52 protein-coding genes and 1 riboswitch (2 of these 53 only partly in view) are annotated in these 56235 nt (G+C 73.3%); of the genes, 25 read left to right on the top strand and 27 right to left on the bottom strand.

The annotated features are described in order from the left end of the window. From ACWCYY_RS17820 to ACWCYY_RS17810, 3 genes are all read left to right on the top strand, one after another. Positions 1–355, top strand: partial view of a DEDDh family exonuclease gene (locus tag ACWCYY_RS17820; protein WP_345290756.1) — the 3' portion only. 635 nt of this gene lie to the left of the window's left edge; only the last 355 of its 990 coding nucleotides appear in the window; the start codon falls outside the window, past its left edge; it ends in the stop codon at positions 353–355. A 206-nt stretch (positions 356–561) separates the two neighbouring features. Then, positions 562–1374 carry an SURF1 family cytochrome oxidase biogenesis protein gene (locus ACWCYY_RS17815; RefSeq protein ID WP_449796545.1) on the top strand — a complete coding sequence of 271 codons (813 nt, stop codon included), beginning with the start codon at positions 562–564 and terminating at the stop codon, positions 1372–1374. Positions 1375–1401: 27 nt separating this feature from the next. Further along, positions 1402–2163, top strand: coding sequence for an SDR family oxidoreductase (locus ACWCYY_RS17810; protein ID WP_449796544.1), 762 nt, complete (start codon positions 1402–1404; stop codon positions 2161–2163). A 136-nt stretch (positions 2164–2299) separates the two neighbouring features. Here the strand turns inward: ACWCYY_RS17810 and ACWCYY_RS17805 are convergent, their stop codons facing one another. The 9 genes from ACWCYY_RS17805 to ACWCYY_RS17765 form a co-directional block, all read right to left on the bottom strand. Beyond that, complete coding sequence (locus ACWCYY_RS17805; protein WP_449796543.1) at positions 2300–2923, bottom strand: alkaline shock response membrane anchor protein AmaP; 624 nt, start codon at positions 2921–2923, stop codon at positions 2300–2302. Beyond that, on the bottom strand, positions 2920–3465 hold the full coding sequence (locus ACWCYY_RS17800) for a DUF6286 domain-containing protein (RefSeq protein WP_449796542.1): 546 nt from the start codon (positions 3463–3465) through the stop codon (positions 2920–2922). Before ACWCYY_RS17800 ends, ACWCYY_RS17805 begins: the two co-directional genes overlap by 4 nt. Continuing rightward, positions 3455–3772 carry a hypothetical protein gene (locus ACWCYY_RS17795; RefSeq protein WP_345290761.1) on the bottom strand — a complete coding sequence of 106 codons (318 nt, stop codon included), beginning with the start codon at positions 3770–3772 and terminating at the stop codon, positions 3455–3457. The genes ACWCYY_RS17800 and ACWCYY_RS17795 overlap by 11 nt, the downstream gene beginning before the upstream one ends. Further along, positions 3769–3960, bottom strand: coding sequence for a hypothetical protein (locus ACWCYY_RS17790; protein WP_345290762.1), 192 nt, complete (start codon positions 3958–3960; stop codon positions 3769–3771). The genes ACWCYY_RS17795 and ACWCYY_RS17790 overlap by 4 nt, the downstream gene beginning before the upstream one ends. Positions 3961–3983: 23 nt before the next feature. Further along, positions 3984–4460, bottom strand: coding sequence for an Asp23/Gls24 family envelope stress response protein (locus ACWCYY_RS17785; protein WP_345290763.1), 477 nt, complete (start codon positions 4458–4460; stop codon positions 3984–3986). Between the two features lie 309 nt (positions 4461–4769). Further along, the gene (locus ACWCYY_RS17780; RefSeq protein WP_345290764.1) at positions 4770–5576 is read right to left on the bottom strand and encodes an enoyl-CoA hydratase/isomerase family protein; all 807 of its coding nucleotides are present in this window, start codon (positions 5574–5576) and stop codon (positions 4770–4772) included. A 260-nt stretch (positions 5577–5836) separates the two neighbouring features. After that, entirely contained in the window at positions 5837–6070 is a 234-nt protein-coding gene (locus ACWCYY_RS17775) for a helix-turn-helix domain-containing protein (RefSeq protein ID WP_396298946.1), read from the bottom strand. A gap of 357 nt (positions 6071–6427) precedes the next feature. After that, positions 6428–8026, bottom strand: coding sequence for an ABC-F family ATP-binding cassette domain-containing protein (locus ACWCYY_RS17770; RefSeq protein WP_345290766.1), 1599 nt, complete (start codon positions 8024–8026; stop codon positions 6428–6430). Between the two features lie 312 nt (positions 8027–8338). After that, the gene (locus tag ACWCYY_RS17765; protein WP_345290767.1) at positions 8339–9247 is read right to left on the bottom strand and encodes a PQQ-binding-like beta-propeller repeat protein; all 909 of its coding nucleotides are present in this window, start codon (positions 9245–9247) and stop codon (positions 8339–8341) included. A 187-nt stretch (positions 9248–9434) separates the two neighbouring features. Between ACWCYY_RS17765 and ypfJ the strand changes: the two genes are divergently transcribed. After that, on the top strand, positions 9435–10322 hold the full coding sequence (gene ypfJ, locus ACWCYY_RS17760) for a KPN_02809 family neutral zinc metallopeptidase (RefSeq protein WP_345290768.1): 888 nt from the start codon (positions 9435–9437) through the stop codon (positions 10320–10322). Positions 10323–10452: 130 nt separating this feature from the next. Continuing rightward, positions 10453–11526: a glycoside hydrolase family 26 protein gene (locus tag ACWCYY_RS17755; protein WP_345290769.1), complete on the top strand. Its 1074-nt coding sequence runs from the start codon at positions 10453–10455 to the stop codon at positions 11524–11526. Here the strand turns inward: ACWCYY_RS17755 and ACWCYY_RS17750 are convergent. The 9 genes from ACWCYY_RS17750 to ACWCYY_RS17710 all read right to left on the bottom strand — a co-directional run bounded on the left by ACWCYY_RS17750 (position 11503) and on the right by ACWCYY_RS17710 (position 22263). Then, positions 11503–12666, bottom strand: a complete 1164-nt coding sequence (locus ACWCYY_RS17750) for a GNAT family N-acetyltransferase (protein WP_449796541.1) — start codon at positions 12664–12666, stop codon at positions 11503–11505. The two genes, ACWCYY_RS17755 and ACWCYY_RS17750, sit on opposite strands and share 24 nt — an antisense overlap. Next, the gene (locus ACWCYY_RS17745; protein WP_449796540.1) at positions 12663–13376 is read right to left on the bottom strand and encodes a lipopolysaccharide biosynthesis protein; all 714 of its coding nucleotides are present in this window, start codon (positions 13374–13376) and stop codon (positions 12663–12665) included. Before ACWCYY_RS17745 ends, ACWCYY_RS17750 begins: the two co-directional genes overlap by 4 nt. Positions 13377–13478: 102 nt before the next feature. Further along, positions 13479–14669, bottom strand: a complete 1191-nt coding sequence (locus ACWCYY_RS17740; RefSeq protein ID WP_345290772.1) for a glycosyltransferase — start codon at positions 14667–14669, stop codon at positions 13479–13481. After that, positions 14666–15481, bottom strand: coding sequence for a polysaccharide deacetylase family protein (locus ACWCYY_RS17735; RefSeq protein WP_345290773.1), 816 nt, complete (start codon positions 15479–15481; stop codon positions 14666–14668). The genes ACWCYY_RS17740 and ACWCYY_RS17735 overlap by 4 nt, the downstream gene beginning before the upstream one ends. Continuing rightward, a complete protein-coding gene (locus ACWCYY_RS17730; RefSeq protein ID WP_345290774.1) occupies positions 15471–17150 on the bottom strand; it encodes a lipid II flippase MurJ in 1680 nt (559 codons plus the stop codon). Before ACWCYY_RS17730 ends, ACWCYY_RS17735 begins: the two co-directional genes overlap by 11 nt. After that, positions 17147–18469 (bottom strand): O-antigen ligase family protein, encoded by a 1323-nt coding sequence (locus ACWCYY_RS17725; RefSeq protein ID WP_380149073.1) that lies wholly within the window; start codon positions 18467–18469, stop codon positions 17147–17149. Before ACWCYY_RS17725 ends, ACWCYY_RS17730 begins: the two co-directional genes overlap by 4 nt. Before the next feature lie 49 nt (positions 18470–18518). Then, positions 18519–20009: a sugar transferase gene (locus tag ACWCYY_RS17720; RefSeq protein WP_345290776.1), complete on the bottom strand. Its 1491-nt coding sequence runs from the start codon at positions 20007–20009 to the stop codon at positions 18519–18521. A gap of 333 nt (positions 20010–20342) precedes the next feature. Next, positions 20343–21521 carry a glycosyltransferase gene (locus ACWCYY_RS17715; protein WP_345290777.1) on the bottom strand — a complete coding sequence of 393 codons (1179 nt, stop codon included), beginning with the start codon at positions 21519–21521 and terminating at the stop codon, positions 20343–20345. A 301-nt stretch (positions 21522–21822) separates the two neighbouring features. Then, positions 21823–22263, bottom strand: a complete 441-nt coding sequence (locus ACWCYY_RS17710; protein WP_345290778.1) for an SRPBCC family protein — start codon at positions 22261–22263, stop codon at positions 21823–21825. A 92-nt stretch (positions 22264–22355) separates the two neighbouring features. Between ACWCYY_RS17710 and ACWCYY_RS17705 the strand changes: the two genes are divergently transcribed. The 3 genes from ACWCYY_RS17705 to ACWCYY_RS17695 all read left to right on the top strand — a co-directional run bounded on the left by ACWCYY_RS17705 (position 22356) and on the right by ACWCYY_RS17695 (position 25044). Further along, positions 22356–23225 (top strand): HipA family kinase, encoded by an 870-nt coding sequence (locus tag ACWCYY_RS17705; RefSeq protein WP_449796539.1) that lies wholly within the window; start codon positions 22356–22358, stop codon positions 23223–23225. Positions 23226–23332: 107 nt separating this feature from the next. Next, on the top strand, positions 23333–24076 hold the full coding sequence (locus tag ACWCYY_RS17700; protein WP_345290780.1) for a hypothetical protein: 744 nt from the start codon (positions 23333–23335) through the stop codon (positions 24074–24076). A gap of 11 nt (positions 24077–24087) precedes the next feature. Next, positions 24088–25044, top strand: coding sequence for a transporter substrate-binding domain-containing protein (locus tag ACWCYY_RS17695; protein WP_449796538.1), 957 nt, complete (start codon positions 24088–24090; stop codon positions 25042–25044). A gap of 66 nt (positions 25045–25110) precedes the next feature. Here ACWCYY_RS17695 and ACWCYY_RS17690 read toward each other — a convergent pair whose 3' ends face one another. From ACWCYY_RS17690 to ACWCYY_RS17680, 3 genes are all read right to left on the bottom strand, one after another. Continuing rightward, a complete protein-coding gene (locus ACWCYY_RS17690; RefSeq protein ID WP_449796537.1) occupies positions 25111–26628 on the bottom strand; it encodes a vanadium-dependent haloperoxidase in 1518 nt (505 codons plus the stop codon). Between the two features lie 79 nt (positions 26629–26707). Next, positions 26708–27346, bottom strand: a complete 639-nt coding sequence (locus tag ACWCYY_RS17685; protein ID WP_345290783.1) for an HD domain-containing protein — start codon at positions 27344–27346, stop codon at positions 26708–26710. 115 nt (positions 27347–27461) lie between these two features. Further along, the gene (locus ACWCYY_RS17680; RefSeq protein ID WP_449796536.1) at positions 27462–28010 is read right to left on the bottom strand and encodes an HPP family protein; all 549 of its coding nucleotides are present in this window, start codon (positions 28008–28010) and stop codon (positions 27462–27464) included. A 133-nt stretch (positions 28011–28143) separates the two neighbouring features. Here ACWCYY_RS17680 and ACWCYY_RS17675 point away from each other — a divergent pair, with 133 nt between their 5' ends. Next, the gene (locus tag ACWCYY_RS17675) at positions 28144–28794 is read left to right on the top strand and encodes a CGNR zinc finger domain-containing protein (protein ID WP_449796535.1); all 651 of its coding nucleotides are present in this window, start codon (positions 28144–28146) and stop codon (positions 28792–28794) included. 352 nt (positions 28795–29146) lie between these two features. Here ACWCYY_RS17675 and ACWCYY_RS17670 read toward each other — a convergent pair whose 3' ends face one another. Next, complete coding sequence (locus ACWCYY_RS17670; RefSeq protein ID WP_449796534.1) at positions 29147–30487, bottom strand: glutamine synthetase; 1341 nt, start codon at positions 30485–30487, stop codon at positions 29147–29149. Between the two features lie 411 nt (positions 30488–30898). On the opposite strand from ACWCYY_RS17670, the gene ACWCYY_RS17665 reads away from it, so the two are divergent. Continuing rightward, positions 30899–31546, top strand: a complete 648-nt coding sequence (locus tag ACWCYY_RS17665; protein ID WP_345290787.1) for a TetR/AcrR family transcriptional regulator — start codon at positions 30899–30901, stop codon at positions 31544–31546. Between the two features lie 101 nt (positions 31547–31647). Then, on the top strand, positions 31648–33150 hold the full coding sequence (locus ACWCYY_RS17660) for an MFS transporter (RefSeq protein ID WP_449796555.1): 1503 nt from the start codon (positions 31648–31650) through the stop codon (positions 33148–33150). A gap of 67 nt (positions 33151–33217) precedes the next feature. On the opposite strand, the gene ACWCYY_RS17655 is transcribed toward ACWCYY_RS17660, so the two are convergent. Then, positions 33218–33910: a maleylpyruvate isomerase family mycothiol-dependent enzyme gene (locus ACWCYY_RS17655; RefSeq protein WP_345290789.1), complete on the bottom strand. Its 693-nt coding sequence runs from the start codon at positions 33908–33910 to the stop codon at positions 33218–33220. Between the two features lie 440 nt (positions 33911–34350). On the opposite strand from ACWCYY_RS17655, the gene ACWCYY_RS17650 reads away from it, so the two are divergent. From ACWCYY_RS17650 to ACWCYY_RS17610, 9 genes are all read left to right on the top strand, one after another. Next, on the top strand, positions 34351–36126 hold the full coding sequence (locus tag ACWCYY_RS17650; protein ID WP_345290790.1) for a 3-hydroxyacyl-CoA dehydrogenase family protein: 1776 nt from the start codon (positions 34351–34353) through the stop codon (positions 36124–36126). A gap of 194 nt (positions 36127–36320) precedes the next feature. Beyond that, positions 36321–37232, top strand: coding sequence for a TetR family transcriptional regulator (locus ACWCYY_RS17645; RefSeq protein WP_345290791.1), 912 nt, complete (start codon positions 36321–36323; stop codon positions 37230–37232). A gap of 342 nt (positions 37233–37574) precedes the next feature. Beyond that, positions 37575–38912, top strand: coding sequence for a crotonyl-CoA carboxylase/reductase (gene ccrA, locus ACWCYY_RS17640; protein WP_345290792.1), 1338 nt, complete (start codon positions 37575–37577; stop codon positions 38910–38912). Next, positions 38912–40936, top strand: coding sequence for a protein meaA (locus ACWCYY_RS17635; RefSeq protein WP_345290793.1), 2025 nt, complete (start codon positions 38912–38914; stop codon positions 40934–40936). Before ccrA ends, ACWCYY_RS17635 begins: the two co-directional genes overlap by 1 nt. A gap of 23 nt (positions 40937–40959) precedes the next feature. Continuing rightward, on the top strand, positions 40960–41919 hold the full coding sequence (locus ACWCYY_RS17630; RefSeq protein ID WP_449796533.1) for an HpcH/HpaI aldolase/citrate lyase family protein: 960 nt from the start codon (positions 40960–40962) through the stop codon (positions 41917–41919). Positions 41920–41923: 4 nt separating this feature from the next. Then, positions 41924–42421, top strand: a complete 498-nt coding sequence (locus ACWCYY_RS17625; protein ID WP_345290795.1) for a MaoC family dehydratase — start codon at positions 41924–41926, stop codon at positions 42419–42421. A gap of 117 nt (positions 42422–42538) precedes the next feature. Continuing rightward, positions 42539–43741, top strand: coding sequence for an acyl-CoA dehydrogenase family protein (locus ACWCYY_RS17620; protein ID WP_345290796.1), 1203 nt, complete (start codon positions 42539–42541; stop codon positions 43739–43741). Between the two features lie 380 nt (positions 43742–44121). After that, the gene (locus ACWCYY_RS17615) at positions 44122–44811 is read left to right on the top strand and encodes a phosphatidylserine decarboxylase (protein ID WP_345290797.1); all 690 of its coding nucleotides are present in this window, start codon (positions 44122–44124) and stop codon (positions 44809–44811) included. Then, the gene (locus ACWCYY_RS17610; RefSeq protein ID WP_380149066.1) at positions 44798–45682 is read left to right on the top strand and encodes a CDP-alcohol phosphatidyltransferase family protein; all 885 of its coding nucleotides are present in this window, start codon (positions 44798–44800) and stop codon (positions 45680–45682) included. The genes ACWCYY_RS17615 and ACWCYY_RS17610 overlap by 14 nt, the downstream gene beginning before the upstream one ends. Positions 45683–45755: 73 nt before the next feature. Here the strand turns inward: ACWCYY_RS17610 and ACWCYY_RS17605 are convergent, their stop codons facing one another. The 4 genes from ACWCYY_RS17605 to ACWCYY_RS17590 all read right to left on the bottom strand — a co-directional run bounded on the left by ACWCYY_RS17605 (position 45756) and on the right by ACWCYY_RS17590 (position 50369). Beyond that, positions 45756–47084, bottom strand: a complete 1329-nt coding sequence (locus ACWCYY_RS17605) for a hypothetical protein (protein ID WP_345290798.1) — start codon at positions 47082–47084, stop codon at positions 45756–45758. Between the two features lie 554 nt (positions 47085–47638). Continuing rightward, entirely contained in the window at positions 47639–48757 is a 1119-nt protein-coding gene (locus tag ACWCYY_RS17600) for an alpha/beta hydrolase family protein (protein WP_449796532.1), read from the bottom strand. Between the two features lie 111 nt (positions 48758–48868). Next, positions 48869–49561: a helix-turn-helix domain-containing protein gene (locus ACWCYY_RS17595; RefSeq protein ID WP_345290800.1), complete on the bottom strand. Its 693-nt coding sequence runs from the start codon at positions 49559–49561 to the stop codon at positions 48869–48871. Between the two features lie 280 nt (positions 49562–49841). Beyond that, positions 49842–50369: a YidB family protein gene (locus ACWCYY_RS17590; protein WP_380149061.1), complete on the bottom strand. Its 528-nt coding sequence runs from the start codon at positions 50367–50369 to the stop codon at positions 49842–49844. Between the two features lie 33 nt (positions 50370–50402). After that, a riboswitch (cobalamin riboswitch) is annotated at positions 50403–50584 on the top strand. 69 nt (positions 50585–50653) lie between these two features. On the opposite strand from ACWCYY_RS17590, the gene ACWCYY_RS17585 reads away from it, so the two are divergent. The 5 genes in view from ACWCYY_RS17585 to ACWCYY_RS17565 are tightly spaced (at most 16 nt apart) and all read left to right on the top strand, a layout consistent with a single transcriptional unit that may run on beyond the window. After that, positions 50654–51610, top strand: a complete 957-nt coding sequence (locus ACWCYY_RS17585) for a cobalamin biosynthesis protein (RefSeq protein ID WP_449796531.1) — start codon at positions 50654–50656, stop codon at positions 51608–51610. Beyond that, on the top strand, positions 51607–53127 hold the full coding sequence (locus ACWCYY_RS17580) for a cobyric acid synthase (RefSeq protein WP_380149057.1): 1521 nt from the start codon (positions 51607–51609) through the stop codon (positions 53125–53127). The genes ACWCYY_RS17585 and ACWCYY_RS17580 overlap by 4 nt, the downstream gene beginning before the upstream one ends. Continuing rightward, complete coding sequence (locus tag ACWCYY_RS17575; RefSeq protein WP_449796530.1) at positions 53124–55154, top strand: putative cobaltochelatase; 2031 nt, start codon at positions 53124–53126, stop codon at positions 55152–55154. Before ACWCYY_RS17580 ends, ACWCYY_RS17575 begins: the two co-directional genes overlap by 4 nt. 4 nt (positions 55155–55158) lie before the next feature. Next, positions 55159–55755 carry a cob(I)yrinic acid a,c-diamide adenosyltransferase gene (gene cobO / locus ACWCYY_RS17570; protein ID WP_380149053.1) on the top strand — a complete coding sequence of 199 codons (597 nt, stop codon included), beginning with the start codon at positions 55159–55161 and terminating at the stop codon, positions 55753–55755. A 16-nt stretch (positions 55756–55771) separates the two neighbouring features. Then, on the top strand, positions 55772–56235 hold the beginning of the coding sequence (locus ACWCYY_RS17565) for a cobyrinate a,c-diamide synthase (RefSeq protein ID WP_449796529.1). The gene runs 904 nt beyond the window's last position; only the first 464 of its 1368 coding nucleotides appear in the window; the start codon lies at positions 55772–55774; its stop codon lies off the right edge, out of view.

The raw sequence follows: 56235 nt of genomic DNA, 5'->3' as shown, positions 1-56235 counted from the left end.
CGCCCCGGCCTCCGCCGGGCGCTCCTACGGCTCCTCCTACCGCCCCGGCCGCAAGCGCCCCGCCTGCCCCTACCCCAACCCGGGGCGCTGGGTCGACGGCCGCCCCCTGATGCAGGGCATGCGGGTCGCCATCACCGGAGACACCGCCACCGACCGCGAGCTGCTGGAGGACCGCGCCATCGAGGCCGGCCTCCACATCGCCTCCTCCGTCAGCCGGCTCACCAGCCTCCTGGTCACCAACGAGGCCGACAGCTGGAGCGGCAAGGCCCGCAAGGCCCGCGAGTACGGCACCCCGGTCATCGGCGAGGACGCCTTCCTCCACCTCCTCCGCGAGGTCGCTCCGCACGAGGCGTAGGACCGGGGCACGTGGTCGAGCGACCGGGGGCGCGAGGAACTGCGCGCAGGGGAACGGCAGCAACTGCAACTGGCTGACGTACCCCGACCTCACACTGGGCCGCCTTCCGGTTCGCGCAGTTCCTCGCGCCCCTGGGTCGCTGCCCTGCCGACCCACTTGCGGACCCCGGTGTGTGATCGCGGTGTGAGTGCGCGTAGTTTGCCGATGTGTACCGTTTTCTGCTGTCCCGGCGCTGGGCGCTCATCGCCCTCCTCGTGCTGCTGCTGATCCCGACCATGGTCCGGCTGGGCTTCTGGCAGTACCACCGCCACGAGGCCCGGGTCGCCCGGAACGAGCTGATCGCGCAGAGCCTGACCGCCCCCGCCGTCCCCTTCGACTCGTTGTCGCGCCCCGGTGCGGCCGTCCCGAAGGACCTCACCTGGCGGACCGTCAACGCCACCGGCCAGTACGACCCGGCGGCCGAGTTCGTGATCCGCAACCGCACGGAGCCCGGCGGCAGCAGCATCGGCTACTTCGTGATCACGCCCCTCCGGCTGGCCTACGGCGCCGGCACCGTCCTGGTCAACCGCGGCTGGGTGGACTCGGCCGGGGACGCCACCAGCTACCCCACAGTCCCGGCCCCGCCCGCCGGCCAGGTGAGCGTCACCGGCCGGCTGCGCGCCGACGAGTCCGCCGAGAGCAAGAGCCTCAAGGCCCGCGGCAAGCTGCCGGACCGTCAGTACCAGCTGATCAGCAGCACCGAGCAGGCCGAACGCCTGGGCACCCCCGTGCTCGGCGGCTTCGTCGAGCTCACCGCGTCCTCCCCCGCCCAGGGCGACTCACCGCTGCTGCTCGCCGAGCCCGACCACTCCTCGATCGGCCCGCACATGGCGTACGCCGTGCAGTGGTGGCTGTTCGCCGGCCTGCTGCCGGTCGGCCTGGTGGTGCTCGCCCGCCGCGAGGCCCGCGAGCGGGCGGCCACCGCCGCGAAGGCCGCCGGGACGGCGGACGTGAACGCACCGGAACCGGTCACTCCCTGACGCTCCGTTTGCGGCAGGATGTGCCCCATGGATCTCGGACTTCAGGACAAGGTGTACGTGGTCACCGGGGCGACCCGCGGCCTCGGCTTCGCGACGGCGCGCGAGCTGCTCGCCGACGGCGCCCAGGTGGTGATCAGCGGCCGCACCAAGGAGGCGGTGGAGACGGCGGCCAACGCCCTGGGCGCGCCGGGCCGGGTGCTCGGCGTGGCGGCCGACAACGCGGACCCCGGGGCGGCGGCCCAGCTGGTCCACGCGGCGGTCAACGAGTTCGGGCGGCTCGACGGCGTCCTGGTCAGCGTCGGCGGCCCCGCGGCCGGGACGGTGCTGGAGACCACCGAGGCGCAGTGGCAGTCGGCCTTCGAGTCCGTGGTGCTCGGCGCCCTGCGGATCGCCCGCACCGCCGCCGCCTCGCTCACCGAGGGCGGGGTGATCGCCTTCGTGCTCTCCACCTCGGTCCGTCAGCCGGTGCCCGGCCTCGGCATCTCCAACGGCCTGCGGCCGGGCCTCGCGATGGCGGCCAAGTCGCTGGCCGACGAGCTCGGCCCGCGCGGCATCCGCGTCCTGGGCCTGCTGCCCGGCCGGATCGCCACCGACCGCCTGCGCGAGCTGGACGCCCTGAGCGGCGACCCGGAGGCGGCCCGGGCCCGGGCCTCCGCCACCATCCCGCTCGGCCGCTACGGCACCCCGGAGGAGTTCGGCAAGGTCGCCGCCTTCGCGCTCTCCCCCGCCGCCTCGTACCTGACCGGCGTGATGATCCCCGTCGACGGCGGCGCCCTGCGCGCCCTCTGACCCCGCGACCGGCCGCTCCGCCGCAGGGGCAGCCGTCGTCCCGGGCCCTCTCCCGGGCCGTCTCCCACCCGCCGACGGGCAGGACGAGCCGCCTCGTCCCCCGTCGGCGTGCGGGCAGAGGGCCCCGTGCGGGTGCTCAGATCACCCGGGGTCTGGTCCCGGCCCGCCTGGGCGGGGCGGGCGGGCGGACCACCCGCAGCCGCAGCTCGGCCGGGAGGTCCCGGGCCAGCGTGGTGCGGGCGTGGGCGAGCGGTCCGTCGTGCAGGTGCTCCAGGGTCGCGGCCGGGTCGGCGTCCGGGGTGAGCCGGACGGCGGCGCACAGCCGCAGCCGCTTCGGGGTGCCGGTCAACCGGGCCCGTACCCGGGCGACTTCGGGCAGGGCGATGGTCTCGGTCTCCACCGCGTCGGCCAACGCCTTGGCCCGCAGCCGCAGGGTGAGCCCGGGGGCCGCGACGGGCAGGGTGACGGCCGTGGGGCCGCTGCGGCGGGCCTGGGCGAACAGCCACCACAGCCCGCCGGCCACCGCGAGCCCGAGCACCGCGAAGACCACCGGCCACCACCAGGCCTCACCGGACCACCTGGTCCGCGAGGCGTCGCTGAACACCGGCTGGTCCGGCGAGGTCAGCGGCCACCAGGACGGCGGGGTCCACCCGAGCCGCCCGTAGAGGTCCAGCCCGCCGGCCAGCACCAGCACGCCGCCCGCCAGCAGGGCCGCACCGGCCAGCAGCAGGACCGCGCGGTTGACCGTGGCCCGGCTCATCGGCTCCCCCGTCGGGTCCGTACGTCCAGCCGGTGCTCCCCGGCCAGCGGCACCTGGGCCAGCTCGGCCCGCAACTCCCGCTCCACGGCTGCCGGTTCGGCCGCGCCGTCGATCCGCACCACGGTCCGGCCGCGCCCGGTGCGGACCTTCACGGAGTCCACCCCGTCGATCCGCCGGGCCCACCGGGTGACCAGCGCGGAGACCCCGGCCCGGTCGATCACCGCGCCCGGCCGGGTCAGCGGCAGCCAGCGCCGCTGACCGGCCGTCAGCGCCAGCACCAGGCAGCCCAGCCCGAGCAGCACGGCGGCCCCCGCCGCGATCAGCACCACCGGGTCGTCCAGGTGACGCCGCGCCAGCTCGTCGGCGGTCTCCGAGCGCCACGGCCGCGCCGTGCGTCCGGCCCGCACCGCCGCCGCGTCGTACAGCAGCGCCCCGGCGACCACCAGCCCGGCGACCACCACCAGCCCGGCCCAGAAGGTCCGGTCCGAACGCAACCGCCGCGCCGCGGCCGGGGGCCGGTCCCCCGTCAGCTCACCGGCCACGCGGCACCAGCCGCTCCACCACGACCACCACCTCGCCGACGGTCCGCCCGGTCAGCTCCGACAGCCGCTCCTGCACGGCCGCCCGCACCCGCTCGGCCAGCGCCGCCAGATCGGCCGGGAAGGGCAGCTCCACCCCGACCGTCAGCCGCACCTCACCGTGCTGCTCCACCACCGAGGTACGCTGCACCGTGCCGTCGTCCTCGGCCAGCGCCTGACGCGCCGCCAGCGCGGCGAGCCGGGTGAACACCCGGTCGGCGATCCGCAGCTGGCCGCGCTGGGGCGCCGGCACCGGAACCGCGGTGGTCAACGACGCCGGTCCCGGCCGCGCAGCAGCTCGCTCAGGTCACCCAGTTCGAGGTCACCGTCGATCAGACGGCCGGCCACGAAGCCGACCGCACCGAGCGCGGCCACCAGCAGGAAGGCGGCGAACCCGCCGAAGTACCCGGCGAAGCCCAGGGCCATCCCCACCACCAGCCCGATCAGGCCGAGATTCACGCCGTTCCCCTTCGCTCTCCGGTCTACTGCACCCTGGCCCGACGGCCGCTCTCGGCCTCGGCCTGCTCCTGCTCGTCCTCGTCCGGCTCGTCGGGCAGGTGGACGTCGTTGACGGCGATGTTCACCTCGACCACCTCCAGGCCGGTCATCTTCTCCACCGCCGCGACGATGTTGGCCCGGACCTCGGCCGCCAGCTTGGGGATCACCACGCCGTACTCCACCACCAGGGCGATGTCGATCGCGGTCTGCTTCTCCCCCACCTCCGCCTTGATCCCCCGGCCCACGCTCGACTTCCCGCCGGGCACCCGGTCCCGCATCGCCCCGAAGGTCCGGGAAAACCCGGACCCCAGCGCATGGATCCCGGTCACCTCGCGGGCGGCCATGCCGGCGATCTTCTCGACCACGCCGACGGCCAGGGCGGTGCGGCCACGCTCCTCCGCCGCCGCGGGCTTCGCGGTGTCGTTCTTGGCCAGGGCGGCGGGCGTCGGGCTCTCGGGCATCAGTGGGCTCCTCGCGGTACGGGTCCAGCTATATCGCAAACCAGCCCAACTCTGACATTCCGCCACGGGTCGCGCCCGCTCTGAGGACCGTACGGCCCAGTGGTCCCCGCTCGCGCCCCGGTTGGCGCCCCTCAGGGGCGCGAGGAACTGCGCGAGTACGGAAGGCGGCTCAGCGCTTGATCGGGGCATGCGAGCCAGTTGCACGTACTGCCGTTCCCCCGCGCGCAGTTCCCCGCGCCCCCGAGGGCGTAACCACTACCGAAAAAGGGCCCGCCCCCGGGGTGGGAACGGGCCCTTCGTGAGGGGGCGTCAGTCGCCGAGGCCGGCGAGGTCGCGGAGGCGGCGGGCCTGGGCGGCGCGTTCGGCGGTGCGCTGCTCGTCGTAGGTGCGGGTGGCGGCGCCCTGGAGGAGGGCCTTGGTCTCGATGACGGCGCTGCGCGGGGCGGCGAGCAGCGCGGCCGCGAGGTCGCGCGCCGCGGCGTCGAGCTCGGCGGCGGGGACGGCGAGGTTGGCCAGCCCGGTGGCCACGGCCTCCTCCGCACCGACCTGCCGGCCGGTCGCGCAGATCTCCAGGGCCCGGGCGTAGCCGACGAGTTCGGTGAGCGGCTTGGTGCCGGCCAGGTCGGGGACCAGCCCGAGGGAGGTCTCCTTCATGCAGAACCGGACGTCGTCCGCGACCACCCGGATGTCGCAGCCGAGCGCCAGCTGGAAGCCGGCCCCGACCGCGTGGCCCTGGACGGCGGCGATCGAGATCAGGTCGGGGCGGCGCCACCAGGTGAAGGCGTCCTGGTAGGAGGCGATGGTCTCGTCGAGGTCCTTGTCGTCCGCGGCGGCGAGCTGGAGGAAGTTCCGCTCCCCTGGGATGCCCTCGGGAGTGAACATGGCCCGGTCGAGCCCGGCGGAGAAGGAGGGGCCCTCACCCCGCAGCAGCACCACCCGGACGGTGCCGGGCAGGCTGCGGCCGATGGCGGTGAGCGCACGCCACATGGCGGGCGACTGGGCGTTGCGGCGGTCCGGGCGGCAGAGCGTCACCACGGCGGTGTCGCCCTCGACTTCGAGCCGGATCCCGGCCTGCTCCAGGAGTTGCGGGTCGAGGTCGACGGCGGGGCTGGTCATGAGCGGTACCTCCGGCAGCGGGGTGACTGGCTACCGGAGAGTAACAAAAACCGGCACCGCCGGACAGTGCCCGTTCGGGGCCGCCCGCGGTGCCGGGAACGACGATCGGCGGTCCGGGATTCCGGCCGCCGATTCGTCTGGAGCTGGGAGCTGAGTGGTGATGCGTGCGCGTGTGCGGCGATCAGCCGCGTGGTCCTACGGACGTGCCGGCGCTCGGGTCAACTGGCGCTGCCTTGCCGGACCACTGGCCCGACGGTCCGTCAGGAACCGGAAGCAGCAGCGGTCTTGCCCTTGCCTCGGGTGGCACCGCCACGGCCCCGGAGATTGACCCCGGACTCGCTGAGCATGCGGTGCACGAAGCCGTAGGAACGGCCGGTGGATTCCGCGAGCGCGCGAATGCTCGCTCCGGAGTCGTACTGCTTCTTGAGATCGGCCGCGAGCTTCTCACGCGCGGCACCAGTCACCCGGCTGCCCTTTTTCAGAGTCTCGGCCACCCGTGCCTCCTCGTAACTGTGCTGCTCGGTCAGATTCCCATGATCACCCATAGCCAGGCTCCTGGCCACCCATTCGACAAGGTCGATACCGGGAAAGCGCAGTCTGCCGGTCGTGATCGCAGCGCACAAGGGCGCTCACCAAGAGTGCTCGCGCCCCCTCGGACGGCACACGAGGGGATGGGGTGAAGAGAGAAAGAGCTGATCAGCACGGGCGGGCGGGGGGATGAACACCGCCCGGACACGAGTGGAACTCCTCAAACGGAATCCGGGAGTCTCCCATTCCCGGATTCCGTCAGAGACCGGCTTTTCTACGTCGGATTAGTGAGGAGGCGTCTACTCGGCCCCTCACCCGGGCACTCAGGCCAGCGAGACCAGGTCCGCGTAGTCGGCGCTCCACAGGTCTTCGACGCCGTCCGGGAGCAGGATGATCCGCTCCGGCTGGAGCGCCTCGACCGCGCCCTCGTCGTGGGTCACCAGGACCACCGCACCGGTGAAGGTGCGCAGCGCGCCGAGGATCTCCTCGCGGCTGGCCGGGTCGAGGTTGTTGGTGGGCTCGTCGAGCAGCAGCACGTTGGCGGAGGAGACCACCAGGGAGGCCAGCGCCAGACGGGTCTTCTCGCCACCGGAGAGCACCCCGGCCGGCTTGTCGACGTCGTCGCCGGAGAACAGGAAGGAGCCGAGGATCTTCCGGATCTGCACCAGGTCGGTGTCGGGGGCGGAGGAGCGCATGTTCTCCAGCACGGTCCGCTCGGGGTCGAGGGTCTCGTGCTCCTGCGCGTAGTAGCCGATCTTCAGGCCGTGGCCCGGGATCACCTCGCCGGTGTCCGGCTGCTCGACGCCCGCGAGCATCCGCAGCAGGGTGGTCTTGCCCGCGCCGTTGAAGCCGAGGATGACCACGCGCGAGCCGCGGTCGATGGCCAGGCCGACGTCGGTGAAGATCTCCAGCGAACCGTAGGACTTGGAGAGGCCGCTGGCGGTCAGCGGGGTCTTGCCGCACGGGGCCGGGTCCGGGAAGCGCAGCTTGGCGACCTTGTCGGAGACCCGGGCCTGCTCCAGGCCGGAGAGCAGCTTCTCGGCGCGGCGGGCCATGTTCTGCGCGGCCACCGTCTTGGTCGCCTTGGCGCGCATCTTGTCGGCCTGGGCGTTGAGGGTGGCGGCCTTCTTCTCGGCGTTGGCCCGCTCGCGCTTGCGGCGCTTCTCGTCGTCCTCGCGCTGCTGCTGGTACTGCTTCCAGCCCATGTTGTAGATGTCGATGGCGGCGCGGTTGGCGTCCAGGTAGAAGACCTTGTTGACGACCGTCTCGACCAGGTCGACGTCGTGCGAGATGACGATGAAGCCGCCCTTGTAGGTCTTCAGGAAGTCGCGCAGCCAGACGATCGAGTCGGCGTCGAGGTGGTTGGTCGGCTCGTCGAGCAGCAGGATGTCGGAGTCCGAGAAGAGGATCCGGGCCAGCTCGACGCGGCGGCGCTGACCACCGGAGAGGGTGTGCAGCTCCTGGCCGAGGATGCGGTCCGGCAGGCCGAGCGCGGCGGCGATGGTGGCGGCCTCTGCCTCGGCGGCGTAGCCGCCCTTGGTGAGGAACTCGGTCTCCAGGCGGGCGTACTTCTTCATCGCGTTGTCGCGGGTGGCGCCCTTGCCGTTGGCCATCCGCTCCTCGTTCTCGCGCATCTTCTTGAGCACGGTGTCGAGGCCACGGGCGGAGAGGATGCGGTCGCGGGCGAGGACGTCCAGGTCACCGGTGCGCGGGTCCTGCGGCAGGTAGCCGACCTGGCCCGAGCTGGTCACGGTGCCGGCGGCGGGCAGACCCTCGCCGGCCAGGACCTTGGTGAGGGTGGTCTTGCCGGCGCCGTTGCGGCCGACCAGGCCGATCCGGTCGCCGGGGGCGATCCGGAAGGAGGCGGACTCGATGAGGACGCGGGCACCGGCACGCAGTTCGAGCGCGTTGGCAGCAATCATGGCTGTGGGTACTCCTGGGACTGGCGGGGGCAGCGGACGGCGGGCATCTGGCGGGCGCTGCGCGCGCTAATGCCGGGAGGGAACAGCCATGCGGGCCAGTCTACCGGCAGCCCGGAGGAACCCCGGAAGGATTAAACCTCCGGAGCCGAGGTGCAGCCGGCGTGAGTGGTTGCGCACCGCAGGGGCGCGGGGAACTGCGCGCGGGGGAACGGCAGGGCGTGCAACTGGCTCGCCTGCCCCGATCTGGCCCTGGTCCGCCTTCCGATTCGCGCAGTTCCTCGCGCCCCCATGGCCCCTTCGGGGCCACCGGGGTCAGCCGGTGGGGCAGCCCGGGCGGGGGTGGAGGGCGGCGAAGTCGGTGGTGCAGGCGGATTCGGGGGTGGTGAGGCGGGTGTCGTAGACGCGGGTGCCGAGGACCGGGCCGTCCTCCAGCGAGACGCGCTGCTCGTCCAGGCGGCGCAGCTGCACGTTGGGGCCGACGCCGAGCTGGAAGCCCCGGCCGTTGAGCTTGAAGCCGGTCACGCCGCCGGGCAGCTGGCCGCCCGCGCTGGTGCTGCCGGTGCAGGAGCGCGGTACCAGGACCGCGTAGTCGGTGTGCACGGCCCGCAGCGGGTCGTACGAACAGCCGGACAGCGGACGGGAGTTGAACCGCAGGTCGCCGTCACTGTCGCGGAAGCCCATGGTCAGTGCCGGCGTCACCACGGCGACCCAGCCGCCGTCCGGGTCGTTCACCGGCTGGAGCGCGGCGGCGGCGCGGCGGACGGCGGTGGCCAGCTTCTCGGCCTCGGTGCGGCTGCCGGTCTCCTTGAGGTCACTGCCGGCCAGCCACTCGTCCAGGCCGGGGACGGCCCGGTGCCAGCGGACCTCGTGGTCGCTGGGCCGGACGGAGGTGACCATGCCGTCGTCCCAGACCACCACGGCGTTCTCGCCGACCATCGACAGGTGCAGGGCGGTCGCGCCCTCGCGGCGGTAGGACCAGAGGTGCTCGGCGGTCAGCCGGTCGTAGGCCTCCAGGCCGGGACCGACCTTGAGCTCCAGGGCACCGGAGTCGCGGGGCTGGGCGCCCACGGGGCTGGCGTCCACGGCGCCCGGCTTGACCAGGACGTCGCCGAACGGGACGGGCTTGTTGGCGTGTGCCGCGGCGCCCGCGCCGAGCACCACGAGGACGGCGACGGCGGGCAGCACGGATCGTCGGACGGGGGCAGGCAGCTTCCAGGACACGGGCGGAGCGTACCCGGGCCGGGCCGGGTCCGTCAGCCAGGCTCGGCCGTCCACCCGGAAGACTGACGGGTTCTCCGAGGTCCGCCCGGCACCCTCCGGACCTGGGACTCTCGGCGGGCGGGCGCCCTCACCCGGGGCTAGGGTGCGACTGCGGTCACCCGACGGACTGTTACAGAGGTGGTACTCGATGCAGTTTGACGACCAGGCGGATCTGGACACCTCTCAGGTCCAGGACCGGCGCGGGATGTCGGGCGGCGGGAAGATCGCGGTGGGCGGCGGGGCGGTCGGCCTGATCGGGCTGGTGCTGGCCCTGCTGCTGGGGATCGATCCGGGCAGCGTCGGGCTCACCGACGGCTCGACGGGCACCTCCGGCGGGGCCACCACGGCCAGCCAGGTGGACGACACCTGCAAGACCGGCGCGGACGCCAACCGGCGGCAGGACTGCCGGATCGTCGCCGTGGTGAACAGCGTGCAGGACTTCTGGCGCCAGGAGTTCACCCGGCGGGCCGGGGCCTACTCCCCCGCCCAGACCGTGCTCTTCACCAACCAGGTGAACACCGCCTGCGGGGCGGCGAGCTCCGCGGTCGGCCCGTTCTACTGCCCGGGCGACCGCAAGGCCTACTTCGACCTCGGCTTCTTCAACGAGCTGAGCACGCGCTTCGGCGCCAAGGGCGGCCCGTTCGCCGAGGCCTACGTGGTGGCGCACGAGTACGGGCACCACATCCAGAACCTGACCGGGCAGATGAAGAAGGTCGGCAACGACCGGCAGGGCGCGGACAGCGGCTCGGTGAAGCTGGAGCTGCAGGCGGACTGCTACGCCGGAGTGTGGGCGTACAACGCGACCCGCACGCCGCTGGCCACCACCGGGCGCCCCCTGATCACCTCGCTCACCGAGGCCGACATCGCGGCCGGGCTGGACGCGGCGGCCGCCGTCGGGGACGACCGGATCCAGCAGCAGGCCCGCGGCCGGGTCAATCCGGAGACCTGGACCCACGGCTCCTCGGCCCAGCGCCAGCAGTGGTTCACCACCGGGTTCCGGACCGGGGACATGGCCAAGTGCAACACCTTCGGCTGATCCGTCCGGACGGACCGCCCGCGACCTACCACTATCGAGTGACATGAGGCTTTTCTGACGGTCTGTGGGATTACCGTCGTGCGTGCGGGCCTGCCCGGGCCCGTCGGCACGTCCCCCGAGGAGAAGACCCATGCGAATCGGCCGCCTCACGCTGGCCGCCGCCGCGCTGCTGCTGGTGACCACCGCGAGCGTCCCCGCCGGCACCCCGCTGAGCCAGACCGAGCGGCACGCGTGGCTCTCCTCGGACGCCATCGAGCCGCGCGGCGCGGCGCCCCGTCCGAACGTCCAGCGGGCCAGGCACGAGCCGCCGTTCGGCGCCTTCGTCGGCTCCTGGGACAACTACATCCCCAACATCGCCCGGATGGCCACCTGGCTCAAGGGCGCCAACATGCAGGTCGGCCACACCTACCTGGCCGGGAACGGCTGGAACGACGTCGAGGGCGAGACGGTGGTGCTCGGCCTCTGGTCGCAGTGGAAACTGGCCGACCCGCAGCGCAAGTTGGTGCTCGGCGTGCCGATGCTGGTGCCGAACGAGAACAACACCCCCGACCCCGAGGTGGCCCGGCTGCTGGCCCGGGCCAACAAGGGCGAGTTCGACCAGCACTTCCTCAAGCTGGCCCGCAAGCTGGTCGCGCTCGGCGGCCACGACACCGTCATCACCCTGGGCTGGGAGATGAACGGCATCACCTACACCAGCCGCTGCAAGCCCGACCCGACCGCCTGGAAGGCGTACTGGCGGCGGATCGTGACGGTGATGCGCTCGGTGCCGGGGCAGCACTTCCAGTTCGACTTCAACCCGACCCGGGGGCTGGACGCGATCCCCTGGACCAGGTGCTACCCCGGCGACGACGTGGTCGACATCATCGGCATGGACAGCTACGACCAGCCGGCCGGCGCCACCTTCGACGAGTACGTCTCCGAGCCCTACGGCCTGCAGGACCAGGTGGAGTTCGCCGCCAAGCGCGGCAAGCCGGTCTCGTACCCGGAGTGGGGGCTGTTCCGCAACGGCGACAACCCCGAGTTCGTCCGGCGGATGGTGGACTGGATCCGCACCCACGACACCGCCTACCAGACCGTCACCGACTACTGCCCGCACGGCTTCTGGCAGTGCGACCGGAACCCGCGCTCCAGCCGCGTCTACCGCGACCTGATGACCGGCTCCAAGGGCGCCACCGCCCCGTCAGCCGCGCATCCGGGCCAGTAGCGCCCGCTTCAGCCCCGGCATCCGGGTCCGCAGCTGGTGCACCAGCGCCAGCCGGACCCGGACCCGGACGGCCCGGGCCGCCGCCCAGGGCGCCAGCCTCCCCGGCCCCAGCACCAGCCGCTGGTTGGTGCGCTGGTCCGGGCGCCACCGCTGCTTGTACGGCTCCTGGCCGCGCAGCAGGCTGAGCACCGGGATGTCCGCCGCCCGCACCTCGTCCAGCGCGGCCCCGAACAGCAGCCCGGCGATGTCCACCCGCTCGCGCAGCACCGGGGTGGCCCCGTACATGTAGAGGCCGCCGAAGGACGGGCAGAGCAGCACCAGGTTGACCGCCACCAACTCCCCGTCCAGCACGAAGCGGTGGAGCGCGGCCCGGCCCGAGGCCACCAGCCCCCGGGTCGAGTCGGTGAGGTGGGCGGCGAAGCGCTCGGTGCGGTGCTCGGGGGTGATCCCGCGCTCCTGCCACTGCTCGAAGTGCAGCCGCAGCAGCTCCCGCACCACCTCCGGGACCTCCTCGGCGGCGGTGGTGAGCACCTGGACGCCGACCTCGGCGTTCTTGCGCAGCTTCACCCGGCTGCGCTGTGCGGTCTTGCCGGGGAGCCGCTTGAGCAGCTCGTCCATCGGCACCGCCGGCAGGTACTGGCAGAGCGAGTCCTCGAAGCGGTGCCCGCGGCCGCGCCAGTGCCGGTACACCTGCTGGACGGCGGCCTCCGGGTGCACCTCGCGCAGCTCCAGGGAGTGCCACGGGCGGTGCAGCGGGAGGGCGGCGGCCAGTTCGGCGGCGGCCCGGTCGGCGCAGGAGTCGTCCAGCAGGACGTCGGTGAAGTCCACCAGCCCCGCCCCGAGGTTGGTCAACCCCCCGAACGGGCCCCGGCGTTGCAGCGCCGCCGCCCCGACCAGCCGCTCGTCCCGGCGGACCAGGATCAGGACCAGGCCCCCCGGGGTGCCGTACTGGCGCCACCAGGAGGCCAGCCAGCAGGCGGCCTGGAACGGGGTCGCGGTGGCACAGCGGGCGGCCAACCCGTCCCACTCGTCGGCCAGTTGCTCGAGGGCGTCGTCCTCGCGGCGGATCTCGGCACTCCACCGGGGGGCGCCCGATCCGGTCTGGCTGGGGAGGCTGATGCCGGAGATCTCGGTGGTCATCGCCGGCTCCCCGCCTGCTGCGGCTCCTTGTCGGCGGCCTTCTTCTCGCCGTCCTCGGCCCGGCGCTTGGGCACGTCGAGGGAGAGGGCGACGGTGCGCTCGGAGTCCTCGGGGGTGACCGGTTCGGCCGGGGCCGGGGTCGGGGCCGGGGCCGGCTCCTCGGTGGCGGGGCGGGGGCGACGGGTCATCATCACCAGGGCGCCGAGCAGCAGGCCGCCGGCCGTGCCGACCGCGGTGTCCAGCGCGGCGGAGGGGGTGGCCGGGCGGTCCGGCTCGGCGGCGGTGGCCAGCGGCACCAGCCGGACGCCGGTCTCCTTGCTGCTGGTGTTGGCGAAGGCGATCAGCGACTTGGCGACCGCGTCGGCGGCCCGGGCGGCGTCGGCCGCGCGGCGGCCCGTGCCGGTGATCTCGATCACCGGGGCGTCGGGCGAGGTGGTGCCGCGGACCTGCTGCTCCAGCTCGGTGACGGAGCGGCCGGTCTCCGCGACCGCCCCCACCAGCACCTGCGGCTGGCCGGCCAGCCGGCCGTACGCCTGCGCGAAGTTGACGGCCGTGGCACTCTCCCCCGGCCCCTGCGGCACCACCACGACGTAGGAGTTGGCGGCGTAGCTCGGGTGCGAGACCACGGCGTAGCCGGCCCCCGCGACGGCGCCCAGCGGCACCGCGACGGCGATCGGCCACCAACGGCGGGCTCGGCTCAGAACGGACATGTGGTTACTCCTTCGAGGGTGGTCACCCCGGGGGCGCGAGGCTGTGACATGTGCGGCTCCGCCGCGTGGGCGCGCGGCGTCAGGGCAGCGCGTGCATCTGGCTCACCGAGCCCGGCTGAACGCTGGTCCGCCTTCCGAATCGCGCAGTTCCTCGCGCCCCTGGGCGCGCGTCACTTGGTCGTAGACCGTCCCCAGCCGCTCCGCGATCGAGGCGATGTCGTAGTGGCGGACCGCGTCCGGGATCGGGAGGGGGGCGCTGCGGCGGGACCAGAGCTCGCACAGGGCCGTGGTGTACGCGGCGGCGGTCTGCGGGAGGCGGGCCGCCTCGGGGGCGGCGGTCGGCGGGAGGTCGTCGAGGGCGGGGCAGGCGCTGTGGCGGACGGGGAGCCCGGCGGCCAGGCCCTCGAGGACGGTGAGGCCGAAGGTCTCCTCGGCCGAGGGGGCGGCCAACGCGTCGACGGTCGTGAGGAGTTCGGGCACGTCGCCGCGTTCGCCGGTGAGCACGATCCGGTGCCGGACGCCGAGATCGGCGGCCTGCCGCAGCAGGGCGTCCCGCTCGGGGCCGGCGCCGACCAGGAGCAGCCAGGGCTCCCGCAGCGCGGGGTACTCGGAGGCCAGCCGGGTGAGCTCGGCGAGCACGGTGACCAGCAGGTCGAACCGCTTGCCGGGCACCAGCCGCCCGACCGCGCCGATCACCCAGGCGGTCTGCGGCAGGCCGAGCTCGGCCCGGAGGTTCTGCCGCAGGGCGAGGCGGGAGGCGGTGGGCAGGGCGTAGCGGGCGGCGTCGATGCCGTTGGGCAGCAGCGCCACCCGGTGCTCGGGGACCCCCCAGTCGGCGAGGGTGGCGGCGACCTGCCGGGAGACCGCGACGGTGGTGGTGCCGAGCCGCTCGGCGGCCAGGTAGAGGGACTTGACGCCCCGGGTGACGGGGCGGCCCTCGATCACGGTGGCGTGCAGCGAGTGCTCGGTGGCCAGCACGGGGCGGACCCCGGCCAGCCGGGCGGCGAGGCGGCCGTAGAGCATGGCCCGGTACAGGTGGGTGTGCACCAGGTCGTACCGGCCGTGCCGGATCAGGCCGGTGAGGCGGGGCAGCACGCCGAGGTCGCGGTTGCCGCGCATCCGCAGGTCGTGCACGGTGACGCCGTCGGCGCGCAGGGCCTCGGCCACGCTGCCGGGGTTGGTCAGGGTGGCCACCTCGCACTCGTACCGCGGCGGGAGGTGGCGGACCATCAGTTCGAGCTGGCGCTCGGCCCCGCCGGAGGCCAGGCCGGTGATCACGTGCAGGACCCTCACCGGACCGACCTCCGGGGGCTGCGGCGCAGGCCGGTGACCACGTCGCGGAACCGGTGGCGGCCGCGCTTGGCCCGCAGCCGCCATGCGCCGTCCCGGTCGCCGACGTAGCTCCGGGGCAGGGCGAAGCGGCCGGTGAGCCCGCCGTGCGCGATGGCGCAGGCGTAGTCGTAGCCGGCGTCCCGGACCGCCAGGGTGGCCGCCAGGTCCACCGCGCCGTACGGGTAGCAGAAGCCGGTGACGGGGCCGCCGATCAGCTCCTCGACGGCCCGCCGGCTCTCCCTGGTCTGGACGGCCAGCGCCTCGGCGGAGAGGCCGGGCAGGGCGCGGTGGCCGAGGCCGTGGGAGCCGATCTCCCATCCGGCCCGGGCGAGATCGGTCACCTGGTCGACGGTGAGCAGCTGCTTGCGCGGGCCCTCGATGTCCCAGCCGTTCTCGGTGCCGAGCAGGTCGGGCACCACGTAGGCGGTGGCGGTGAAGCCGTACTGGTGCAGCACCGGGACGGCGTGCCGGGCGAAGTCGGCGTAGCCGTCGTCGAAGGTCAGGCCGACCAGCCGGTCGGCCCGGCCCGCCGCGCGGGCCCTGAGCAGTTCGCGGACGCTGACGCCGCGTCGGTTGGTGCGGTGCAGCCACTCCATCTGGGCGGCGAACCGGCTGGGGCTGACGGTGAGGAGGTACGGGTCCTCCTCCTCGTCGGCCACCGAGTGGTACATCAGGATCCACGGTGCGGTCCGGCCCAGGCCGGCCGGGGGTTTCGGCCTGCCGGAGCGGGCCTGCGCCGGCAGGCGCAGGTGCTGGGCTGAGTCAACGTCCATGGGGCTTCCCTTCTGCGGGCGAAGGTTGGAGGGCCTTGGTGGCGGCCAGGAGGGGGGCGCGCACCTCGGGGGCGCCGAGGGCGGCGGCGAGGGCGGCGAAGACGGTGAGGACGGTCAGACCGCCCAGCAGGGTGGCCAGCAGCGGGTCCCGGACCAGACCGTCGATCAGCCAGCCGAGGACGGCGGCGCCCAAGGCGGCCGCCAGCAACCGGGCCTGACCGCTGATCACCTTCGGCACCCGCAGCGCGATCCCGCGCAGCAGCAGACCGCGCATCAGCAGCGCCGCGGTGGTGGTGATCCCGGCCGCGTTCCCGGCCGCCAGGCCGAGGCCTCCGTACCGGGGGGTGGCGGCCAGGCCGACCGCCACCGTGACCACCAGGCCGAGCGCCATCGCACCGACCGGGTACCAGTCCAGCCGGGTGACCCGGAAGCTGGCCGGGTCCTCGTCGGCCCGGCGGACCACCGGGCGGACCGAGAAGTACGGACGGACCATCACCCCGATCAGGGCCTGGGCCGGCAGGCCGAAGCTGTAGACCCGGATCACCGCGGCGGTGGCGGCGGTGTCGTGGGCGGTGAAGGCTCCGCGCTCGAACAGCAGCGCCACCACCGACGGGGCGCAGGCCATCATGAACGCGGTGCCCATCAGGACCAGCGCCGTGGCCTGGCCGATGTCCTTCTCCACCCGGTCCCGGGCCGCCCCCAGGTCACCGGCGGCCAGCGCGCGGGCCACCACCGGGAAGGTCACGGTGCAGATCAGGATGGCCGCCGTCATGGCGAGTTGGGAGATCTTGGCGGCGTAGTTCAGGTGCGAGATGGTGCCCGGGGGCAGGCCCGAACCGAGGTGCCGCTCGATGAACACCTGGGACTGCCGGGTGAGGGTGAAGCCCGCCACCGGCAGCATCGCCAGCGGGATCAGCACCAGCCCGGCCGTCCCCCGGCGGGACTTGCGGCGCTTGGCCCCGCGGAGCTTCTTCAGGAACGGGCCGACCAGCACCGCCGCCATCAGCACGCTGCCGGTCGCCACGCCGATCGCGGCGGACTTGACGCCCCAGACTGTGTGGCCGGTGAGCAGGATGCCGAGGATGGCGAGGTTGTAGGCGACGTAGATGCCGGCCGGGGCGGTGAAGCTGTGGTGCGCCCGGAGGGCGGAGCCGAGGTAGCCGGCCACACCGAACGGGAGGATGGTCAGGGCGGTGATCCGGGTGCAGCTGACGGCGAGCGCCGGGTCGGCCAGGCCGGGGGCCAGGAAGCCGACCAGGTGCGGGGCGCCTACGGCGACGGCGGCCGAGAGGCTGCAGAGCGAGAGCAGCAGCCAGGGCAGCGTGGCGCGGACCAACTGGCGGACCGGGTCCGGGCCGTGGGGACGCTCCTCGCGCAGCACCAGGGCCAGGCTGAACGCCGGGACCATCAGGAAGGCCATCGCGTCCTCGATCAGCAGCGGCGCGGCGGTCTCGGGGACGGTCCAGGCGACCAGGAAGGCGTCGGTGCCCTGGTTGGCGCCGAAGTAGCGGGCCAGCAGGAGGTCGCGGAGCAGGCCGAAGGCGGAGCCGGCGGCGGTGAGCAGTGCGGTGACCCCGAAGGCCCGGGCGAGGAAGTCGCGGCGGGGCGGCGTGCTCTCCGTCCGCGGCGCGGGGACCTCGGCGACGGCCAGTTGCTGATCGGTGCTCACCGCTGCGCCGCCTCCCCGGGGAACGCCGCCCGGATCGCCAGGCCGAGGATCACCGAGGTCAGCACGGTGGTGGTTCCCCCGATGTCCGCGTACAGGAAGTCGACGACCACCCACGCCAGCAGTCCGAGCGCCGCCAGCCGCACGCCGCGGGGAACGGCCGACGCGGCGCCGCTCCCGCCGGAGGCGTCCGGGCCGGCGTTGCGGAGGCAGTTGAGGAGGAGGGTCAGGAAGAGGGCCAGGTAGGCGAGGGCGCCGATCAGGCCCTGTTCGCTGAGGACGAGGAAGTACATGTTGTGGGGGGAGAGGAGGGGCTCGCGGGTGAAGCCCATCTGGGAGTCGGCGGCGTCGCTGCCGGAGGAGAGGCGGATCGGGGCGTGGCTGTCGCGGAGTTGCTGGAAGGCCTTGGGGCCGGCTCCGGTGGTGGGGTGGTCCTGCCAGATGCGGACGGCGGTGCCCCAGAGGTCGTAGCGGTCGGTCACGGACTGGTCGGGGGCGGAGGAGACCGAGCCGATGCTGGTGAGCCGGTCGGTGACGCCCGCGCCACCGAGGCCGAGGCCGCCGATCGCGACGACGCCGAGCGCGAGGGCGATGACCGCGCCGCGCAGGGCGAGCCGGGCGTCGGCCCGCAGCAGCAGGACGGCGACGGCGACGGCGGTGGCGATCCAGCTGCCGCGGCTGAAGGAGACCGCGAGCGGGAAGAGCAGGAACGCGGCGGAGGCGTACAGCGAGAGCCGCAGGCCGCGCCGCCCGCCGGGCCCCCGCTCGCCGAGGGCGAGCGCGAGCGCGGCGATCAGGCCGAAGCTGACCACGGTCGACATCGCCATGACGTCGAGCGCACCGAAGGTGCCGATGGCCCGGATCGGCTGCCCGGTGTAGGAGGCGCCGGTGCCGGTGAGGAACTGCTTGGCGCCGACCACGCCCTGCACCAGGGCGGCCAGCACCAGGGAGCCGAGCACCAGTTGCTGGTCGGTCCGGTCCCGCAGGGAGCAGAGCACGGCGGCCGGCACCAGGACGAAGACCTGGACCAGGCGGACGAAGCCGGTGACGCTGGTGGAGGGGTCGATGGAGTGCACGGTGGCGACCCCGGCGGCCACTACCACCGCGCCGAAGAGCACGCAGACGGTGCGGTTCAGCGCCGGGAGCCGGCCCCGCAGGAGGGCGAGGCCGGTCACCGCGACCAGGGCCAGCGAGGCGAGGTCGGCGGCGGTGACGTGGACGGCGGCGGTGACGTCCTTCTCGCCGGTGGGCACGCAGACCAGCAGCACGGTGGCCGCGGCCAGCAGGCTGGGCCGCTGGAGCCGGTGGGTGCGGGCCGTCAACCGGGCGGGTAACACCCGGTGGTGAGGAAGGGTCAGGGCCACCTGGTCGTCAGCTCCCGTCCGGATGCAGCATGAGGGCGGCGGTACGGAAGAGCAGCTTGACGTCGAGCCAGAGGCTCCAGCTCTCGATGTACCGGTTGTCGAAGCGGGCCCGGTCCTCGATGGAGGTGTCGCCGCGCAGGCCGTTGACCTGGGCGAGGCCGGTGAGACCGACCGGGACGCGGTGGCGGTCGGCGTACTCGGGGTAGGCCTGGCCGAACCGCATGACGAAGTACGGGCGTTCGGGGCGCGGGCCGACCAGGCTCATGTCGCCGCGCAGCACGTTCCACAGCTGCGGCAGCTCGTCCAGCGAGCTCTTGCGCAGGAAGTGGCCGACCGGGCTCATCCGGTGGTCCTGGGAGATGTTCCAGTGGGTGGCCGACTCGTGCTCGTTGGCCGGGCGCAGGGTACGGAACTTGAGGACGGTGAAGACCCGGCCGTCCAGCCCGGTGCGCTGCTGGCGGAAGAGCACGCCGGGGCCGGTGTCCAGCCGGACGGCGAGGGCGACCGCGCCGAGCAGCGGGGAGACCAGCAGCAGGCCGAACCCGGCCGCGGCGACGTCGAGCATGCGCTTGGCGAGCCAGCCGGGGCGCTGCATGGCCGGGCGGCCGACCTGGAGGCAGGGGAAGCCCCAGAGGTGGTCCTGGTCCTTGCTGCGGACCGCGCCGTACTCCCGGAGGGAGGGCACCAGCCAGACCTCGCAGCCGAGTTGGGCGGCCTTGCGCAGGCTGGCGGCGGTCTCGGGGTCGTCGGTGGTGCTGTCGGTGGCGATCACGTGCCGGATGCGGTGACGGCGGATCACCCGGCCGATCTCCTCCCGGCTGCCGAGCACCGGCAGCTTGGCGTCCTCGGCCAGCAGCACCGGCTCGGAGTCCAGGAAGCCGAGCGGGCTGAGGCCGTAGGAGGGGTGCTCGGCGAGGGCGGCGGCGACCTTCTGGCCGTGCTGGCCGGCGCCGAGCACCAGGGTGGGGCTGGGCCGGCGGCGGCGGCCGCGGCGCAGCAGCCGGTAGACCAGGGCCCGGCCGGTGGCGGCGACGGGCAGGAAGACGGCCAGCAGGGCGAGCAGCCGCAGCGGGGAGGCGGGGCTGTCGGGCCAACCCTCCAGGCAGGCGGCCAGGGTGACGGCGAAGGCGGTGGCGACGGTGGCCCGGGCGGCGAGCGCGGGGAACTCGTCCAGCGCGGAGAGGGTGAGCCGGTTGCGGTAGAGGCCGCCGGCCAGGTTGAGCGCCAGCAGGAAGGGCAGCACGGCGGCGGCCGCGTGCAGCGGGTCGGTGAGGGCGATGGCGGCGGCCAGGGCCAGGCAGTCCACGGTGACCAGGGCGGCCGGGCGGACGATCCGGAACGGGGCCCGGCGGCGGTACCGCCGACTGATCGGCGGGGCGGGCCGGGAGGTGGCCGGTCGTCGTGGCGGTCGCCGCTCCAGGAGCTCGGTGGCGACCCGGCGGGAGGGGGGCGGCACCGGGCGGCCCGGCCGAGGCACACTCTCGTGGTCAATGGTCATCAGCGCACGAACTCCCCTGCTGTGTACCCGTCTTGACGGGACACCCGGACCCGAGTCGGACCGACGAGGTAATCCCGGCCGACGGATGCGGTCCAGGTAGCGCCTGCTGCCACGGGCGGCTATTCGGGTATTTCCGAGTACGGCGCTCAGAAATGACAGCGAAGCAGGCAAAATCAGACAATACCGAACGCTGGCTTGGTTCCAGGAAGCTGACTTGCCATTTCATTCCACCCGCCCATTAATAAGACTTTCGGATTTTGAATCCTCGGCCGCCTGGTCGAGATGCGAACACGGCAGCGCCCTCGCGGCGAGCATTCACGGTCTGAGAAACGATCAGAACCGCCCGGGGACACGGGTGTCGGACTCCTCGGCGAGCCTCGGCGCGGGGACCTCCTCCCGGAGGAGGGTTCGATAGAGGTCCCCCACCTGCCGGACGACCCCTCGGACATCGTGATGATCGGACATTCGTTCCCGGGCGATCAGACCGAGGCGTTCGCATTCGATCGGATCGCTCAGCGCACGCACGACCAGTCGGGCGAGCGCGGCCGGGTCCTCCGGCTCCACCAGCCCGTGCGCGAGGAGTTCCGGCGGCAGGCTCTCGCGGGCCCCGGGCACGTCCGTCAGCAGCACCGGGCGGGCGGTGGCCATCGCCTCCAGCGGGGCCAACGCCATCCCCTCCCAGCGCGAGGGCAGCACCACCAGATCGGCGGCGGCCAGCCAGGGCCGTGGGTCGGCGACGTCCCCGGCCAGCCGGACGGAGGAGGGCTCGGGCAGCTCGCGGACGGCTGCGGCCAGCGCGTTGGCCTCCGGGCCGCCACCGACCAGGGCCAGCCTGGCCTGCGGCAGCGCGGAGACGACGGCGGGCCAGGCGGCCAGCAGCACGTCCTGGCCCTTCTGGCGGCAGAGCCGCCCGACGCAGACCGCCAGCGGCGCGGCCGGGTCGAGGCCGAGCGACATCCGGGCGGCCCGGCGCGCGGCGGAGTCCGCGGGGGCGTGGTGGCGCAGGTCCACGCCGTTCGGCACCACCTGCCAACGGGCCGTCAGACCGGCGGCCTCGCCGTCGGCCCGCTCCTGCCCGCTGACGCAGAGCACCGCGTGCGACCACCGGCGGGCGGCCAGCCGCTCCCAGCGCAGGGTGGCCGCGGCCACCGCGCCCGTGACGGCGGCGAAGGACCAGGCATGCGGCTGGAAGACGGTGGGCACCGAGCCGCGCACCGCCAGCCGTCCGGCCAGACCGGCCTTGGAGCTGTGCAGGTGCAGCACGTCGGGGTTGGTGCCGCGGACGATCCGGCGCAGCCGCCAGGCCTCCCCCGCGGTGCCCGGCCCGGGCGAGCGCCCGGCCTCCCAGTCCAGCACCAGCGCCCCGGCGGCCGCCGCCTCGGCGGCCAGCCTGCCCTCGGGCGGGCAGGCCACCAACACCCGGCAGCCGGCCTCGCGTTGACCTCGGACCAGGTCGACCACGACGCGGGCTACGCCGCCGTCGACGGGCTGGGAGACGTGAAGGATAGTCATCGGCACGGCGGCGAGCCTAGGTTCGCCGCCGCACCGGTCCGGGGCACCATCACCCGTACCGGTGACAACGACCACCCGTACGGGGAACGGCGGGCCGCCGTCTGCGGGCGAAGGTGGTCACCCCGGGGCGCGGGCGTCAGTGGTCACCCTGGGGGCGCGGGGAACTGCTGATCGGCGGCTCCGCCGCGGGGCGCGCCGGGGAACGGCAGCACGGGCGACTGGCTGACGTGCCCCGACCTCGCCCCGGGCCGCCTTCCGGACTCGCGCAGTTCCTCGCGCCCCTGAGGTCGCTGCGCTGCCCTCAGGCGGTCTCGGTGGCGAGCTTGACGAGGATCTGGTCGTGGATCCGGTTGAGGCCCTTGGGTGCGAAGGTGCGCTCGAAGAAGCCGCCGATGCCGGTGGCGCCGGTCCAGGTGGCCCGGACGGTGACCTTGCTGCCGGTGCCCTCGGGGGCGACCGTCCAGGTGATCACCATCGAGGAGTTGGCGTCGGTCTCCACCAGGGTGCGCCCGCCCGGCTCGGTGACGGTGAACAGGCAGTCCCGGACGCGCTTCTCGGTGGCCTGGAGCTTCCAGTGCACCTGCGTCCCGGCCCCGCGCCCGCCCGCCCGCACCTCGTACTCGCTGTACTGCTCCGGCAGCAGCTTCGGCCGGATCACCGCGTAGTCGGCGAGCGCCTCGAACACCCGCTCCGGAGCCGCCCCGGGGAGGACCCGCTCGGTGGTGGCCTGCACCTGTCCCATCTCTGTACTCTCCTCTTCCGTTCCCTCGCACAGCAGCGGTACCGCCGCCGGCCCAAGCCAATCACAGCGGGCACCGGGTTAGGCTGGCCGGTGTGCTGACCGAGGTGACCGCTCTCCGCTACCTGGACCCGCTGCGCGCCGGGGGCTCCGTGCCCGGCATCGTCGAGACCGACGACCTGGGCACCTACGTGGTCAAGTTCGCGGGTGCGGCCCAGGGACACAAGGCACTGGTGGCCGAGGTGATCGTGGGTGAACTGGCCCGCCGACTCGGCCTGCGGGTGCCCGAACTGGTGCTGGTGGACTTCGACCCGGCCGTCGCCGCGCACGAGCCGGACCAGGAGATCCAGGACATCCTGCGGGCCAGCGCCGGGCGCAACCTCGGCATGGACTACCTGCCCGGCGCCCGGGACTTCACGGACGGCCTGCTGGAGGTCGACCCGGTGGAGGCGGGCCGGATCGTCTGGCTGGACGCGCTCACCGCCAACGTGGACCGCAGCTACCGCAACCCCAACCTGATGGTGTGGCACGGGAAGCTCTGGCTGATCGACAACGGCGCGGGCCTGGTCTTCCACCACCGCTGGTCCGGCGCGGCGGCCTCGCTGCTCAAGCGCTACGACCTCAGCGAGCACGCGCTCGGCCGGTACGCCCCGGACGTCAAGGCGGCCGACGCCGCGCTGGCCCCGCTGGTCACCCCGGAGCTGCTGCGCGAGGTGGTCGCCCTGGTGCCCGAGGAGTGGCTGGCGGACGAGCCGGGCTTCGACTCCACCGAGCTGCTGCGCGAGGCCTACGTCTCCCAACTGGCGGCCCGGGCCGCCGAGTCGGCGGCCTGGCTGCCGGAGGACTTCCCCACCCCCGAGCAACTGGCGCACACCGCCGCTTCCAGGGCCGCGGCCACCCGGGCGGGCCGCCCGGCCTGGCTGCAGGACGTCCCGGACCTGAGCGGCAAGCCGCAGACCCGCTGACGGATCGTCATACTCCTCAACACCCGTTCTGCGTAGGCTTTTTCAAACACTTCATCAATCCTCGAATACGTGTGCACACCGGCCGTGCCGCCGCCATACTCGTGGCCATGCCACCGACCTCGAACGGGGTTTCCGGGCCGGCCGCTCCCCCACCGCCGCCCGCCGGCCCCGCCTCCGGCGCACCCGCACCTCCCGCCACCCCCGCACGCCGGTCCAAGCTCCGCGAATCGGCCGGCGCCGTCCTCGCCGCACTCGTCCTCGCCAGCGCCGCCCTCGGCGTCTGGCGGGCCGTCGCGCTGGGTGCCGACGGCCTGGCCGCCGGCACCTTCATCCTGGCCGCCGCCACCCTGCTCTCCAGCAGCGTGATCGCCTTCAACCGCTGGACGCTGCGCCCCGGCTACGCGGTCGCCGCGCTGCTCATGGCCACCACCCTGACCGTCTCGATCGGGATCGCGGGGCAGCACTACTTCGCCAACCAACCGGTCGACGTGACCAGTCAGATCGACTGGCCGGCCGACCGGAACGAGCCCACCGTCACGGCCACCGCCCGGCTGGCCGTACCGAAGAACCTCAACAGCCTGGACATCAGCGTCGCACTGGTCGACCGGTATCCCGGACTCGGCGACTGCGGTGCCTCCACCTTCGACGTGCTGCGGCTCGGCGACGTGGTGCCGGCGAAGGACCGGAACAGACCCGGTGAACCCACCAAGGCGAGGAGCGGCGACACCGTCACCGTCCGGATCCCGCCCAAGGTGAAACAGGTGGACCTGCTCCTGACGGTGCATCCGGACCGCAACTGCGAGCTGACGGCGTACATCCAGCTGGCCAAGTTCCACAACTCCGGGAAGTGACGGCCGACTTGTTGCGGAGAATTCTGAGCACCGGAAACGGGCTGGTCCTGGTCCTGCTGCTCTGCGCCTGCGGGCCCGGGACGGGGCGGGTGGACCCCAGTCCCTCCCCCCCTGCATCGAACACGGCCTCGCCCAGCCCCAGCCGGTCGACGCCGACCCCCCAACTCATCGTCGGGTTCAAGAACAACCAGCCCAACCTGAGCCAGCTGCCGGCCGATGCGAGCGAGCCGGTGGGCTTCGAACCGTCCATGGCCAAGGCGGTGCTGAGCGACCTGCTGGGCCGCCAGGTGACGTTCTCCCCGATCAACGTGAACAGCTGGGAAGCCCAGTTGGACAAGGGGAAGATCCAGGTCGCCGTCTCGACGATCTCCTACACCCTGGAGCGGAACGCGACGCACATCTTCGCCGGCCCCTACCTGCAGACCAGCCTCGGGATCATGGTCGGCAAGGACAGCCCGCTGACCAGGGCGGACCTCGACGGACTGAAGAACCTGAACGTCTGCTACGTGGAGAAGACCACGGCCGCCGACGCGGTGAAGAAGCTCCTCGGCCCGGAGGGCCGGGGGGACAAGCCCTTCAACGCGATCCCCCGGCAGAACTCCGACGACTGCCTGACCGCCATCCGCGACCACTCGGACCAGGTCTTCCTGTCGGACGCGGTCATCCTCCTGGGCCGCAGCATCGCCACTCCGGGAAGGGACCTGTACCGGTACATCGACTACGACCCGGGGTCCTCGCCCCAGCTCTACGGCATCGCCCTGCGCCCCGAGGACAGCGCCCTGTGCCTGCAGATCGACCACGCACTCGACCAGTACCTGGGCGACGAGCGGTGGTTCCGCTCGTTCAGCACCTGGTTCGGGTCGGCCGCCGGCGACCGGGCACTGACCGAACACGCGTACAAGCCCAAGCAGACCATCACGGAGTGGTGCAGTCCGAAGAGCAGTCAGCAGCAGCGCCCCGGCAGCTGAGAGCGGCAGAACCCGGGGCCGCTCCGCCGTCGCGGTGCGGCCCCGGGTCACCGAGGCCCGGGTGCGTCAGCCTCCGTTGATGAACCGCTGGGCCTCGGACCAGACCGCACGGGCGACCTGGTGTCCTACTGCGGTGCCTGCCTCGTGGTCGAACTCCCAGTGCACGCCCGCGTAGAGGCGGGAGGTGCCCACCTCGGTGGCGGCGGCGCTGAGGGTCGGCCAGGACAGCCGCACGTCGGTGGCGGGGTGCCCCGGTTCGAACTTCGAGCTTCCGGCCTTGATCACCGCGGAGCCGCCGAAGCGGTCGCTCCCGGTGGCGAGCCTGAGCAGTTCGGCACCGGTGGCGGTGAAGCCGGTGTGCCCGGAGACGTAGGCCGCGAAGGCCGGGGTCGGCAGGTAGGGGCGCCACTGCGAGCCGTCGAAGGTCTGCGTGCCCTGGCCCGGGCCGCCCCAGCCGCGCACCTGCTGCCCGGACTTCTCGTACCGGATCAGGGTGATCGGGCGGGCGTAGTCGAAGGTCCGCTTGGAGTCCCAGATCACCACGCCGGCGTCCGCCTCGGCGAGGCCGAGCGCGAAGTGCGTCTTGACGTCCTCGTCCAGCGAGTGCCGGTCGCGGTGCGAGAGGTAGCGGGCCCAGTCGAGGGTGATGCCGCCCGAGGTCTCCGCCGGGAACATCCAGTACTCGGCGATGGCCTTCTGACGGTCGGTCAGGGCGGCGTTGCGCTCCAGCTGCTTCGCGACGGCCGCGTCCGACTCCGGGGTGCCGGGGGCGGGCGGCGGGGCGGGCAGGAAGGAGGCCGGGTCCTTCAGCACGAACGGCCGGACGTCCGGGAACTGCGGGGTGATGAACTGCTGGACGACGCCGTTCTGCACCAGCGGTGCCCAGCGCTCCGGGTGGACCAGGGCCGCCCGGTCGAAGTGGTTCTCGTCCTGCGGCGGGTTGGCCGGGACGTAGGTGCCGGGCGCGGCCGAGTACGGCGGGGTGCCGAGCTGGTTGGAGCCGTCGGCGTGCCGGTCGCGCAGCACCGCGCCGCAGGAGGCGCCGGCCACCGCGGCCGGGGTGCCGGCCCTGCGGGCCTCCTCCACGGTGGCGTCGGGCCGGGCGGCGGCCGGGTCGTACCCGAGCTCGCGCAGCTTCTTGTCGAAGGTGGCGCGCTGGGCGGGGAAGAGGTCGTTGAGCGCTTGGTGGGCCGCGTAGTTGACGGCGGCCCGCTCGTTGGCGGAGGTCCGCTGCCACCAGGGGCGGCGCAGCCGGTCGCCCAGCTGGGTGGCCCGGGCGCGGCCGTCGTAGGCGGCCCAGGCGTCGAAGACGCAGGCGTTCAGGACGCCCATGGCCCGGGGGCCGACGGGGGGCGGGGTGTTCTTGCCGGAGGTCGCGGTGGCGGTCCTCAGGGCGTCGAGCAGTTGGGTGTTCCACTGGAGGACGGCGTTGTCCCCCGGCCGGGGGGCGGCCAGGTCGCTCCTGGCCTCCGCGGGGGCCCCGGTCACCACGGTGAGGAGGGCCGCGCCGAGCGCTGCCGCCGTCACCACGGCCGGTAACCGGCGGCCCGGGGCGGTGGTTCGGAAGGTGCTGGTGGGGTTCACGTTCCTTCTCCAAGTTGCCTTGCATGGTCTCCCCCGTGACCGGTCGTCGGTCACGGGGGCGGCCGTCACGAGCCGGGGCTCACTCCGGCCAGTCGGACTGCAGGATCACCTCGACGAAGTTCGGCCGGACGAAGTCCGCGTCGAAGTGGGCCAGCACGTCGGCCTTGATGTTGCCGAAGGTGGTGGCGGGGCGGGGGGCGATGCCTTCGTTGAAGGCGGCCAGGATCTGCTGCTTGAAGCCCGGCCGGGGGTGCGCGGCGGTGACGGCCGCGCGGACCTCGTCGGAGACGTCGTGGTAGCCGATGCCGAGCACGTCGAGCTCGACGCCGGCGGTGACCAGGGCCACCTCGGGGGCCATGTAGGTGGGGATCTCGGGGGTGGTGTGCAGCGCGATGCCCTCCCAGACCAGGCGGGCGGACTCCTCCGGCACGCCGTGCCCGAGCAGGAACTTGCGGGCCTCGTCGGCCCCGTCGATCTCGAAGCGGCGGCCCGAGCCGCGGAACTGCTCGGAGAGCCCGAGGTCGTGGAAGAGCGCGCCGACGTAGAGGAGTTCGCGGTCGACGGTGAGGCCGCGGCGCTCGCCCTGGAGGGCGCCCCAGAGGAAGACCCGGCGGGAGTGGTGGAACACCAGGTCGGTGGTGGCCTCGCGGATCAGCTCGGTCGCCTCGTTGGCGATCTTGCTGTCCGGGATCTCGATGCCGGCGATCTGAACGGCCATCAGGTGGCTCCTCACAAGTGGTCGGGGGCGGGTGGAGCACGGCGGGGTGGTGCACAGCAGGGTGGTGCGCGGCGGTACGGGGCTGAGCGGTACGGGGCTCAGCGGGCGGTGGTGCCTACCACCAGTAGCTCGGGTACCTGGCGGTCCTGCCGCTGCGCCCGGCGACGATGCCGACCACCACCAGCACCACGGTGGCGAGCGCGAGCAGGGCGAGGAACTTCACCGTGTGGGGCTGGGTCAGCACCACGATCACGGCGGTCGCGGCGGCGGGCGAGTGCGGCGTGCGGGCCAGCATCATCGCGCCGAGCGCCAGACCGCCGGCCACCCCGGCGGCCCACATCGAGTGGCCCGCCACGGCCAGCACCACGAAGCCGACCAGCGCGGAGATCAGCTGGCCGCCGATCACGCTGCGCGGCTGGGAGAGCGGCAGTGCGGGCGCGCCGAAGACCAGCGCGGCACTGGCCGCCAGCGGCGGGATCAGCACGATCTGGTGCAGGGCCACGCCGATCGCGACCAGGGCGACCAGGGCCGCCACCGAGCCGAGGGTGCCGACGCCGATGGCGGAGAGGGCGGGCCGGGCCGGGGCCTTGGAGGCGAACGGGCTCGCCTTGGGGGCGGGCTGGGCGGCGGACGGTGCCGCCGGCGGGGCGGAGAGGTTGGTCATGAGGACTCCCTCGGATTCGTCGCGAGACGCTGCTAATGCCTTTTCGGCATGGTACACATTAGCTGGAGGGTGGCCTTCGCGCCTCCTCCGGGACCGGGACCGGACGCGGCGGGCGGAGAGGCATGATGGGCTCATGAGCAGCACGACTCGGCAGCGCGGCACCCGGACGGCGACGGACCTACTGCCCCTCACCGGCGAACCGCTCGCACTCGACCTTGTCAACACGACCTACGTGCACGGCGGCACCCGGGGCACCCTGATGGACGCCCTGACCGAGCCCACCGAGCTGGACGACTGGCTGCGCTCCTGCCTGCCCCGGCTCGGCGCGCGGCTGCGGCCCGGCCTGGCCGCCCTGCTGGACGACCTGCCGGCCGGCCCCGGTCACCTGGAGCGCTCCCTGGAGCTGCGCGCCGCACTGCGCGAGCTCTCGGGCACCCTGGTGGCCGGCGCCGCCGCGCCGCACCCGGCCCTGGCCGTGGTGAACCGGACCGCCCGACTGGCCGCCGGATGGCTGGAGTTCGCACCCGACGGCGGCACCGCGACGGCCCGCTGGACCGAGCCCGACCTGCGGCTGGTGGCCCTGGGCGAGATCGCCTCCTCCGGCGTCGAGCTGCTCACCGGCCCGGCCGCGGAGCAGGTCCGGGCCTGCCCGGCACCGGGCTGCATCCTGTACTTCGTCCGGAGCCACGCGCGGCGGGAGTGGTGCACCACCACCTGCGGGAACCGGGTACGGGTCGCCCGGCACAGCAAGCGGCTGCGCGAACCCGCCGGGCCTACGGTCTGACGGCTCTGCGGCCCATGGCGCTCTCCTCGGCTCCGTGTGCGTTCGTTCCTTCACCAACGACACTAGGGAGCGCCCCGTCGTCGCGGCCAGGACAACACCCGGTCTCCGTCAGCTGTGGCCACGGACGGGCGATTACCGGGAGGTAGGTCTTCCGACGGAGCGTCAGTTCCACTAGAGCCTGTCTGACAATTCGCGTCGGATCAGGGCGGGTCGTTCGGTGCGTGCGATCGGCGTGCGGCAGGAACGCCCTCGTAGCGGAGCTACTTGGGCGTTTCGGCCGTGCGGCGAGCGTGCGTGCCGGGCGGACCGCCCCCGACGGGAATTGTCAGACAGGCTCTAGGAGGGCCGGGCCTCAGTAGCGCCCGACGGTGGCCGCGATGACCTCCTCCGGGGCCCGGTCGGCGAACAGCCCGGCCTCGGCCTGACGGACCGCCAGCACCGCGGCGTGCAGCTGGGCGCCGAGCGCCTCGCGGAGCACCACCGAGGCCTCGAAGGCGTCCGCCGTCTCGTCCAGACTCGCGGGCAGCCGCTCCACCGTGCCGAGTTCGGCCGGATCGCCGCTCACCTCGCCGGGCAGCGGCTTGCCCGCGTCGAGCCCGTCCAGCCCGGCCGCGATCACCCCGCCGACCAGCAGGTAGGGGTTGGCGGTGGCGTCGAAGCACTTGACCTCGGCGTTGGCCTGCCCGGCGGTGGAGCCGGTGATCAGCCGCAGCGCCGCCTCCCGGTTCTCCAGCCCCCAGCAGCGGTACGGGCCGGACCAGCGGGAGGGGCGCAGGCGCAGGTAGCTGGCGGCGCTCGGGGCACCCAGCGCCAGCAGGGCCGGGAGGTGGTCGAGCACCCCGGCCAGGAAGTGCTCGGCGGCGGGGTGCAGGCCGTACGGGCCGGAGCCGCCGGTGCCCAGGTTGCGGCCGTCCCGCCAGAGGCTGAGGTGGAGGTGGCCGCCGTTGCCCACGCCCTCCGGGGTGAGCGCGGGGGCGAACCCGGCCCGCAGGCCGTGCCGGACCGAGACGGCCCGGATGGTGTGGCGCACCAGGACGGTGGTGTCGGCGGTGCCGAGCGGCCCGTCCGGGGCCACCGAGACCTCGAACTGGCCCGGCGCGTACTCGGGGTGGAGCTGGAGCACCGTCAGCTGCTGTTCGCCCAGCGCCCGGAGCACGTCCCGCAGGTAGTCGGAGAAGTCCGCGAAGCGGTGCAGCCCGTACGCGGGGGCGGTGGTGGCCGGGGCGCCGGCGGCGTCGGTGACCACCCACTCGACCTCGATGCCGGTGCTCAGGGTCAGCCCGCGCCGGGCGGCGTCCTCCACCATCCGGGCCGCGAAGCGGCGCTGGCAGCCCGGGTGCGGGGTGCCGTCCTGGGCGTAGCGGTCGGCCGGGGCCCAGGCCCAGCCGGGCTGGGCGGCCAGCGGCACCAGCCGGTCCAGGTCGGGGATCAGCCGCAGGTCGCCGTCGGGGCCCCGGGTGAAGGGGCTGGAGGTGACCGAGTCGTCCATCAGGAAGACGTCGAAGCAGGGCGCCGCCCCCACCCCCCACTCGGCGGCGTGCTCCAACTGCCCGACCGGGAAGGTCTTCACCCGGCCGATCCCGGAGTTGTCCACCCAGCTGACGGCGACTCCGTCCACGCCCTGGGCGGTCAGCCGGGAGGCGACGAGGCGGGCCCGGGCGGCGCGCTCGGCGCGCGACGGTGCGCTGTTCATGCCGCTCATGCTGCCCGCGCGCGGGGCGGGCACCGGGCCCGCGTCACTCGCCCGGCGGTGCGGTGCCACTCCATCGGGTAGGGGCTGTCTCCTTGGTGGGGTCGGATAGCGGGCGTCGTTGGGGTGCGTGCATCGGCGCCGCCGAGGAGGGAGCCCATGCGGAGCATCGGCGACCGACGAGAAGGCGTCGAGGTGCGTGCCCCGGCGGCGGCCGCCCGGCCCCACCAAGGAGACAGCCCCTGGGCCACCCGGTCACAGCTGCCGGTGTCCTGTCAAGAAGTGCGGCGACAGACATGACGCAGGTCACACCGCGGCTCGAAATATCCGGGGACATCCTCCCCGTTTGACGCTATGTTCTGAACATCCGGGGAATCCGTCCCCGGTAACGGGGGTCGGAGAGGAGTTGGACCGATGACAGCCACCGCCACCGAGGCGAGCGCACCACGACTGCGGGCCGACGCCTCCCGCAACCGGGAGCGGATCGTCAACGCGGCCCGCGAGGCCCTCGTCGAGCTGGGGCCGGACGTCCCGCTGGACGAGATCGCCCGCCGGGCCGGGGTGGGGAACGCGACCGTCTACCGGAACTTCGCCGACCGGCGCGAGCTGGTCCACCACGTCGCCTGCTCGGTGATGCGCCGCGTCTCCGAGCACGCCCGGGCCGCCATGGCCGAGGAGGCCGACGCCTTCCAGGCCGTGGTGCGCTTCACCATGGCCGCCGCCGAGGAGCAGATCAGCGCGCTCTGCCCGCTGGTCAGTGAGCACGCCGATCCGGACCATCCCGAACTGGCCCAGGCCGGTGCGGAGTTGATGGCCCTGGTGACCGAGGTGATCACCAGGGCCCAGCAGGCCGGGGTCTTCCGCACCGATGTCGGTGTCGGCGACTACCTTGTCGCGGTGACCCAACTGACCAGGCCGCTGCCGGGCACCGGCTGCCTCACGGCGGAGGGCTGGTCCCGCCGCCACCTGCTGCTCCTGCTGGACGGCATGCGGGCCCCGGCCCGCTCCGAACTGCCCGGCCGTCCCGCGGCCATGGAGGACCTCAAGCGCCACAAGCACTGACGTTCCGTCGGAAACCCGCGCCCGGCAGAGCCCGAGCGCGTCCCGTGACTTCTTCCCGAGCACACCGCTCGTCTTTCGCACGCTCTCGCACCTAAGTGGGTATCCCCTTGTCCGGAACCAACACGGCGCCCGACCCGCGCCGTTGGCAAGCCCTGGTCTTCATCGGCCTGGCCCAGCTGATGGTGGTGCTCGACGCCACCGTCGTGAACATCGCCCTGCCCTCCGCGCAGACCGCCCTGCACATCTCCGACGGCAACCGCCAGTGGGTCATCACGGCCTACGCGCTGGCCTTCGGCTCGCTGCTGCTCTTCGGCGGCCGGATCGCCGACCTCTGGGGCCGGCGCCGCACCTTCATCGTCGGCCTGGTCGGCTTCGCGCTGGCCTCGGCGCTCGGCGGCGCCGCGGTCAACACCGCGATGCTGCTCGGCGCCCGCGCCCTCCAGGGCGTCTTCGGCGCCCTGCTCGCGCCGGCCGCGCTCTCCCTGCTCGCGGTGATGTTCACCTCCGGCCAGGAGCGCGCCAAGGCCTTCGGCATCTACGGCGCCATCGCCGGCGGTGGCGGTGCCATCGGCCTGATCCTCGGCGGCCTGCTCACCGAGTACATGAACTGGCGCTGGACCTTCTACGTCAACATCCCGTTCGCCCTGGTCGCCATAGCCGGCGCCGTGCTGGTGATCAGCGAGCCCACCGAGGGCCGCAACCGCAACAAGCTCGACGTGCCCGGCGTGCTGCTGGTCACCACCGGCCTGGTCGCCCTGGTCTACGGCTTCACCAAGGCCGAGTCGGACGGCTGGGGCTCCGGCGTGACGATCGGTCTGTTCGTCGCCGCCGCCGTGCTGCTGGCCGCCTTCGTCCTGGTCGAGAGCAAGGTCAAGGCCCCGCTGCTGCCGCTGCGCGTGGTCACCGAGCGGAACCGGGCCGGCGTCTACGCCTCGCTCGGCGTCGCGATCATCGGGATGTTCGGCCTGTTCCTCTTCCTGACCTACTACCTGCAGGTCGTGCTGAAGTACACCCCGATCGTCACCGGCCTGGCCTTCCTGCCGATGGTGGCGGGCATGATCACCGGCTCCACCCAGATCGGCGCCCGCCTGATGACCAAGGTGGCGCCCCGGATGCTGATGGTCCCGGGCTTCCTGCTCGCCTCGCTCGGGCTGCTGATCCTGACCCAGATCGACGTCGACACCAAGTACGTCTCGCTGATCCTGCCCGGCCTGGTGCTGATGGGCCTCGGCATGGGCACCTCGTTCATGCCGGCCATGAGCCTGTCCACCCACGGCGTCGAGCCGCGGGACGCGGGCGTGGCCTCGGCCATGGTCAACACCTCGCAGCAGGTCGGCGGCGCCATCGGCACCGCGCTGCTCAACACCATCGCGGCCAGCGCCACCACGGCCTGGCTCAAGGACAACGCCGCCCAGGCCGCGGGCAACCCGCAGCTGTTCGGCCTGAACGGCATGGTGCACGGCTTCCAGACCGCCATCTGGTGGTCCTTCGGGATCATGGTGCTGGCCGCCGCGATCGCCGGTCTGCTGATCAACACCGGCAAGCCGGAGGCCCCGGCCGCCGGTGCCGCGCAGGAGGACGCCGTCCCGGTGATGGCGCACTGACCTGACGTGGCATCAGGGCCCCGTCTCCCTTTCCGGGAGGCGGGGCCCTCGTGCTTTCGCTACGCCATCACGGCCAGTCGCCGATCTCCGGCAGGACGGCCGAGCCGTCCGCGGTGGGCGCGGTGGCGGCCGGGCGGCCGGAGAGCCAGCCGGCCAGCTCGCGGCGGGTGCCGCGGACCGTCACGGTGGCCTGCGGGTCGCCGATCGCCGGGCCGCCGTCGCCCGGCACCGCCGCCACCCCGGCCGGCAGCCGGACGGCGAGGAACTGCAGCAGGTGGTCGGCCAGTTCGTCGGTGACCGCGTCGATCCGGTAGCCGAGGCCGAGGTCGACCGCGTGCAGCTCGACCTCGCGCCAGTAGGAGAGCTGGGTGGCCAGCAGGCTGCCCCGGTAGGGGCTGGGGAGCTGCCAGTCCTCCTCGCCGAGCTTCTCCCAGGCCGCGAAGAGCGTCTCGGAGCCCTGGGCGAAGGCGTCCCGCAGCCACTGGGCCGGCTTGTCGTGGTTGGCCTCGATCAGCCCGTTGCGGGAGGCCGGGCCCCGGTCGTAGACGGCGATCTGCTCGCCGCGCAGCGCGTACTCCGCCTGGCGGGCGAAGGCCGGGCCCATGCCGGCCAGGTGGGCCAGGATGTGGCCCCTGGTCCACTCGGGCAGCTCGGTGGCCTCCCGCGCCTGCTCGTCGGTCAGCTCCGCGATCAGTGCGCCCAGTCGGTCGGAGGCCGCCTTGATCTGGGCGATCCGCTCCGCCGTGCCGAAGTCGTTCATGTCCTGTCCCCGACTCTCGTGTCCTACGCCTGTCCCTGCCTACCGGCCGAGCATCGCCCTCCGCGCGCGGGGAAGCCGCGTCCCGGCGGAAATTCACCGATGCCTTGTCACCTCGGAACTCTTCCTACCTGGAAGTAACTTCGCTACAGTGACCCGCACGCACCACCGCCGGGCTTCGGGAGCCGCACCGGCGGGGCCGCGTCCGCCGTGCCATCGCACCCTGGCGGACCCGGCACACCTCACCAGTGCGCCTGAGAACCACGGCAGTCCAACGCCAGAGCCGGAGCGGACCGGCCTGCCCGCGTGACGCCGCAACCGTCATCTCCCGCCTCCGCGCCGCCACACCCTCCTCCCCCGCCCCACACGGGCCGCCGCTCGACGACGAGCCGCGCGCCGGGCCGGGGAGGGCGGCGCGGTCCCCATGACAAGGAGTCAGGACAATGGAGCGTCCCTTCCCCACCGTCGCCGTGGTCGGCCTCGGCACCATGGGTGCCGGCATCGCCGTCGCGGTGGCCCGCAGCGGCCGCCGGGTGATCGGCATCGAGGCCGGCCCCGCCGAGGCCGCCACCGCGCTGGCCCGGATCGAGGAGGCCACCGCCGCCGCCGTCCGCCGGGAGCGGCTGACCGAGGACGAGCGCACCGCCCTGCTCGCGCTGGTCTCGGTCGGCGACCAGCTGGACGCCGCGGCCACCGCCGACCTGGTGATCGAGGAGGTCCCGGAGCAGCTGGAGCTGAAGCGGGAGCTGTTCGCCGAGCTGGACCGGATCTGCCCGCCGGAGACGGTGCTGGCCACCGGCACCACCGCGCTCTCGGTCACCCGGATCGCCGCCGCCACCAGCCGCCCCGAGCGGGTGCTGGGCCTGCACTTCTTCAACCCCGTGCACACCATGAAGCTGGTCGAGGTGGTGCGCACCGTGCTGACCACCCCTCAGGTGGCCGAGCAGGCCGCCGAGTTCGCCCGCGACCTGGGCAAGGAGCCGGTGGCCGCCGGGGACCGGGCCGGCTTCGTGGTGAACGGGCTGCTGTTCGCCTACCTCAACCAGGCCGCCGCGATGTACGAGTCCAAGTACGCCACCCGGGAGGACATCGACGCCGCCATGCGGCTCGGCTGCGGCCTGCCGATGGGCCCGCTGGCACTGCTCGACCTGATCGGCGTGGACACCGCGCGCACCGTCCTGGAGGCGATGTACGAGCAGTCCCGGGACCGGCTGCACGCCCCCGCCCCGATCCTCGGCCAGCTGGTCGCGGCCGGGCTGCTGGGCCGCAAGAGCGGGCGCGGCTTCTACACCTACCAGGCCCCCGGCTCCTCCAGGGTGGTGGCCGAGGCCGGCGCCGCCGCCGTCGAGCGCCCGGCCGGGCGCGAGGTGCGCACCGTCGGCGTCTGCGGCTCCGGCACCATGGCCACCGGCATCGCCGAGGTGTTCGCCAAGGCCGGCTACCAGGTGGTGCTCACCGCCCGCAGCCAGGCCAAGGCGGATGCCGCCAAGGCCCAGCTGGCCGGCTCGCTGGAGCGCTCGGTCAAGCGCGGCCGGCTGACCGAGGAGCAGCGCGACGCCGCGCTGGCCCTGGTCACCCCGGCAGGCTCGTACCAGGAGCTGGCGGAGGCCGACCTGGTGGTCGAGGCGGTGGCCGAGGACCTGGCGGTCAAGCGGGAGCTGTTCGCCACCCTGGACAAGATCTGCAAGCCGGGCGCGGTGCTCGCCACCACCACCTCCTCGCTGCCGGTGATCAGCTGCGCGACCGCCACCTCGCGGCCGCAGGACGTGATCGGCATGCACTTCTTCAACCCGGCCCCGGCGATGAAGCTGGTCGAGGTGGTCTCCACCGTGCTGACCGCGCCGGACGTCACCGCCACCGTGCTGGAGCTCTGCGCGCGCGTGAAGAAGCACCCGGTGGAGTGCGGTGACCGGGCCGGCTTCATCGTCAACGCGCTGCTCTTCCCGTACCTCAACGACGCCGTCCGGATGCTCCAGGAGCACTACGCCACGGTGGACGACATCGACACCGCGATGAAGCTCGGCTGCGGCTACCCGATGGGCCCGTTCGAACTGCTGGACGTGGTCGGCCTGGACGTCTCGCTGACCATCGAGAAGGTGCTGCACCAGGAGTTCCGCGAGCCCGGCCTGGCCGCCGCACCGCTGCTGGAGCACCTGGTGGCGGCCGGGTGCCTGGGCCGCAAGACGGGTCGCGGCTTCCGCGACCACGTGCGCCGGTGACGGGCCGTCAGCCGGCCGCCGGGGCACCGTCCCCGGACGGCCGGGCGGCCGCCCCGGCGAGAGCCGTCCGGCCCGCCTGGGGGCCCGGCGCGGCGGCCGGGCGGTGGCCCCGCCCGGCGGTCTCCGCGCCCGTGCCGCCGCTGCGGCGTCCGAAGCCCGCGGGAGGGCCTCCCGGTACGTGTAGCGTTCCGGGCATGGACCGGGAACAGTCATCCGAAACGTCAGCCCCGGAGCGGGCGGAGGGCGGCCGGACGGCCGCCGACACCGGGGCCGGCAGCCGCCGGGCGGCCGCCCAGCGCCTCCAGATGCGCCAGGACCTGGCGACCGCGGCGATGGACCTGTTCTCCTCCCAGGGGTACGAGGAGACCACCGTCGACCAGATCGCGGCCGCCGCCGGGGTGGCCCGGCGGACCTTCTTCCGGTACTTCCGGTCCAAGGAGGAGGCGATCTTCCCGGACCACGACGACACCCTGGTCCGGGTGGCCGACCTGCTGGCCAGCGCCGACTCCGAGGAGCACCCGCTGGACGTGGTCTGCCGGGGCATCAAGGAGGTGCTCCGGATGTACGCCTCCACCCCGGGCGTCTCGGTGGCCCGGTACCAGTTGATCCGTCAGGTCCCGGCGCTGCGCGAGCGGGAGATCGCGGTGGTCTCCCGGTACGAGCGGCTGTTCACCCGGTACCTGCTGGGCCGCTTCGACGCGGCCGAGGAGATCCCGCCGGGCTGGCAGCGCGGCGGGGACGACGACTCGATGCTGGCCGAGGTCTCGGCGGCGGCCGTGGTCGCGGCCCACAACCACGTGCTGCGGCGCTGGCTGCGGGCCGGCGGCTCGGGCGACGTGGAGGCCCAGCTGGACCACTCCTTCGACGTCATCCGCGGCACCTTCTGGGCCACCGCGCCGAACGGCATGAGGCGGCGCGGCACCGGTGTGGCACCCGGTGCCAATGTGACACCGTCGCCGGCCTTCGAGGTCATGACGGCCGATGCACTCGGTGCCGTCCCGGGCGGCTCAGGAGGTGAGGTGCTCATCACAGTCACCCGCACCGACGCCCCGCTGGAGCAGGTCGTGGACCGGATCAAGGCCGCCCTCAGCGCGCCCACCGGCTAACGTCTCCGCAGGTCAGAGCAGTTTCGAAGGCCCGTCCCGACTCCTCGGGGCGGGCCTTTCGCACGCCCCCGGCGGGCGCCGCGGAGCGTGTGCTGGTTCACTCGAATTCCTGGCACGCGGTGTCTTTACGAGTGGCACAGGGTGCCACTACCTTGTTGCTCACCAGCGCGGCGCCGCGGCTCCCCACCTCGGCGCGCCGTGTCAGGTGCGACACCACCAGCCGTCGCAGCCCGCAGACTTTCCAGCAGTTCCCACCCAGACCGACAAGCGAAGCCGGTGTCCGCTCCCGGCTCCCCCAGACGCCCTGTGCGCCCTCACACAGGTACGCCTTCGGAGGCAGCCATGAAGGAAATCCTCGACGCGATCCTCAACCCCGACAGCACCTCGGCGGACTTCGCCGGGCTCAAGCTGCCGGAGTCCTACCGGGCGGTCACGCTCCACAAGGACGAGGAGCAGATGTTCGCCGGCCAGGCGAGCCGCGACAAGGACCCCCGCAAGTCCCTGCACCTCGACGAGGTGCCGCTGCCCGAGCTCGGCCCGGGCGAGGCCCTGGTCGCCGTGATGGCCAGCTCGGTGAACTACAACACCGTCTGGTCCTCGATCTTCGAGCCGGTCTCCACCTTCGGCTTCCTGGAGCGCTACGGCCGCCTCTCGCCGCTGACGAAGCGTCACGACCTGCCGTACCACGTGCTCGGCTCCGACCTCGCGGGCGTGGTGCTGCGCACCGGCGCCGGCGTCAACGCCTGGAAGCCGGGCGACGAGGTCGTCGCGCACTGCCTCTCGGTCGAGCTGGAGTCCCCGGACGGCCACAACGACACGATGATGGACCCGGAGCAGCGCATCTGGGGCTTCGAGACCAACTTCGGCGGTCTGGCCCAGATCGCCCTGGTCAAGACCAACCAGCTGCTGCCCAAGCCCAAGCACCTCACCTGGGAGGAGGCCGCCTCCCCGGGCCTGGTCAACTCCACCGCCTACCGCCAGCTGGTCTCGCAGAACGGCGCGGGCATGAAGCAGGGCGACAACGTCCTGATCTGGGGCGCCAGCGGCGGCCTCGGCTCGTACGCCACCCAGTACGCGCTGGCCGGCGGCGCCACCCCGATCTGCGTGGTCTCCAGCGAGGCCAAGGCGGAGATCTGCCGGACCATGGGCGCCGAGGCGATCATCGACCGGTCCGCCGAGGGCTACAAGTTCTGGAAGGACGAGAACAACCAGGACCCGCGCGAGTGGAAGCGCCTGGGCTCCAAGATCCGCGAGTTCACCGGCGGCGAGGACGTGGACATCGTCTTCGAGCACCCGGGCCGCGAGACCTTCGGCGCCTCGGTCTACGTCACCCGCAAGGGCGGCACCATCGTCACCTGCGCCTCCACCTCCGGCTTCATGCACCAGTACGACAACCGCTACCTGTGGATGTCGCTCAAGCGCATCGTCGGCTCGCACTTCGCCAACTACCGCGAGGCCTTCGAGGCCAACCGCCTGGTCGCCAAGGGCAAGATCCACCCGACCCTCTCCAAGGTCTACACCCTGGAGGAGACCGGCCAGGCCGCCCTCGACGTGCACCACAACAAGCACCAGGGCAAGGTCGGCGTGCTCTGCCTGGCCCCGCAGGAGGGCCTGGGCGTCCGCAACCAGGAGCTCCGCGAGCAGCACCTCCCCGCCATCAACCGCTTCCGGAACATCTGATGGGCGCCGACCGGGACCGTCCCTGGCTGATGCGCACGTACGCGGGCCACTCCACCGCGAGTGACTCCAACGCGCTCTACCGGAAGAACCTGGCGAAGGGTCAGACCGGCCTCTCGGTCGCCTTCGACCTGCCGACCCAGACCGGCTACGACTCGGACCACGTGCTGGCCCGCGGCGAGGTCGGCCGGGTCGGGGTGCCGGTCGGCCACGTCGGCGACATGCGGACGCTGTTCGACGGCATCCCGCTGGAGCAGACCAACACCTCCATGACGATCAACGCCACCGCCATGTGGCTGCTGGCGCTCTACCAGGTGGTCGCCGAGGAGCAGGGCGCGGACATCGCCAAGCTCACCGGCACCACCCAGAACGACATCGTCAAGGAGTACCTGTCGCGCGGGACGCACGTCTTCCCGCCCGGCCCCTCGGTCCGGCTGATCACCGACATGATCGCCTACACGGTCGGCAACATCCCCAAGTGGAACCCGATCAACATCTGCAGCTACCACCTCCAGGAGGCCGGGGCCACCCCGGTCCAGGAGATCGCGTACGCGATGTGCACGGCGATCGAGGTGCTGGACGCCGTCCGCGACTCCGGCCAGGTGCCGGCCGAGCGGATGGGCGAGGTGGTCGCCCGGATCTCCTTCTTCGTCAACGCGGGCGTCCGCTTCGTCGAGGAGATGTGCAAGATGCGGGCCTTCTCCCGGCTCTGGGAGAAGGTCACCCGCGAGCGCTACGGCATCGAGGACGCCAAGCAGCGCCGGTTCCGCTACGGCGTGCAGGTCAACTCGCTCGGCCTGACCGAGGCCCAGCCGGAGAACAACGTCCAGCGGATCGTGCTGGAGATGCTGGCCGTCACGCTCTCCAAGGACGCCCGCGCCCGGGCCGTCCAACTCCCGGCCTGGAACGAGGCGTTGGGCCTTCCCCGGCCCTGGGACCAGCAGTGGTCGCTGCGCATCCAGCAGGTGCTGGCCTTCGAGTCCGACCTGCTGGAGTACGGCGACATCTTCAACGGCTCCGAGGTGATCGAGGCCAAGACCGCCGAGCTGCTGGCCGGCGCCGAGGCGGAGATCGCCAAGGTGCTGGGGATGGGCGGGGTGATCCCGGCCGTCGAGTCCGGCTACCTGAAGTCCAACCTGGTCTCCTCGCACGCCGCCCGGCGGGCCCGGATCGAGTCCGGCGAGGACAAGATCGTCGGGGTCAACTGCTACGAGACCACCGAGGAGAGCCCGCTCACGGCCGACCTGGACACCGCCATCATGGTGGTCGACCCGGCCTCCGAGCAGTCCGTCCTGACGGCCCTTCAGACCTGGCACCGGGAGCGGGACGAGGCGGCCGCCCAGGCCGCCCTGGCCGAGCTCAAGACCGTCGCCGGGACCACGGCCAACCTGATGCCCGCCACGCTGGCCTGCGCCCGTGCCGGGGTCACCACCGGCGAGTGGGCCTTCGCCCTGCGCGAGGTCTTCGGCGAGTACCGCGCCCCCACCGGGGTCGGCGGCGCGCCCGTCGCCGTGCCGGCCGAGCCCGGCGGCGAGCTGGCCGCCGTCCGCGAGGCGGTCACCGCCACCGCGGCCGAGCTGGGCACCGGCAAGCTCCGCCTGCTGGTCGGCAAGCCCGGCCTGGACGGGCACTCCAACGGCGCCGAGCAGATCGCCGTCCGGGCCCGCGACGCGGGCTTCGAGGTGGTCTACCAGGGCATCCGCCTGACGCCGGAGCAGATCGTCTCGGCGGCGGTCGCGGAGGACGTGCACTGCGTCGGCCTGTCGATCCTCTCCGGCGCCCACCCGGAGCTGGTGCCCGACGTCCTCTCCCGCCTGCGGCGGGCCGGGGTGGAGGATGTCCCCGTGATCGTCGGTGGCATCATCCCGGCAGCGGACGCGGAGGTCCTCAAGGCCGCCGGCGTCGCCGCCGTCTTCACCCCGAAGGACTTCGGCATCACCACCATCATCGGCCGGATCGTGGACGAGATCCGGCTGGCCAACAGGCTCCAGCCTTGGGCCGCGACCTCGACCGCCGCGACCAGCTGACCCGGAAGGACTGACCCACCCTCATGACTGTGAACCGCCTGCGCCCCCGCCGCTCCTGTCTGGCCGTCCCCGGCAGCAACCCGCGCTTCCTGGAGAAGGCGCAGGGCCTGCCGGCCGACCAGGTCTTCCTCGACCTGGAGGACGCCTGTGCCCCGCTGGTCAAGGAGAGCGCCCGCCACAACATCGTGGACGCGCTGAACAACGGCGACTGGGGCAACAAGACCAAGGTCGTCCGGGTCAACGACTGGACCACGCACTGGACCTACCGGGACGTCATCACCGTGGTCGAGGGCGCCGGCCCGAACCTCGACTGCATCATGCTCCCCAAGGTGCAGGACGCCACCCAGGTCAAGGCGCTCGACCTGCTGCTCACCCAGATCGAGAAGACCATGGGCTTCGAGGTCGGCAAGATCGGCATCGAGGCGCAGATCGAGAACGCCAAGGGCCTGGTCAACGTCGACGAGATCGCCGCCGCCTCGCCCCGGCTGGAGACCATCATCTTCGGCCCGGCCGACTTCATGGCCTCGATCAACATGAAGTCCCTGGTGGTCGGCATGCAGCCGCCCGGCTACCCGGCCGACGCCTACCACTACATCCTGATGCGGATCCTGATGGCCGCCCGGATGCACGACCTCCAGGCGATCGACGGCCCCTTCCTGCAGATCCGCAACCCCGAGGGCTACCGCGAGGTCGCGAGCCGCGCCGCCGCCCTCGGCTTCGACGGCAAGTGGGTGCTGCACCCGGACCAGGTCGGCGCGGCCAACGAGATCTTCTCGCCCTCGCAGGAGGACTACGACCACGCCGAGCTGATCCTCGACGCCTACGACTGGTGCACCTCCGAGGCCGGCGGCGCCAAGGGCTCGGCGATGCTCGGCGACGAGATGATCGACGAGGCCAGCCGCAAGATGGCCCTGGTCATCGCCGGCAAGGGCCGCGCCGCGGGCATGCAGCGCACCTCCAAGTTCGAGATCCCGGAGGCGTAAGACCATGCAGTTCGGACGCACCTACGAGGAGTTCGAGGTCGGCGCGGTCTACAAGCACTGGCCCGGGAAGACCGTCACCGAGTACGACGACCACCTGTTCTGCCTGCTGACGATGAACCACCACCCGCTGCACATGGACGCCAACTACGCGACCACCACCGTGCAGGGCCAGAACGTCGTGGTCGGCAACTACATCTACTCGCTGCTGCTCGGCATGAGCGTCGAGGACGTCTCCGGCAAGGCGCTCGCCAACCTGGAGATCGAGTCGCTGCGGCACATCGCGCCGACCTTCCACGGCGACACCCTCTACGGCGAGACCGTGGTGCTCGACAAGAACATGACCTCCAAGCCGGACCGGGGCATCGTGTACGTCGAGACCAAGGGCTACAAGCAGGACGGCACGGTCGTCTGCATCTTCCGCCGCAAGGTGATGGTGCCGACCGAGCAGTACCTGAAGGAGCGCGGCGGCGACCAGCCCGGCCGACCCGAGCCCCTCTCCTAGACCCCGGCCGAGGAGCCGCCGTCATCGGCCCCTCTCCCGGTCACGGGGCCCCGCAGAGTCACGCCTGCGGGGCCCCACAACTCCCCTCCACCCTCAGACCTTTCCTGGAGCCGCACGATGGGACGCCTCGCACAGACCGACGGCCTGACCGAGATCCAGCGGGACATCCTCGCCACCGTGCGGGACTTCGTCGACAAGGAGATCATCCCGGTCGCGACCGAGCTGGAGCACAAGGACGAGTACCCGACCGCGATCGTCGAGGGGATGAAGCAGCTCGGCCTGTTCGGCCTGACCATCCCCGAGGAGTTCGGCGGCCTGGGCGAGTCCCTGCTGACCTACGCCCTGGTGGTCGAGGAGATCGCCCGCGGCTGGATGTCCGTCTCCGGCATCGTCAACACCCACTTCATCGTGGCCCACATGATCAACGCCCACGGCACCCAGGAGCAGAAGGAGTACTTCCTGCCCCGGATGGCCGCCGGCGAGATCCGCGGCGCCTTCTCGATGTCCGAGCCGGGCCTGGGCTCCGACGTGGCGGCGATCTCCACCAAGGGCGTCAAGGACGGGGACTTCTACGTCCTCAACGGCCAGAAGATGTGGCTGACCAACGGCGGCACCTCCACCCTGGTCGCGGTCCTGTGCAAGACCGACGAGGGCGGCTCCACCCCGTACAAGAACATGACCACCTTCCTGATCGAGAAGGAGCCGGGCTTCGGCCCGAACCCGAAGGTCCCGGGCCTCACCGTGCCCGGCAAGATCGAGAAGATGGGCTACAAGGGCGTCGACACCACCGAGCTGGTGCTCCAGGACGTCCGCATCCCGGCCGACCGCATCCTGGGCGGCGTCCCGGGCAAGGGCTTCTACCAGATGATGGACGGCGTCGAGGTCGGCCGGGTCAACGTGGCCGCCCGCGGCTGCGGCGTGGCCCGCCGCGCCTTCGAGCTGGGCATCTCCTACGCCCAGCAGCGCTCCACCTTCGGCAAGAAGATCGCCGAGCACCAGGCGATCCAGTTCAAGCTCGCCGAGATGGCCACCAAGGTCGAGGCCGCGCACCAGATGATGGTGATGGCCGCCCGCAAGAAGGACAGCGGCGAGCGGAACGACCTCGAGGCCGGCATGGCCAAGTACCTGGCCTCCGAGTACTGCAAGGAGGTCGTCGAGGACGCCTTCCGCATCCACGGCGGCTACGGCTTCTCCAAGGAGTACGAGATCGAGCGCCTCTACCGGGAGGCCCCGATGCTGCTGATCGGTGAAGGTACGGCGGAGATCCAGAAGATGATCGTGGGACGCCGCCTGCTCGAGGAGTACCGCATCGCGGACTGAGACCACCGTCCGACCGGGCCCGGCGTGCGGGCCGGGCCAGGTCCGGCCGTAGGGCGTGTACCCCCGGGGTATGCGCCCTACGGCTGCTTCCGTACGCTCTTGATTGACGACCCGTCAGCCGTGTTCGTATTGAGACGTGGGTCACGAGGCGAGCTCGGACCCTTGGGGAACCGCAGTCCGCCGCGTTACGGTCGTACACATAGCAGGCACGGATCGGCACCGCACCGGACACCCAGCTCAGCAGGCGGCTTGCCCACCTACCGCCTGGTCCCGATACCATCCACCGGGACAGCATGCCGTCCCTTTATCACTCGATCCCCGCGGTGGCCCCCGTCCAGGTGCCAAGCTCTGCCGGCCGGGGCCCGCGACTAAGGTATTCGATGCCCATCAGCCCGTCCCCTCACTCCTCCGCTCCGGCTGGCGATGCCCTCGCCCCGGCGAACGGTCGACGCCCGCGCGTCACCATCGCGCGAGGAGCCACCCCCTGGTTCGTGCCCACCCTGGCAACGGCCGCGATCACCACCGCCCTCACCCGGCGGAGCGGCAAGTGGGCCGTGGCGGCCGTACCGGCCTGCGCGCTCAGCGCGGGCATGCTGTGGTTCTTCCGTGACCCCGAGCGGGAGATCGGGCAGGGCCGGGTCATCTCCCCGGCCGACGGCGTGGTCCAGTCCATCGACGCGTGGCCGGACGGCCGCACCCGCGTGGCCATCTTCATGAGCCCGCTCAACGTGCACGTCAACCGCGCGCCGCTGCCCGGCACCGTGACGTCCGTCGAGCACGTGCCCGGGAACTTCGTCCCGGCGTTCAACAAGGACAGCGACAACAACGAGCGTGTCGTCTGGCACTTCGACACCGAGCTCGGCGACATCGAGATGGTGCAGATCGCGGGGGCCGTGGCCCGTCGCATCGTGCCGTACGTGGACGCCGGAACCAAGGTCGAGCAGGGCGAGCGGATCGGTCTGATCCGCTTCGGCTCCCGCGTCGACACCTACCTGCCGGCCGGCGTCGAGGTCGGCGTCGAGGTCGGCCAGAAGACCACTGCCGGGGTGACGCGCCTTGACCGTGACTGATCCTGAGACCCTGGTCGGGCTGGACGACGAGGAGACGGCGCTGCGCCGTCGCCGCTGGGCCCGCGACCGGGAGCTGCGTGCTCCCCGTTCGCCCCAGCACCTGTCGACCGCCGACTTCCTGACCCTGGGGAACGCCGTCTGCGGCTTCCTGGCGATCTACTCGATCACCACCGGGGTCCTGATGCCGCACATCACCGGCGCCTCGGCGGCCGGGCCCGACAAGCACAGCGCCGCCACCGCGGTGACGCTGCTGCTGATCGGCTCGATGTGCGACCTGTTCGACGGCCTGGTGGCCCGCAAGCTGCGCTCCTCGGCGCTGGGCGCGGAGCTCGACAACCTGGCCGACCTGATCAGCTTCGGCATCGCCCCCGCGTACTTCGTCGCGGTCTGGGGCATCGTCAGCCCGGGCTCGGACCAGCGCTTCTCGGCGCTGATCGCGCTCACCGTGCTGCTCGCGGTGGTGCTCCGGCTGGCCCGCTTCTCGGCGGTCAAGATGGCGCCCGGGATCTTCCAGGGCATGCCCTGCCCGATGGGTGCCATGACGGTGATCGCCATCGTGCTGCTCGACCCGCCGTTCGTCCCGGGCCTGCTGATGATCTTCGGCGTGGCCTACCTGATGGTCAGTCGGATCGAGTACCCGAAGCCGCAGGGCATGCTGGCCACCGCCACCCTGTGCTGGATCGTGGTCTCCATCGGCTGCCTCGCCGCCTGGGCGGCCGGCCTGCCCGGTGGCAACACCCTGATGCACGTCGGCGCGGTCGCCCAGATCACGCTGGCCGCGATGGCCCCGCTGCTGGTCATCCGCCGCAAGGTCGGCCAGAAGGTCGGCGACGTCCGGGCCCGCCGCGCGGAGTCGCGCAGCGGCTGCTGACGCCGCCCCACGCACGAAGAGAAGGCCCCGAACCGGATCCCGGTTCGGGGCCTTCTCCGTCATGTCGTGCGCGCTACGCCCCGCCGTTGTGCACGCTGAAGGCGCTGCGGCGGGCCGCCCGGGCCACCACCGGGTCCGGGTGGACCGAGGCGACGGCGGTCAGCACCGAGGCCGCCCTGGGGTGGCCGGACTGCCGGGCCCGGTGGAACAGCCGGACCGGCTCGCCGGCCGAGGCGCCCTCCACGTGGCCGACCAGCAGGCTGGTCTCCCCGTGGTCCAGCACCGCCGCGGCGGTGTCCACCCAGAGCCAGGCGGCGTCCTCCGCCGTCAGCACGTCCGAGGGCAGCACCCCCGCCTCGTCCGACTGCTCGGCCAGCCAGAGCAGCGCGTACGGGCGCAGCACGGGCTCGTCCACGGCCGCCCGGACCGCCTGCTCGGCGGTGCCGCCGGCCACCCGGAGCGCCTCGAAGGCCAGACCGCGCAGCAGCGCGTCCTCGCCCCGGGCGGCGTCCAGCAGCTCGGCCACCGCGCGGTCCACCGGCCGGGCCGCGACCCAGGCCCGGTACTCGGCGCGGGCCGGGCCCGGCGAGTAGTTGGCGCAGGCGTCCAGCAGTTCCAGGGCGCTCTGCTCGATGTGCCCGGCGGCGGTCTGCGCGACGGTGCAGATCTCCTCCAGCTTGGCCCGCACCGCCCAGTGGCCCAGCGGGGAGAGCTCGGCCGCCTCGTCGTGCCGGGTGAGGGCACCGACGGCCGCCAGGCCGTCCAGCATCCAGTCCAGCACCGCGGCCACCTCGGCCGGGGCGTGCGGGGTGTCGATCTGCGGCTCGCGGCAGGTGCCGCGGACCGCCGAGACGGCGGAGGCGGCGTGCGGGACGGGCGAGAGCGGGCTGGTGCCCGCCGCCACCCGGCGCTCGTCCAGGCCCCGGCGGAGCAGCTCCAGCAGCTCGCTGTCGGGGACCGGGCCGTCCACCAGGTGCAGGAAGGACAGCAGCTGCGGGGCCTGGTCCACCGCCTGGCCCGCCAGCACCGCGAAGACGCCGCGCATCGCGGCGGGCGGCATCGGGGCGACCAGCGTCCAGGCGTCGAACAGCGCCGACCAGCCGCGGATCACGGCCTCGTCGTCGTGCTCCCAGGCGTGCAGCCGCCAGCCGGGTGCGGCGCCGCCCTCGCGGGCCTCCACCAGGCCGACCAGCAGTGCCTGGCCCCAGGCGCGGGCAGCGGCCCCCACGGTCATCGCCAGGGCCTTCCCGGCGGCGCGGGCGTCCTCGGGGAGGAGCTCCCCACGCTTGTCCACGTGCTCCAGCTCACCCGCCCAGCGGGCGATCCGGACCGCGTCGGCGAGCATCCGCCGGGCCAGCGGGGCCAGCTCGGAGGGGGCCGGGAGGCCATCGGGAACCGGCACCCGGCCCCGGCCGGGCTTGGGTGCGGGCGTGCGGCGGCGCGGGGCGCCCGGCTGCACTGTGTCGGGCCGACGGGCCGAACCGGGGAGACGGGTCACCGTCGCACCGGTACCGGTCTTCGGCGGGAGCGGGGCATCACGGTCGCGCGGATTCCGAGACGTCACGCCGTGCAGTCTTCCCCGTGTACGGGCCTCCTGTCACATCGGCTTTTCGCGCGAGCGGTGCAAACCCGACCGAGAAGGTCATTTCTTCGGTCATCCCCGGCCACTGGAGGCAGGCGAACCGGTAGGGCAGCGACCTCGGGGGCGCGGGGCTCTGATCATGTGCGGCTCCGCCGCGCGGGCGCGCAACGGGCAGCAGAACCGGCCTGGCCGGCGGTGGTGGTCACACCGGGGGCGCGGGGAACTGCGCGAAGCGGAAGGCGGCTCACCTGCAACTTAACCGCCGTCAGCCAGTTGCACGTGCTGCCGTTCCCCCGCGCGCCCGCGCGGCGGAGCCGCAGATCAGCAGAGCCCCGCGCCCCTGCGGGGCGCTCACTGGCGACGCGCTGCCACCGTCAGAGGAGCGGGGTGAGCCAGCGGCGGAGGGATTCGGTGTAGGGGGTGGGGGCGGCGTTCCAGAGGGCGGCGTGTTCGGCGTGGGGGACGGGGTGGAGGCTGACCAGGTCGCCGCGGAGGTCGGCCAGGCGGGCGGCGGCGGACCAGGGGGCGATGGAGTCGTCCGGGCTGTGCAGCAGGAGGGTGGGGACGTGCAGGTCGGTGCCGGAGGCGAGGCGGGCGAAGCCGGCCAGGTCGACGCCGGCCCGGCCCTCGGCCGCGAGGGCGCCGAGTTCGGCGACGGCGGCCGGGACGCCGGCCCGGGCGCGTTCGCGGCGGACCGTCCGGGACCAGTCGAGCACCGGCGAGTCCAGCACCAGCCCGGCGATCGACTCCCGGAAGGCCGAGCGGGCGGCGGTCTGGAGCGCCATGGTGGCGCCGGTGGACCAGCCGTAGAGGATCACCTTGCCCGCACCGCTCTCCAGGGCCAGCCGGATCGCCGCCTCGACGTCCTCCCACTCGGTCTCGCCGAAGTGGGTGAGGCCGTCCGGCGACTCCGGGGCGCCCTGGTCGCCGCGGTAGGTGACGGTGAGGGTGGGGAGCTCCAGGGCGCGCAGGGTCGGGATGACCGGGAGGGCCTGGGTGCGGTCGGCGCCGGGGCCGTGCACCAGCAGGACCCAGGTGCCGCGCTTGCCGGGGGTGTACCAGGCGGGGAGGTCGCCGTGCTCACCGGCCGCGATGGTGTCGGTGTGGTCGATGCCGAGGGCGGTACGCGGGTCACCGGTGAGCACCCGCGGGGTGAACTCGACCTTGGTGCCGGGGTCGAGGGAGCCGCCGTCGACCAGCTCCAGGCGGCGGGTGACGGTCTGCGGCCCGGTGGCCAGCACCTCGCCCACCACGGCGTGCCCGCCGTTCGGCCACTCCAGCGCGTACCGGCCCGACAGGGCGGTGGCGGAGCTGCGGGTGAGCACCACCGCGCCCGGGGCCAGGTCGTGCACCCGCAGTTCGGGGGCGCTGCCGGGCTCGGGCCGTCCGGGCCGCACCACGTTCTGGGAGGCCCGGCGGCCGATCAGCAGGACGGCCGCGCCACCGGCTCCGACGACGGCGGCGGCCACCATGGCCGCGGTTCCCCAACGCATGGGCGCTCCCGGGTGTGAGGGCGGGTCTCGGACGTTGCGGTCCATTCGACCGGGGGCGGGAGCGGGGTGCCACCGGAGTGCCGCCGTACGGGAACGGGAGCGGACGGTGCGTCAGACGGGGATGTCGGTGGGGCGGGCCGCGAGCAGTTCCCAGAAGCGCTGGAGCGGCGGCACGTCGGGCTGCTGCTCGGCGACGGGGGCGGGTGCGGCGCCCCAGTGCATCGGCACGACGTGGTCCTGCTGGAGGTCGGCGAGGACGCTCTCCAGGACGGAGCGGGGCACCGGCAGCAGCTTGGCGACCGGCTTCACCTGGCTCTGCCAGCGGCCGTCCACGCACTGCCGCAGGCACTTCTCCAGGGCGTCCTGACGGTTGGTCACCCAGGCGAAGGCCCGGAGGGTGAGGCCGAGGACCTGGGCGAGTTCCCAGGACTGCTCCGGGTCTCCGGGCCAGCTGCCGGTCAGCTCGGCCTGTTCGTAGACGCGCAGGGCCACGCCGATCCGGCGGGCGGCCTGCTCCTGGGTGAGCTCCCGGGCCACCCGGAAGTCGCGCAGGCTCGACGGGGCGGTGCCCATCAGCTGCGCCGGCGGGCACCAGAGGGCGCGGGCCAGGGCGATGAACTCGGTCTCGTCCGGGCGGTACTCCCCGGTCTCCCAGCCGATCACGTGGGTGGGCAGCAGCCGCACCCCGTGCGCGGCCATGCCGGCCGCGACCTGATCGGGCGTCAGCCCGAGGCCCACCCGGTGGGCCCTCGCGGCGGCGGGTGAGAACGGGACCGGCGTGGGGGTGGGCGGTCTGCGGCGCATGCCCAGACCGTAGGTGCGGCCCGGCTGCCGCCTGCACCCGCTGAACGCACGAACCGGATTCCCGGCCCGGGGCGCGGCGCTGGAGGATCCTCCCACTACTGACGGGTGATCACCCAGGGCCGCTCGGAGATAACGACGGCGAGGAGCGCCCCGCAGGGGCGCGGGGAACTGCGCGTGGGGGAACGGCAGCACGTGCAACTGGCTGACGTGCCTTGAGTTGCAGGTGGACCGCCTTCCGACTCGCGCAGTTCCCCGCGCCCCTGCGGGGCGCTCCCGGGCGTCACATCTTGCCGAAGAGCTCCTCGATGGTGGCCGGGGTGGGGAGTTCGCCGTTGGGGGTGAGGCGGTCGACCGTCGACGGGAGGTGGGTGGCGAGGGTGTCGGCGGCCTGGTCGGGGGTGATGCCGGCGTTGCGGGCGAGCATCTCGAGTTCGCCGGGCGGGAGGGCGGCGGCGAGTTCGGGGCCGGTGACGGGGTGGTTGTCGCCGGTGCCGACCCAGGAGCGGGCCTGGGAGCCGAGACCGCCCTCCGTCAGCTGCTGGAGCAGGGCGCCGAGCCCGTTGCCCCGCCCGGCGCCGTTCGCGGCCAGCGAGCCGAGCAGGATGGAGAGCAGGTTCCCCGCGCTGGCGTTCCCACCGCCGCTGCCGCCGAGCAGGCCGCTGAGGAGTTTGCCGAGATCGGTCATCGCCGTCCCTCTTGTTTCTTCCGGGTCCGGTACGGCGACGGTGCCGTGCCACGGCCAGCCTGCCGCCGCCGCAGGCGCGCCGCACGGCGGGGCGGACAACCGTGTGACCAACCCCTCCGCCACCGTTGTTGACGCCCGGTCGAGGGGCGTGGTGGGATCTTTCAGCCAATCGGAGGCAAGGAGAGGAAGCCGGTGCGAATCCGGCGCGGTCCCGCCACTGTCACCGGGGAGCACGCTCGAACCATGGTCACGACGGCCCGCCCAGGCGGCTGTTGGAAGGCCCGAGGGTGTGTCCGACCCGGAAGCCAGGAGACTCTCGCCCCCGCTACGTCGATCCAGGGCGCGGACCCTGAGTGAGGACACGCACTGATGCCGCCTGCCCGGAGCCACGCCGACTCGCCCGCACCGTGCGCCGTCTGACCCCCTTTCTGCTGGGCGCCGCCGCCGGCTACCTGGCGGACGCCCGCTTCGGCGATCCCCGGCGCGGCCATCCGGTGGCGCTGTTCGGTACGGCCGCGACGCGGCTGGAGCGCCGGATCTGGCGCGACGACCGCGCCGTGGGTGCCGCGTACACCGCCGTCTGCGTCGGGGCCGTCGCCGCGGGGGCCTCGCTGGCCGGGCGGGCCGCGCGCCGCAGCCCGGTGGCGAGTGCGGCGCTGGCCGCCGCCGCGACCTTCACGGTGCTGGGCGGCAGCTCGCTGACGAAGGAGGCCCGGACCATCGGGGCCTCGCTGGAGGCCGGGGACCTGACGGCGGCCCGGGAGCGGCTGCCGCACCTGTGCGGGCGGGATCCGAGCGGCCTGGACGGGCAGCAGATCGCCCGCGCGGTGGTGGAGTCGGTGGCCGAGAACACCGCCGACGCCGTGGTGAACGCGCTCACCTGGGGGGCGCTGGCCGGGACGCCCGGGCTGCTGGCCTTCCGGGCCGTCAACACCTTGGACGCCATGGTGGGCCACCGCTCGGCGCGGTACCTGCGGTTCGGCTGGGCCTCGGCGCGGCTGGACGACGTGGCGGGCTGGCCGGGGGCGCGGCTGACCGCGCTGCTGACGGTGGCGGCCGCGCCGGAGCCGGGGACGGCCTGGCGGGTGTGGCGGCGTGACGGTTCGTCACACCCGAGCCCGAACGCCGGGCAGGCGGAGTCGGCCTTCGCGGGGGCCCTGGGGGTGCGCCTCGGGGGCACGCTGCAGTACGGGGAGCGCGTGGAGCACCGGCCGGTGCTCGGGGCGGAGCTGCGCCCCGTGGGCGTGCGGGACATCGAGCGGGCGTGCGCCCTGTCGCGCCGGGTGGGCGTGCTGGCGCTGGGCGTCGCACTGGTCGGACGGGCCGTCATCTCCGGTGCGGGCCGGAAGAGGAGGACAACGTGAGCAACGCGCTGCTGGTCGCCGGGACCACCTCGGACGCCGGGAAGAGCGTCGTGACGGCGGGCATCTGCCGCTGGCTGGCCCGGCAGGGGGTGCGGGTCGCCCCGTTCAAGGCGCAGAACATGTCGCTGAACTCCTTCGTCACCGCCGACGGCGCCGAGATCGGCCGGGCCCAGGCGATGCAGGCGCAGGCGGCCCGGGTGGAGCCGGAGGCGGCGATGAACCCGGTGCTGCTCAAGCCCGGGGCGGATGCGCGCAGCCAGGTGGTGCTGCTGGGCAAGCCGGTGGCCGAGGTCGGCGCGCTGGACTACCGGGAGCGCAAGCCGTACCTGCTGGAGCGCTCGCTGGAGTGCCTGGCGGACCTGCGCAGCCGGTTCGAGGTGGTGGTCTGCGAGGGCGCCGGTTCGCCGGCCGAGATCAACCTGCGGGACCGGGACATCGCCAACATGGGCCTGGCCACGGCGGCGAAGCTGCCCGTGGTGGTGGTCGGCGACATCGACCGGGGCGGGGTGTTCGCCGCCATGTACGGGACGCTGGCGCTGCTCTCGGCGGAGGACCAGGCGCTGGTGGCGGGCTGGTTCGTCAACAAGTTCCGGGGCGACGCGCGGCTGCTGGAGCCCGGGCTGAGGATGCTGCACGAGCTGACGGGCCGTCCGGTGCTGGGCACTCTGCCGATGCTGCCGGGCCTGTGGCTGGACGCCGAGGACTCGCTGGACCTGACCACGGTGGTGGACCGGGGCGCGGTGCGCGGGCCGGTCGGCAAGGACGTGCTGCGGGTGGCCGTGGTGCGCTTCCCGCGCCTGTCGAACTTCACCGACCTGGACGCGCTGGCCCAGGAGCCGGGCGTACTGGTGCGCTGGGCGACCCGGGCCGAGGAGCTGGCCGACGCGGACCTGGTGGTGCTGCCCGGCACCCGGGCCACCGTGGCGGACCTGGCCTGGCTGCGCGAGCGGGGCCTGGAGCCGGTGCTGCGCGAGCGGGTGGCGGCGGGGCTGCCGGTGCTCGGGGTCTGCGGCGGGTACCAGATGCTCGGCCGGGAGATCGAGGACGAGGTGGAGTCCAGGGCCGGGCGGGTGGACGGCCTCGGGCTGCTGCCGACCCGGGTGGTGTTCGGCCGGGAGAAGGTGCTGGCCCGGCCGGTCGGCGAGGCCTTCGGCGAGCGGGTGGAGGGGTACGAGATCCACCACGGCGTGGTGACGGTGGAGGAGTCCGCCGAGGCCTTCCTGGACGGCTGCCGGGTCGGCCCGGTGTACGGCACCACCTGGCACGGGGCGCTGGAGAACGACGGCTTCCGGCGCGAACTGCTGCGGATGGTCGCGAAGTTGGCCGGACGGGCGTTCGTGCCCGCGCCGGACACCTCCTTCGCGGCCGCCCGCGAGGAGCGGCTGGACCGGCTCGGTGACCTGATTGAGGAGCACGCCGACACCGACGCCCTGTGGAGAATGATCGAATCCGGCGCACCCGCCGGCCTGCCCTTCGTCCCGCCGGGGGCGCCGCACACCGTGGAGACCGAGCGATGACCGACGTGCGTTACCCCTTCACCGCGATCGTCGGGATGCCCGACCTGCGGCTCGGGCTGCTGCTGAACGCGGTCTCCCCCGCCGTCGGCGGGGTGCTGGTGCGCGGCGAGAAGGGCACCGCCAAGTCGACCATGGTGCGCGCGCTGGCCGGGCTGCTGCCCTCGATCGCCACCGTGCCCGGCTGCCGCTTCGCCTGCGACCCGGCGAGCCCGGACCCGCAGTGCCCGGACGGCCCGCACGCCGAGGTGGCGGGTGACGAACGGCCCGCGTACCTGGTCGAGTTGCCGGTCGGCGTCTCCGAGGACCGGATCGTCGGCTCGCTGGACCTGGAGCGGGCGCTGGCCGAGGGCGTGAAGGCGTACGAGCCCGGCCTGCTGGCCAGGGCGCACCGGGGCGTGCTCTACATCGACGAGGTGAACCTGCTCCAGGACCACGTGGTGGACCTGCTGCTGGACGCCGCCGCGATGGGCCGCTCCTACGTGGAGCGCGAGGGCGTCTCGGTGCGGCACGCGGCCCGCTTCCTGCTGGTCGGCACGATGAACCCGGAGGAGGGCGAGCTGCGTCCGCAGCTGCTCGACCGCTTCGGCCTCACGGTGGAGATCGCCGCCACCCGGGACCCGGAGGAGCGGGCCGAGGTGGTCCGGCGGCGGCTGGCCTACGACGCCGACCCGGCGGGCTTCGCGGCGCGGTTCGACGCCGAGGAGACGGCGCTGGCCGAACGGATCACCACCGCGCGGGAGTTGCTGCCGCAGGTGGAGCTGACCGACCTGGCGCTGCGTCAGATCACCGCCGTCTGTGCCGCGTTCGAGGTGGACGGCCTGCGGGCGGACATCGTGATGGCCCGCACGGCCGTCGCGCTGGCCGCCTGGGAGGGCCGGACGGAGGTGCTGGAGGAGGACGTCCGCAAGGCCGCCCAGCTGGCCCTGCCGCACCGGCGCCGCCGCAACCCCTTCGACGCGCCGGGCCTGGACGAGGAGCAGCTGGACCGCACCCTGGACGAGCACCGCGACGAGCCGGAGCCGCCGGAGGGCGACGGGCCGGACGACGGCGGTGGCGGCCCGGACGGTGGCGGTGGCGCTCCCGAGCCGCAGGGGGACGCGCCGGACGGCAGCTCCGCCCCGGAGGCCCCCTCGGAGGCTCCCGAGGCCGAGCCGAACGTGCCCTCCCAGGGCGGGAGTTCGAACGCGCCGGTGGCCTCCGCCGGGGAGCCGTACCGGACCAGGCTGTTCAAGGTGCCCGGCACCGGGAAGGGCGCCCAGGGGCGCCGCTCCCCCGCCGAGACCGACGGCGGGCACACCATCCGGGCCCGCCGCCCGCAGGGCCAGCTGGCCCGGCTGCACCTGAGCGCCACCCTGCGGGCGGCCGCCCCGCACCAGGTGGCCCGGGGGCGCGACTCGCGGGCGCTGCGGCTGCGCAAGGACGACTTCCGCGAGCAGGTGCGCCAGGGACGGGAGTCCAACCTGGTGCTGTTCGTGGTGGACGCCTCCGGCTCGATGGCGGCCCGGCAGCGGATGACCGCCGTCAAGGGCGCCGTGCTCTCCCTGCTGATGGACGCCTACCAGCGCCGGGACAAGATCGGCATGGTCACCTTCCGGGGCGCCGGGGCCGAGTTGGCGCTGCCGCCCACCTCCTCGGTGGAGGTCGGCGCGGCCCGGCTGGAGCAGCTGCCGACCGGCGGCCGCACCCCGCTGGCGGCCGGGCTGCTGCGGGCCCACGAGACGCTGCGGATCGAGCGGATGCGCGATCCGCACCGCCGCCCGCTGCTGGTGGTGGTCACCGACGGCCGCGCCACCGGCGGCAAGGACGCCCTGGCGCAGGCCGGCCGGGCGGCCGGGCTGCTGGCCGCCCAGGGCACCGCCAGCGTGGTGCTGGACTGCGAGTCCGGCCACGTCCGGCTCGGCCTGGCCCGCACCCTGGCGGGCCAACTCGGCGGCACCGCCGTCACCCTGGACGATCTGAGGGCCGAGGGCGTCGCCGCCCTGGTGCACGCGCACCGGCCCACCACGACCATGCGAAAGGCAGCCTGAACCCATGCCCAAGGGCCAGCCCGAGACCGTCCCCGACGACGGTCTGACCACCCGTCAGCGCCGCACCCAGCCGATCACCGCCGTGCACACCGGCCCCGGCAAGGGCAAGTCCACCGCCGCCTTCGGGATGGCGCTGCGGGCCTGGAACCAGGGCTGGCCGGTCGGGGTGTTCCAGTTCGTGAAGTCGGCCAAGTGGAAGGTCGGCGAGGAGAACGCGCTCAAGGTGCTCGGCGCCTCCGGCGAGGGCGGCACGGTGGACTGGCACAAGATGGGCGAGGGCTGGTCCTGGGTCCAGCGCGACATCGAGTCCTCCGAGGAGGCCGCCAAGGAGGGCTGGGAGCAGGTCAAGCGCGACCTGGCGGCGGAGAAGTACCGCTTCTACGTGCTGGACGAGTTCACCTACCCGATGCACTGGGGCTGGGTGGACGTGGCCGAGGTGGTGGACGTGCTGAAGAACCGCCCGGGCAACCAGCACGTGGTGATCACCGGCCGCTACGCCAAGGACGAGCTCCTCGAACTCGCCGACCTGGTCACCGAGATGACCAAGGTGAAGCACCCCATGGACGCCGGCCGCAAGGGCCAGCGCGGCATCGAGTGGTAGTAGGAAGCCCGAGTCTGTGAACATCCCCCGTCTGGTCGTGGCCGCCCCCTCGTCGGGGGCGGGCAAGACCACCGTCGCCACCGGCCTGATCGCCGCGCTCGCCGCGCGCGGGCTCGCCGTCTCCCCGCACAAGGTCGGCCCCGACTACATCGACCCCGGCTACCACGCCCTGGCCGCCGGGCGGCCCGGGCGCAACCTGGACGCCTTCATGTGCGGGCCGGAGCGGATCGCCCCGCTCTTCCTGCACGGCGCCGCCGGGGCCGACGTGGCCGTCGTCGAGGGCGTCATGGGCCTGCACGACGGCGCCGCCGGGCGCGGGGAGCTGGCCTCCACCGCGCACGTGGCCAAGCTGCTGCGGGCACCCGTGGTGCTGGTGGTCGACGCCTCCTCGCAGTCCCGCTCGGTGGCCGCGCTGGTGCACGGCTTCGCCTCCTGGGACCCGGAGGTCCGGCTGGCCGGGGTGATCCTCAACCGGGTCGC

This window comes from Kitasatospora sp. NPDC001664 (genome assembly GCF_053596675.1).
Note: the sequence above shows the minus strand (reverse complement) of the source record. Positions and strands in the feature narration are given on the sequence as shown.

Bases quoted from the DNA above. Each gene is read 5' to 3' on its own strand.
- ACWCYY_RS17810 (WP_449796544.1), top strand. From the start codon at position 1,402: ATGGATCTCGGACTTCAGGACAAGGTGTACGTGGTCACCGGGGCGACC.
- ACWCYY_RS17805 (WP_449796543.1), bottom strand. From the start codon at position 2,923: ATGAGCCGGGCCACGGTCAACCGCGCGGTCCTGCTGCTGGCCGGTGCG.
- ACWCYY_RS17785 (WP_345290763.1), bottom strand. From the start codon at position 4,460: ATGCCCGAGAGCCCGACGCCCGCCGCCCTGGCCAAGAACGACACCGCG.
- ACWCYY_RS17780 (WP_345290764.1), bottom strand. From the start codon at position 5,576: ATGACCAGCCCCGCCGTCGACCTCGACCCGCAACTCCTGGAGCAGGCC.
- ACWCYY_RS17770 (WP_345290766.1), bottom strand. From the start codon at position 8,026: ATGATTGCTGCCAACGCGCTCGAACTGCGTGCCGGTGCCCGCGTCCTC.
- ypfJ (WP_345290768.1), top strand. From the start codon at position 9,435: ATGCAGTTTGACGACCAGGCGGATCTGGACACCTCTCAGGTCCAGGAC.
- ACWCYY_RS17755 (WP_345290769.1), top strand. From the start codon at position 10,453: ATGCGAATCGGCCGCCTCACGCTGGCCGCCGCCGCGCTGCTGCTGGTG.
- ACWCYY_RS17750 (WP_449796541.1), bottom strand. From the start codon at position 12,666: ATGACCACCGAGATCTCCGGCATCAGCCTCCCCAGCCAGACCGGATCG.
- ACWCYY_RS17745 (WP_449796540.1), bottom strand. From the start codon at position 13,376: ATGTCCGTTCTGAGCCGAGCCCGCCGTTGGTGGCCGATCGCCGTCGCG.
- ACWCYY_RS17735 (WP_345290773.1), bottom strand. From the start codon at position 15,481: ATGGACGTTGACTCAGCCCAGCACCTGCGCCTGCCGGCGCAGGCCCGC.
- ACWCYY_RS17720 (WP_345290776.1), bottom strand. From the start codon at position 20,009: ATGACCATTGACCACGAGAGTGTGCCTCGGCCGGGCCGCCCGGTGCCG.
- ACWCYY_RS17715 (WP_345290777.1), bottom strand. From the start codon at position 21,521: ATGACTATCCTTCACGTCTCCCAGCCCGTCGACGGCGGCGTAGCCCGC.
- ACWCYY_RS17710 (WP_345290778.1), bottom strand. From the start codon at position 22,263: ATGGGACAGGTGCAGGCCACCACCGAGCGGGTCCTCCCCGGGGCGGCT.
- ACWCYY_RS17700 (WP_345290780.1), top strand. From the start codon at position 23,333: ATGCCACCGACCTCGAACGGGGTTTCCGGGCCGGCCGCTCCCCCACCG.
- ACWCYY_RS17685 (WP_345290783.1), bottom strand. From the start codon at position 27,346: ATGGCCGTTCAGATCGCCGGCATCGAGATCCCGGACAGCAAGATCGCC.
- ACWCYY_RS17680 (WP_449796536.1), bottom strand. From the start codon at position 28,010: ATGACCAACCTCTCCGCCCCGCCGGCGGCACCGTCCGCCGCCCAGCCC.
- ACWCYY_RS17675 (WP_449796535.1), top strand. From the start codon at position 28,144: ATGAGCAGCACGACTCGGCAGCGCGGCACCCGGACGGCGACGGACCTA.
- ACWCYY_RS17670 (WP_449796534.1), bottom strand. From the start codon at position 30,487: ATGAACAGCGCACCGTCGCGCGCCGAGCGCGCCGCCCGGGCCCGCCTC.
- ACWCYY_RS17665 (WP_345290787.1), top strand. From the start codon at position 30,899: ATGACAGCCACCGCCACCGAGGCGAGCGCACCACGACTGCGGGCCGAC.
- ACWCYY_RS17655 (WP_345290789.1), bottom strand. From the start codon at position 33,910: ATGAACGACTTCGGCACGGCGGAGCGGATCGCCCAGATCAAGGCGGCC.
- ACWCYY_RS17650 (WP_345290790.1), top strand. From the start codon at position 34,351: ATGGAGCGTCCCTTCCCCACCGTCGCCGTGGTCGGCCTCGGCACCATG.
- ACWCYY_RS17645 (WP_345290791.1), top strand. From the start codon at position 36,321: ATGGACCGGGAACAGTCATCCGAAACGTCAGCCCCGGAGCGGGCGGAG.
- ccrA (WP_345290792.1), top strand. From the start codon at position 37,575: ATGAAGGAAATCCTCGACGCGATCCTCAACCCCGACAGCACCTCGGCG.
- ACWCYY_RS17635 (WP_345290793.1), top strand. From the start codon at position 38,912: ATGGGCGCCGACCGGGACCGTCCCTGGCTGATGCGCACGTACGCGGGC.
- ACWCYY_RS17630 (WP_449796533.1), top strand. From the start codon at position 40,960: ATGACTGTGAACCGCCTGCGCCCCCGCCGCTCCTGTCTGGCCGTCCCC.
- ACWCYY_RS17625 (WP_345290795.1), top strand. From the start codon at position 41,924: ATGCAGTTCGGACGCACCTACGAGGAGTTCGAGGTCGGCGCGGTCTAC.
- ACWCYY_RS17620 (WP_345290796.1), top strand. From the start codon at position 42,539: ATGGGACGCCTCGCACAGACCGACGGCCTGACCGAGATCCAGCGGGAC.
- ACWCYY_RS17615 (WP_345290797.1), top strand. From the start codon at position 44,122: ATGCCCATCAGCCCGTCCCCTCACTCCTCCGCTCCGGCTGGCGATGCC.
- ACWCYY_RS17600 (WP_449796532.1), bottom strand. From the start codon at position 48,757: ATGCGTTGGGGAACCGCGGCCATGGTGGCCGCCGCCGTCGTCGGAGCC.
- ACWCYY_RS17595 (WP_345290800.1), bottom strand. From the start codon at position 49,561: ATGCGCCGCAGACCGCCCACCCCCACGCCGGTCCCGTTCTCACCCGCC.
- ACWCYY_RS17575 (WP_449796530.1), top strand. From the start codon at position 53,124: ATGACCGACGTGCGTTACCCCTTCACCGCGATCGTCGGGATGCCCGAC.
- cobO (WP_380149053.1), top strand. From the start codon at position 55,159: ATGCCCAAGGGCCAGCCCGAGACCGTCCCCGACGACGGTCTGACCACC.